General features: G+C 64.1%; 51 protein-coding genes, 1 pseudogene and 1 riboswitch (1 of these 53 only partly in view). Of the genes and pseudogenes, 21 read left to right on the plus strand and 31 right to left on the minus strand.

Annotation, left to right across the window (positions count from 1 at the left end):
- The 11 genes from ribD to JV551A3_RS04115 all read left to right on the plus strand — a co-directional run.
- Positions 1 to 34, plus strand: the end of a protein-coding gene (ribD, locus tag JV551A3_RS04060) for a bifunctional diaminohydroxyphosphoribosylaminopyrimidine deaminase/5-amino-6-(5-phosphoribosylamino)uracil reductase RibD (protein ID WP_133970060.1). 1,097 nt of this gene lie to the left of the window's left edge; 34 of the gene's 1,131 nt are visible here — the last part of the coding sequence; the start codon falls outside the window, past its left edge; the stop codon is at positions 32 to 34.
- Between the two features lie 42 nt (positions 35 to 76).
- Entirely contained in the window at positions 77 to 742 is a 666-nt protein-coding gene (locus tag JV551A3_RS04065) for a riboflavin synthase (RefSeq protein WP_112254094.1), read from the plus strand.
- A gap of 18 nt (positions 743 to 760) precedes the next feature.
- On the plus strand, positions 761 to 1,852 hold the full coding sequence (gene ribBA, locus JV551A3_RS04070; RefSeq protein ID WP_021783930.1) for a bifunctional 3,4-dihydroxy-2-butanone-4-phosphate synthase/GTP cyclohydrolase II: 1,092 nt from the start codon (positions 761 to 763) through the stop codon (positions 1,850 to 1,852).
- A gap of 91 nt (positions 1,853 to 1,943) precedes the next feature.
- A complete protein-coding gene (gene ribH, locus JV551A3_RS04075) occupies positions 1,944 to 2,420 on the plus strand; it encodes a 6,7-dimethyl-8-ribityllumazine synthase (RefSeq protein ID WP_003255395.1) in 477 nt (158 codons plus the stop codon).
- Complete coding sequence (gene nusB / locus JV551A3_RS04080; protein ID WP_013970674.1) at positions 2,417 to 2,917, plus strand: transcription antitermination factor NusB; 501 nt, start codon at positions 2,417 to 2,419, stop codon at positions 2,915 to 2,917. Before ribH ends, nusB begins: the two co-directional genes overlap by 4 nt.
- A gap of 18 nt (positions 2,918 to 2,935) precedes the next feature.
- On the plus strand, positions 2,936 to 3,904 hold the full coding sequence (thiL, locus tag JV551A3_RS04085; RefSeq protein WP_112254095.1) for a thiamine-phosphate kinase: 969 nt from the start codon (positions 2,936 to 2,938) through the stop codon (positions 3,902 to 3,904).
- Entirely contained in the window at positions 3,901 to 4,404 is a 504-nt protein-coding gene (locus JV551A3_RS04090; RefSeq protein ID WP_004376077.1) for a phosphatidylglycerophosphatase A family protein, read from the plus strand. The genes thiL and JV551A3_RS04090 overlap by 4 nt, the downstream gene beginning before the upstream one ends.
- A gap of 16 nt (positions 4,405 to 4,420) precedes the next feature.
- On the plus strand, positions 4,421 to 5,164 hold the full coding sequence (locus JV551A3_RS04095; protein ID WP_133970061.1) for a substrate-binding periplasmic protein: 744 nt from the start codon (positions 4,421 to 4,423) through the stop codon (positions 5,162 to 5,164).
- Positions 5,165 to 5,424: 260 nt separating this feature from the next.
- Positions 5,425 to 6,042 carry a GTP cyclohydrolase II gene (gene ribA / locus JV551A3_RS04105; protein ID WP_003260612.1) on the plus strand — a complete coding sequence of 206 codons (618 nt, stop codon included), beginning with the start codon at positions 5,425 to 5,427 and terminating at the stop codon, positions 6,040 to 6,042.
- Positions 6,039 to 6,458, plus strand: a complete 420-nt coding sequence (locus JV551A3_RS04110; protein ID WP_133970063.1) for an MFS transporter — start codon at positions 6,039 to 6,041, stop codon at positions 6,456 to 6,458. Before ribA ends, JV551A3_RS04110 begins: the two co-directional genes overlap by 4 nt.
- Complete coding sequence (locus JV551A3_RS04115; protein WP_133978352.1) at positions 6,458 to 7,270, plus strand: cobalamin-binding protein; 813 nt, start codon at positions 6,458 to 6,460, stop codon at positions 7,268 to 7,270. The genes JV551A3_RS04110 and JV551A3_RS04115 overlap by 1 nt, the downstream gene beginning before the upstream one ends.
- Positions 7,271 to 7,402: 132 nt before the next feature.
- On the opposite strand, the gene dxs is transcribed toward JV551A3_RS04115, so the two are convergent.
- From dxs to ribB, 4 genes are all read right to left on the minus strand, one after another.
- Positions 7,403 to 9,298 (minus strand): 1-deoxy-D-xylulose-5-phosphate synthase, encoded by a 1,896-nt coding sequence (dxs, locus tag JV551A3_RS04120; RefSeq protein WP_133978354.1) that lies wholly within the window; start codon positions 9,296 to 9,298, stop codon positions 7,403 to 7,405.
- Between the two features lie 178 nt (positions 9,299 to 9,476).
- Positions 9,477 to 10,364, minus strand: coding sequence for a (2E,6E)-farnesyl diphosphate synthase (gene ispA / locus JV551A3_RS04125; RefSeq protein ID WP_133970066.1), 888 nt, complete (start codon positions 10,362 to 10,364; stop codon positions 9,477 to 9,479).
- Positions 10,361 to 10,603 carry an exodeoxyribonuclease VII small subunit gene (locus tag JV551A3_RS04130; protein ID WP_003255380.1) on the minus strand — a complete coding sequence of 81 codons (243 nt, stop codon included), beginning with the start codon at positions 10,601 to 10,603 and terminating at the stop codon, positions 10,361 to 10,363. Before JV551A3_RS04130 ends, ispA begins: the two co-directional genes overlap by 4 nt.
- Before the next feature lie 198 nt (positions 10,604 to 10,801).
- A complete protein-coding gene (gene ribB, locus JV551A3_RS04135; RefSeq protein ID WP_133970067.1) occupies positions 10,802 to 11,452 on the minus strand; it encodes a 3,4-dihydroxy-2-butanone-4-phosphate synthase in 651 nt (216 codons plus the stop codon).
- Between the two features lie 80 nt (positions 11,453 to 11,532).
- Positions 11,533 to 11,674: riboswitch (FMN riboswitch) on the minus strand.
- Positions 11,675 to 11,765: 91 nt separating this feature from the next.
- Between ribB and JV551A3_RS04140 the strand changes: the two genes are divergently transcribed.
- A complete protein-coding gene (locus tag JV551A3_RS04140; RefSeq protein ID WP_133970068.1) occupies positions 11,766 to 12,971 on the plus strand; it encodes an RtcB family protein in 1,206 nt (401 codons plus the stop codon).
- Between the two features lie 320 nt (positions 12,972 to 13,291).
- Here the strand turns inward: JV551A3_RS04140 and JV551A3_RS04145 are convergent, their stop codons facing one another.
- From JV551A3_RS04145 to JV551A3_RS04155, 3 genes are all read right to left on the minus strand, one after another.
- The gene (locus tag JV551A3_RS04145; protein WP_133978356.1) at positions 13,292 to 14,182 is read right to left on the minus strand and encodes an alpha/beta hydrolase; all 891 of its coding nucleotides are present in this window, start codon (positions 14,180 to 14,182) and stop codon (positions 13,292 to 13,294) included.
- Between the two features lie 82 nt (positions 14,183 to 14,264).
- Positions 14,265 to 15,611, minus strand: a complete 1,347-nt coding sequence (locus JV551A3_RS04150; RefSeq protein ID WP_133970070.1) for a HAMP domain-containing sensor histidine kinase — start codon at positions 15,609 to 15,611, stop codon at positions 14,265 to 14,267.
- On the minus strand, positions 15,611 to 16,303 hold the full coding sequence (locus JV551A3_RS04155; RefSeq protein ID WP_133970071.1) for a response regulator transcription factor: 693 nt from the start codon (positions 16,301 to 16,303) through the stop codon (positions 15,611 to 15,613). The genes JV551A3_RS04150 and JV551A3_RS04155 overlap by 1 nt, the downstream gene beginning before the upstream one ends.
- Positions 16,304 to 16,483: 180 nt before the next feature.
- Here JV551A3_RS04155 and JV551A3_RS04160 point away from each other — a divergent pair, with 180 nt between their 5' ends.
- Both JV551A3_RS04160 and JV551A3_RS31520 read left to right on the plus strand, forming a co-directional pair.
- The gene (locus tag JV551A3_RS04160) at positions 16,484 to 18,661 is read left to right on the plus strand and encodes a TonB-dependent siderophore receptor (protein WP_133970072.1); all 2,178 of its coding nucleotides are present in this window, start codon (positions 16,484 to 16,486) and stop codon (positions 18,659 to 18,661) included.
- Between the two features lie 547 nt (positions 18,662 to 19,208).
- Positions 19,209 to 19,298 (plus strand): annotated as a pseudogene (locus JV551A3_RS31520) (DUF3077 domain-containing protein); the annotation flags it as partial.
- Positions 19,299 to 19,391: 93 nt separating this feature from the next.
- On the opposite strand, the gene JV551A3_RS04170 reads toward JV551A3_RS31520, so the two are convergent.
- From JV551A3_RS04170 to exaC, 17 genes are all read right to left on the minus strand, one after another.
- Entirely contained in the window at positions 19,392 to 20,069 is a 678-nt protein-coding gene (locus JV551A3_RS04170) for a c-type cytochrome (RefSeq protein ID WP_133970074.1), read from the minus strand.
- A 9-nt stretch (positions 20,070 to 20,078) separates the two neighbouring features.
- On the minus strand, positions 20,079 to 21,026 hold the full coding sequence (locus JV551A3_RS04175) for a copper resistance protein B (protein ID WP_133970075.1): 948 nt from the start codon (positions 21,024 to 21,026) through the stop codon (positions 20,079 to 20,081).
- Positions 21,016 to 21,321, minus strand: a complete 306-nt coding sequence (locus tag JV551A3_RS04180) for a hypothetical protein (protein ID WP_235874538.1) — start codon at positions 21,319 to 21,321, stop codon at positions 21,016 to 21,018. Before JV551A3_RS04180 ends, JV551A3_RS04175 begins: the two co-directional genes overlap by 11 nt.
- Before the next feature lie 14 nt (positions 21,322 to 21,335).
- A complete protein-coding gene (locus JV551A3_RS04185; protein ID WP_133970077.1) occupies positions 21,336 to 23,081 on the minus strand; it encodes a copper resistance system multicopper oxidase in 1,746 nt (581 codons plus the stop codon).
- A gap of 338 nt (positions 23,082 to 23,419) precedes the next feature.
- Positions 23,420 to 24,616, minus strand: a complete 1,197-nt coding sequence (locus tag JV551A3_RS04195) for an ABC transporter permease (RefSeq protein ID WP_133970079.1) — start codon at positions 24,614 to 24,616, stop codon at positions 23,420 to 23,422.
- On the minus strand, positions 24,616 to 25,827 hold the full coding sequence (locus tag JV551A3_RS04200; protein ID WP_133978360.1) for an ABC transporter permease: 1,212 nt from the start codon (positions 25,825 to 25,827) through the stop codon (positions 24,616 to 24,618). The genes JV551A3_RS04195 and JV551A3_RS04200 overlap by 1 nt, the downstream gene beginning before the upstream one ends.
- Positions 25,827 to 26,513, minus strand: coding sequence for an ABC transporter ATP-binding protein (locus JV551A3_RS04205; protein WP_133970081.1), 687 nt, complete (start codon positions 26,511 to 26,513; stop codon positions 25,827 to 25,829). Before JV551A3_RS04205 ends, JV551A3_RS04200 begins: the two co-directional genes overlap by 1 nt.
- A complete protein-coding gene (locus JV551A3_RS04210) occupies positions 26,510 to 27,661 on the minus strand; it encodes an efflux RND transporter periplasmic adaptor subunit (RefSeq protein WP_133970082.1) in 1,152 nt (383 codons plus the stop codon). The genes JV551A3_RS04205 and JV551A3_RS04210 overlap by 4 nt, the downstream gene beginning before the upstream one ends.
- Before the next feature lie 433 nt (positions 27,662 to 28,094).
- Positions 28,095 to 28,796: an XRE family transcriptional regulator gene (locus JV551A3_RS04215; RefSeq protein WP_133970083.1), complete on the minus strand. Its 702-nt coding sequence runs from the start codon at positions 28,794 to 28,796 to the stop codon at positions 28,095 to 28,097.
- Positions 28,797 to 29,144: 348 nt separating this feature from the next.
- Positions 29,145 to 29,672 carry an inorganic diphosphatase gene (gene ppa / locus JV551A3_RS04220; protein ID WP_003255365.1) on the minus strand — a complete coding sequence of 176 codons (528 nt, stop codon included), beginning with the start codon at positions 29,670 to 29,672 and terminating at the stop codon, positions 29,145 to 29,147.
- 93 nt (positions 29,673 to 29,765) lie between these two features.
- Positions 29,766 to 30,581, minus strand: coding sequence for a M90 family metallopeptidase (locus JV551A3_RS04225; RefSeq protein ID WP_112254116.1), 816 nt, complete (start codon positions 30,579 to 30,581; stop codon positions 29,766 to 29,768).
- A gap of 9 nt (positions 30,582 to 30,590) precedes the next feature.
- Complete coding sequence (locus JV551A3_RS04230; RefSeq protein WP_025337547.1) at positions 30,591 to 31,238, minus strand: DedA family protein; 648 nt, start codon at positions 31,236 to 31,238, stop codon at positions 30,591 to 30,593.
- A gap of 248 nt (positions 31,239 to 31,486) precedes the next feature.
- Positions 31,487 to 31,945: a GNAT family N-acetyltransferase gene (locus JV551A3_RS04235; RefSeq protein WP_003257044.1), complete on the minus strand. Its 459-nt coding sequence runs from the start codon at positions 31,943 to 31,945 to the stop codon at positions 31,487 to 31,489.
- A 109-nt stretch (positions 31,946 to 32,054) separates the two neighbouring features.
- Positions 32,055 to 32,873, minus strand: a complete 819-nt coding sequence (gene eutC, locus JV551A3_RS04240; protein WP_025337548.1) for an ethanolamine ammonia-lyase subunit EutC — start codon at positions 32,871 to 32,873, stop codon at positions 32,055 to 32,057.
- Positions 32,874 to 32,881: 8 nt separating this feature from the next.
- On the minus strand, positions 32,882 to 34,276 hold the full coding sequence (locus JV551A3_RS04245) for an ethanolamine ammonia-lyase subunit EutB (RefSeq protein ID WP_085626115.1): 1,395 nt from the start codon (positions 34,274 to 34,276) through the stop codon (positions 32,882 to 32,884).
- Positions 34,277 to 34,322: 46 nt separating this feature from the next.
- On the minus strand, positions 34,323 to 35,771 hold the full coding sequence (gene eat, locus JV551A3_RS04250; RefSeq protein ID WP_133970084.1) for an ethanolamine permease: 1,449 nt from the start codon (positions 35,769 to 35,771) through the stop codon (positions 34,323 to 34,325).
- Positions 35,772 to 35,967: 196 nt separating this feature from the next.
- Positions 35,968 to 37,488: an acetaldehyde dehydrogenase ExaC gene (gene exaC, locus JV551A3_RS04255; protein WP_003257045.1), complete on the minus strand. Its 1,521-nt coding sequence runs from the start codon at positions 37,486 to 37,488 to the stop codon at positions 35,968 to 35,970.
- 255 nt (positions 37,489 to 37,743) lie between these two features.
- Here exaC and JV551A3_RS04260 point away from each other — a divergent pair, with 255 nt between their 5' ends.
- The 4 genes from JV551A3_RS04260 to JV551A3_RS04275 all read left to right on the plus strand — a co-directional run bounded on the left by JV551A3_RS04260 (position 37,744) and on the right by JV551A3_RS04275 (position 42,058).
- A complete protein-coding gene (locus JV551A3_RS04260; RefSeq protein WP_133970085.1) occupies positions 37,744 to 39,732 on the plus strand; it encodes a sigma-54-dependent Fis family transcriptional regulator in 1,989 nt (662 codons plus the stop codon).
- Positions 39,733 to 39,798: 66 nt separating this feature from the next.
- Complete coding sequence (gene mpl, locus JV551A3_RS04265; protein ID WP_133970086.1) at positions 39,799 to 41,148, plus strand: UDP-N-acetylmuramate:L-alanyl-gamma-D-glutamyl-meso-diaminopimelate ligase; 1,350 nt, start codon at positions 39,799 to 39,801, stop codon at positions 41,146 to 41,148.
- Positions 41,145 to 41,774: a flavin prenyltransferase UbiX gene (gene ubiX / locus JV551A3_RS04270; RefSeq protein ID WP_013970698.1), complete on the plus strand. Its 630-nt coding sequence runs from the start codon at positions 41,145 to 41,147 to the stop codon at positions 41,772 to 41,774. The genes mpl and ubiX overlap by 4 nt, the downstream gene beginning before the upstream one ends.
- On the plus strand, positions 41,771 to 42,058 hold the full coding sequence (locus tag JV551A3_RS04275) for a YceK/YidQ family lipoprotein (protein ID WP_133970087.1): 288 nt from the start codon (positions 41,771 to 41,773) through the stop codon (positions 42,056 to 42,058). Before ubiX ends, JV551A3_RS04275 begins: the two co-directional genes overlap by 4 nt.
- A 109-nt stretch (positions 42,059 to 42,167) precedes the next feature.
- On the opposite strand, the gene JV551A3_RS04280 is transcribed toward JV551A3_RS04275, so the two are convergent.
- The 7 genes from JV551A3_RS04280 to JV551A3_RS04315 form a co-directional block, all read right to left on the minus strand.
- Positions 42,168 to 42,812, minus strand: coding sequence for an oxidoreductase (locus JV551A3_RS04280; RefSeq protein ID WP_112254122.1), 645 nt, complete (start codon positions 42,810 to 42,812; stop codon positions 42,168 to 42,170).
- Positions 42,813 to 42,839: 27 nt separating this feature from the next.
- A complete protein-coding gene (locus tag JV551A3_RS04285) occupies positions 42,840 to 44,573 on the minus strand; it encodes a C13 family peptidase (RefSeq protein ID WP_133970088.1) in 1,734 nt (577 codons plus the stop codon).
- A 534-nt stretch (positions 44,574 to 45,107) separates the two neighbouring features.
- Complete coding sequence (locus tag JV551A3_RS04295) at positions 45,108 to 46,172, minus strand: 2,3-butanediol dehydrogenase (RefSeq protein WP_235874539.1); 1,065 nt, start codon at positions 46,170 to 46,172, stop codon at positions 45,108 to 45,110.
- A 52-nt stretch (positions 46,173 to 46,224) separates the two neighbouring features.
- Positions 46,225 to 47,331, minus strand: a complete 1,107-nt coding sequence (locus JV551A3_RS04300) for an acetoin dehydrogenase dihydrolipoyllysine-residue acetyltransferase subunit (protein WP_133970091.1) — start codon at positions 47,329 to 47,331, stop codon at positions 46,225 to 46,227.
- Entirely contained in the window at positions 47,328 to 48,350 is a 1,023-nt protein-coding gene (locus JV551A3_RS04305; RefSeq protein ID WP_085693246.1) for an alpha-ketoacid dehydrogenase subunit beta, read from the minus strand. The genes JV551A3_RS04300 and JV551A3_RS04305 overlap by 4 nt, the downstream gene beginning before the upstream one ends.
- Positions 48,351 to 48,383: 33 nt before the next feature.
- Positions 48,384 to 49,361, minus strand: coding sequence for a thiamine pyrophosphate-dependent dehydrogenase E1 component subunit alpha (locus JV551A3_RS04310; RefSeq protein WP_133970092.1), 978 nt, complete (start codon positions 49,359 to 49,361; stop codon positions 48,384 to 48,386).
- Between the two features lie 22 nt (positions 49,362 to 49,383).
- Positions 49,384 to 50,439, minus strand: coding sequence for an ATP-NAD kinase family protein (locus JV551A3_RS04315; protein ID WP_133970093.1), 1,056 nt, complete (start codon positions 50,437 to 50,439; stop codon positions 49,384 to 49,386).
- Between the two features lie 283 nt (positions 50,440 to 50,722).
- Here JV551A3_RS04315 and JV551A3_RS04320 point away from each other — a divergent pair, with 283 nt between their 5' ends.
- The 3 genes from JV551A3_RS04320 to JV551A3_RS31235 all read left to right on the plus strand — a co-directional run.
- Positions 50,723 to 52,576, plus strand: a complete 1,854-nt coding sequence (locus JV551A3_RS04320; protein WP_133970094.1) for a sigma-54-dependent Fis family transcriptional regulator — start codon at positions 50,723 to 50,725, stop codon at positions 52,574 to 52,576.
- Between the two features lie 282 nt (positions 52,577 to 52,858).
- Positions 52,859 to 53,167, plus strand: coding sequence for a transposase (locus JV551A3_RS04330; RefSeq protein ID WP_133970486.1), 309 nt, complete (start codon positions 52,859 to 52,861; stop codon positions 53,165 to 53,167).
- A 101-nt stretch (positions 53,168 to 53,268) separates the two neighbouring features.
- The coding region (locus JV551A3_RS31235; RefSeq protein ID WP_459565068.1) for an IS3 family transposase at positions 53,269 to 53,649 on the plus strand (381 nt) is incomplete at its 3' end.

The raw sequence follows: 53,649 nt of genomic DNA on the forward strand, positions 1-53,649 counted from the left end.
CACGGCCATCCCCTTGCCGGCGCCCGGCGTATAATGCCGGGCTTGCCCCGCGCAAACCGTTTTTGAGGAAGACCCCATGTTCACCGGCATCATCGAATCCATCGGCACCATCCGCAGCCTGACCCCCAAGGGTGGCGACGTGCGCGTCTACGTCGAAACCGGCAAGCTCGACCTGGGTGACGTCAAGCTCGGCGACAGCATCGCCGTCAACGGCGTGTGCCTGACCGCCGTCGAACTGCCGGGCGACGGCTTCTGGGCCGACGTCAGCGTCGAAACCCTCAAGCGCACCGCCTTCATCGACCTCAAGAGCGGCAGCAAGGTCAACCTGGAAAAGGCCCTGACTCCCACCACCCGGCTGGGCGGGCACCTGGTCAGCGGCCACGTCGACGGGGTCGGCGAAATCATCTCGCGCAGCGATAACGCCCGCGCCATCCAGTTCCGCGTGCGTGCACCGAAGGAACTGGCCAAGTACATCGCCCACAAGGGTTCGATCACCGTCGACGGCACCAGCCTGACGGTCAACGAGGTCAATGGCGCCGAGTTCGAGCTGACCATTGTCCCGCACACCCTGTCCGAAACCATCATGGCCGACTACCGTGCAGGGCGTCGGGTAAACCTTGAGGTCGACCTGCTGGCCCGTTACCTGGAGCGTCTGCTGCTGGGTGACAAGGCCGCCGAACCGAACAAGGGCAGTGGCATTACCGAAAGCTTCCTGGCCGCCAACGGCTTCTTGAAATCCTGATTGAGAAGGGGGTGCCGCGTGGCGCTCAACAGCATCGAAGAACTGGTCGAAGACATCCGCCAGGGCAAAATGGTCATCCTCATGGATGACGAAGACCGCGAAAACGAAGGCGATATCATCATGGCAGCCGAGTGCTGCCTGCCCGAGCACATCAACTTCATGGCCAAGCACGCCCGTGGCCTGATCTGCATGCCGATGACCCGCGAGCGTTGCGAAACGCTGAAGCTGCCGCTGATGGCGCCGCGCAACGGCTCGGGCTTCGGCACCAAGTTCACCGTGTCGATCGAAGCCGCCGAAGGTGTCACCACCGGCATCTCCGCCGCTGACCGCGCCCGCACCGTGCAGGCGGCCGCCGCCAAGGACGCCAAGGCCGAAGACATCGTCAGCCCTGGGCACATCTTCCCGCTGATGGCCCAGCCTGGCGGTACCCTGGCCCGTGCCGGCCACACCGAGGCCGCATGCGACCTGGCGCGCATGGCCGGTTTCGAGCCGAGCGGCGTGATCTGCGAAGTGATGAACGATGACGGCACCATGTCGCGCCGCGCCGAGCTGGAAGTGTTCGCCGCCGAGCACGGCCTGAAGATCGGCACCATTGCCGACCTGATCCACTACCGCATGATCCACGAGCGCACCGTGCAGCGCGTCTCCGAGCAATCGGTCGAGAGCGAGCTGGGCGAGTTCAACCTGGTCACCTACCGCGACGCGGTGGAAGGCGACGTGCACATGGCCCTGACCCTGGGCAAGATCTGCGCCGAAGAACCGACCCTGGTGCGCGTGCACAACATGGACCCGCTGCGCGACCTGCTGCTGGTCAAGCAACCGGGCCGCTGGAGCCTGCGCGCCGCCATGGCCGCCGTGGCCGAGGCCGGCAGCGGCGTGGTATTGCTGCTGGGCCACCCGCTGGACGGCGACGTGCTGCTGGCGCACATCCGCGAAAGCGCGGGCGATGCACCCACCAAGGCACCGACCACCTACAGCACCGTGGGTGCCGGTTCGCAGATCCTGCGCGACCTTGGTGTGCGCAAGATGCGCCTGATGAGTTCGCCGATGAAGTTCAACGCGATATCCGGATTCGATCTGGAAGTTGTAGAATACGTGCCCTCCGAGTGACTTGAGGCGGCAATGACGCCCTCTGCTCGAGTCCAGACCCCTGTCGAGGCCGCTTGTATGCGGCCTCGCTCTTGAAGATGAGAATATCGGAATGACCCTGAAGACCATCGAAGGTACCTTCATCGCCCCCAAAGGTCGCTATGCTTTGGTGGTTGGCCGCTTCAACAGCTTCGTCGTCGAAAGCCTGGTAAGCGGTGCAGTTGATGCCCTGGTACGCCACGGTGTCAGCGAAAGCGACATCACCATCATCCGTGCCCCGGGTGCATTCGAAATCCCGCTGGTGGCACAGAAGGTCGCCCAGCAAGGCGCCTACGACGCGATCATCGCCCTGGGCGCCGTGATCCGTGGTGGTACCCCGCACTTCGAATACGTGGCGGGCGAATGCACCAAGGGCCTGGCCCAGGTGTCCATGGAGTTCGGTGTTCCGGTGGCTTTCGGCGTACTGACCGTCGACTCCATCGAACAGGCCATCGAGCGTTCCGGCACCAAGGCCGGCAACAAAGGTGCTGAAGCTGCCCTGTCCGCTCTGGAAATGGTCAGCCTGCTGGCGCAGTTGGAGGCCAAGTGATTAGCGACGAAAGCGATCGTTTCAACCCGCGCGATCCAAAACCTGCGGATGCCGGCAAGCCCTCGAAGAGCGCCAAGCGCCGCGAAGCCCGCAAGCTCGCGACCCAGGCGCTGTACCAGTGGCACATGGCGCAGCATTCGCTGAACGAGATCGAAGCGCAGTTCCGGGTCGATAACGATTTCTCCGATGTCGATGGCGCTTATTTCCGCGAGATCCTGCACGGGGTCCCGGCGATCAAGAGCGAAATCGACAGCGCCCTGAAGCCATGCCTGGACCTGGCACTGGAAGAACTCGACCCGGTCGAGCTGGCCGTGCTGCGTCTGTCCACCTGGGAGTTCATCAAGCGTGTCGACGTACCGTACCGCGTGGTGATCAACGAAGGTGTCGAGCTGGCCAAGGTCTTCGGTGCCACCGACGGTCACAAGTTCGTCAACGGCGTGCTGGACAAGCTGGCGCCGAACCTGCGCGAAGCAGAAGTCAAGGCGAACAAGCGCTGATCCTGGCGCTTGCGAACCATGGGTGAGTTCGAGCTGATCAACCATTACTTCGCCGCCGCGCCCTGTGCGCAGGGCGGCGAAGGCGTGGCCCTGGGTATCGGCGATGACTGCGCCCTGCTGGCGCTTCCCCCCGGTGAACACCTGGCAGTGTCGACCGACACGCTGGTCGCCGGGGTGCATTTCCCTGCTGTTTGCGACCCGCTACTGCTGGGCCAGCGCTCCCTGGCCGTGGCGGCCAGTGACCTGGCAGCCATGGGCGCAACTGCCATCGGCTTTACCCTCGCCCTGACCCTGCCTGACGTAGGCCCGGACTGGCTGGCGGCCTACGCCAATGGCCTCAGCCGCATGGCCCACCGCTGCCGTATGAGCCTGATTGGCGGGGATACCACCCGGGGTCCGCTGAGCATCACTGTCACCGTGTTCGGCCGCGTGCCGGCTGGCCAGGCATTGCGCCGCAGCGGCGCCCGGCCAGGCGACCTGCTGTGTGTTGGCGGCACGCTGGGCAAGGCCGCCGGTGCCTTGCCGCTGGTGCTGGGTGAGCGCGAGGCGCCTGCTGCCCAGGCCGAGCCGCTGCTGGCCCATTACTGGTCGCCGATGCCGCAGCTTACCCTGGGCGAGTGGCTACGTGGGCGGGCGACGGCAGCGCTGGACATCTCCGACGGCCTGCTGGCTGATTGCGGGCATATCGCCAAGGCGTCCGGCGTGGCGCTTGAGGTGAACCTGGCCCAGGTACCAGTGTCTCCTGCTCTAGTGGCGTTCCTCGGTCGCGAAGCGGCATTGCAGGCAGCGCTCAGCGGTGGCGACGATTATGTACTGGCCTTCACCTTGCCGCCCGAAGCGCTGGCGCCTCTGGCGAACCTCGGTTTCATCGAGGTGCATACCATTGGTCGTGTGCTCGAAGGGCAGGGTGTGACCCTGCGTGATGCACAAGGCCGGGACATCACCCCCGAGCAGCGGGGCTATCAACATTTTAGGGAGACACCGTGACCGATCACCCCAACCAGGTGCCTGCGGAGTTCGTTCCGCCTTCGGTCTGGCGCAACCCGTGGCACTTCATCGCCTTCGGCTTCGGTTCCGGCACCTTGCCCAAGGCGCCGGGCACCTGGGGCTCGCTGGTGGCCATACCGTTCATTCCGCTGTGGCAGATGCTGCCCGACTGGGGCTACTGGCTGCTGCTGGGCGTAAGCATGCTGTTCGGCTTCTGGCTCTGTGGCAAGGTCGCCAATGACCTGCGCGTGCACGACCATGAAGGCATTGTCTGGGACGAGATCGTCGGCATGTGGATAACCCTCTGGCTGGTGCCGGAAGGCTGGCAGTGGCTGCTGGCGGGGTTCCTTATGTTCCGCTTCTTCGACATTCTCAAGCCGTGGCCGATCCGCTGGGTCGACCGCCATGTGCATGGGGGCGTCGGGATCATGCTCGACGATATCCTGGCCGGCGTGTTTGCCTGGCTGGGGATGCAGGTTCTGGTGTGGGCGGTTGCCTGATACAGGGAGCGTGTGAATGGCCATGAGGACGGTGCTGCTGGCAATGCTGCTGAGCCTTGCCCCGTGGGCGGCGGCTGCCGAAGGTGTGCCGAAGCAGATCCACCTGGTCAGCGAAGAGTGGCTCGACTACACCAACGCCGACGGTACTGGGGTGGCCTGGGATGTGCTGCGCAAGGTGTTCGAACCGGCCGGGGTCAAAGTGGTGACCCAGAGCGCGCCCTACAGCCGTGCGATCGGGCTGGTGAAGCGTGGCGAGGCTGACGCCTGGGTAGGCTCGTACAAGGAAGAGAACGACGACAACCTGTACCCGCGCTGGCATTTCGACATGGACCACATCTACGCATTGGGCCTGGTCAGCAAGCCTGTGCCTACCCAACAGACCATAGGCCAGTACCGCCTGGCCTGGGTGCGTGGCTACGACTTCGGCAGCTACCTGCCCAATGTGCATGAGTTTCGCGAAGTCCAGCGCCGCGAAGGCATTTTGCCGATGCTCGAGCATGACCGCGTGGACTACTACATCGATGCGCTGACCGAGGTCGACTACGTGCTTGGCCAGGCCTCTCACCCCGAGCGCTTCCGCCGCACCCACGTGGCCGAACTGCCGCTGTACCTGGCCTTTGCCCGCAACGACCAGGCCAAGGCCTTGCGCGACCTGTTCGACAAGCGCATGGCAGAGCTGGTGCGCAGTGGCGAGCTGAAGCCGATCTTCAAGCGCTGGCAGCAGCCGTATCCGTTCAGCCCGGATAGCAAACCGCATTGAGGCGCAGAGCGCTCAGGCATGTGTGGTCCCTGTGGGAGCGGGTTTACCCGCGAACACCGGCGAAGCCGGTGCCAGGCACCGCGCTGGCTTCTTCGCGGGTAAACCCGCTCCCACAGAAACCGCGTGGGGCACGGTTGATTGATGGCCTACTAAGCATCGAACTTTTCGATCTTAACCCACCGTATTCAGCCAGCCCACATCCCCCAACCTGCTGATACAATCGGCTCACGAGAAATTTCCTACTTATCCAGGAGCACAACGTGCCCGTCGTCTTTGTTGCCGCCTCTAAACTCCCGACTCCTTTCGCGACCTTCACCATGCATGGCTTCCTCGATGAAGCCACCGGCCGCGAGCACGTGGTGCTCAGCCTGGGTGACATCGCGGACGGCCAGCCGGTGCTGGGGCGCCTGCACTCGGAGTGCCTGACCGGCGATGCCCTGTTCAGCCAGCGTTGCGACTGCGGCTCGCAGCTGGAAGCCGCGCTACAAGCCATCGCCCGTGAAGGCCGTGGCGTGCTCCTGTACCTGCGTCAGGAAGGCCGCGGCATCGGCCTGCTGAACAAGATTCGCGCCTATGAGCTGCAGGATGGTGGCGCCGATACCGTCGAGGCCAACGAGCGCCTGGGCTTTGCCGCCGACCAGCGCGACTACGCCATGTGCCTGCCGATGCTGGAACACCTGGGCGTGAAGTCGCTGCGCCTGATGACCAACAACCCGCGCAAGGTCAAAGCCCTGACCGACATGAACATCGTCGTCGCCGAGCGCGTGCCGCTGCACACCGGGCACAACCCGCACAACCGTTACTACCTGGCGACGAAGGCTGGAAAGCTGGGCCACATGCTGGGTAACGAGCATCAGGGCGAGGTGCCCCAGGCGTGACCCGCACCGAGGTCAAGCGGCGCCTGGCGCTGGCCTGGTGGCAGTACCTGGCGGTGGGCCTGGTGCCGCTGCCAGTGATGGCCTGGGCCTTCGGTGGCGGTGATGCGCTGGCCTCGGTGCTGGCCATGCCACTGTTCATTGCCGGCGCGGCGACCATGTTCCTCAGCCTGCCGCGCTTCGGTGCCTACAAGCGCGCCCTCATCGCAACTTCAAAGGTGCTCGGCACTGGCGAAGAGCCCGCCGCCTGGATCGAGCTGGCGCGGGTGCGGCGCCTGGCCATGCTTTATGCCTGCTTCCCGGCCTGGGTCGCCGCTTTGTCGGTACTGGTCGGCCTCGAGGCGGTGCCGCAGATCCTGCTGGCGTTGTCCACCGCAGTGGTGCTTTACCTCTATCGCATTCCACGCCAGCTCGGCTGATGCGCCTGCTGCCCGGCCTGTTGGCGCTGTTCGCCTGCTCCGCATTGGCCGGCGAACCCCTGCGGGTGGTCAGCCTGGCCCCGTCGATGAGCGAGATCATGCTCGAACTGCAGGCCGATGACCTGCTGGTAGGTGTGCTCGACGGTGGCGAACGGCCGGCGGCGCTGCGCGAGTTGCCCTCGGTGGGGCGCCTGGGGCAACTGAATCTCGAACGCCTGCTCAGCCTTCGCCCCGACCTGTTGCTGCTGTGGCCGGGCAGTGTGCCGCCGGCCCAACGTGACCAGCTCAAGCGCCTGGGCATCGCCACCTTCAGCGCAGAACCCCATGATATCGACCAGTTGATCGAGCAGATCGAAGCCATCGCCGAACGTATCGGCCGTGCCGAGCAGGGCCATCGGTATGCCGAGGCCTTGCGTGAGCGGTTGCGTCAGTTGCGCCAGCAGTACCGGCGGGACGAGCCGTTGCAGGTGTTCTACCAGGTCTGGGACCGACCGCTGTATACGCTCGGTGGACAGCAGGTGGTCAGCGATGCCCTGGCCGTTTGCGGGGCGCGTAATGTCTTCGCCGATCTCACCCAGCCGGCGCCGCAGGTAAATGTGGAATCTGTGCTGCTGCGCAACCCGCAGGTCATTCTGGCGGGTGATGAAGCGCAGCTGGCGAGTTGGAAGGCGTGGCCGCAATTGCGTGCGGTGGCTGATGATCGTTTACTGGTGGTGCCAGACAAAGGCCTGGAGCGGCCCAGTGGGCAGATGATCGAAGCTACGGCGCGGTTGTGTGCGTTGCTCGCGGCTAAAGCGCCAACGCCCCGGTGAGCCTCTGCGAGGGCTGCGCCCTCGATCGCAACACAAGGCCGCTCCTACAGTGGCTGCGCAAGGCTCGATGCCTGCATGGCCCCTGTAGGAGCGGCCTTGTGTCGCGATGGGCCGCAAAGCGGCCCCAAAATCTCAAAGCCCGAGCCTGGCCATCCGAGCCTTCACCGAAGCCCCGATCCCGGCCGCATCCAGTCCACACTCAGCCAGCATCTGCGCAGGCTTGGCATGCTCGACATAAATGTCCGGCAACCCCAGGTGCAGCAGCGGTTTAACGATCGCCTGGTTAGCCAGGAACTCACCAACAGCCGCACCGGCACCGCCCATGATGGCGTTTTCTTCGATGGTCACCAGCAGCTCATGGCTTGCGGCCAGTTCCAGCACCAGCGCCTCATCCAGCGGTTTGACGAAGCGCATGTCGACCACGGTGGCCTTGATCTGCTCAGCCACCTGCATGGCCTCGGCCAGTTGTACGCCGAACACCAGCAAGGCGACTTTCTCGCCCTGGCGACGGACCACGCCCTTGCCGATTTCCAGCGGCTCCAGATCACCACTGATCGGCGCGTTCGGGCCGGTGCCACGTGGGTAGCGCACAGCCGCCGGGCCGTTGTACAGGTGGCCGGTGCTGAGCATCTTGCGCAGCTCGTTCTCGTCGCTTGGGGTCATCACCAGCATGCCCGGGATGCAGCGCAGGTACGACAGGTCGTAGCTGCCCGCGTGGGTCGGGCCGTCTTCGCCGACCAGGCCGGCGCGGTCGATGGCGAACAGCACGTCGAGGTTCTGTACCGCCACGTCGTGGATCAGCTGGTCGTAGGCGCGCTGCAGGAAGGTGGAGTAGATCGCCACCACCGGCTTGCTGCCCTCGCAGGCCATGCCGGCCGCCAGGGTCACTGCATGCTGCTCGGCGATCGCCACGTCGAAGTAACGCTCCGGGTAGCGCTCGCTGAAGTCGACCAGGTCGGAGCCTTCCTTCATCGCCGGGGTAATGCCCACCAGGCGGTTATCGGCGGCAGCCATGTCGCACAGCCACTGGCCGAACACCGCGGAGTATTTCGGGCCGCTGGCTTTCTTCGGTGCGGCTGGTTTGTCGGCCGGCTCCAGCTTGGTGATGGCGTGGTAGCCGATCGGGTCGATCTCGGCCGGGGCGAAGCCCTTGCCCTTCTTGGTCACCACGTGCAGGAACTGCGGGCCCTTGAGATCCCGCATGTTGCGCAGGGTGGCAATCATGGTCGGCAGGTCGTGGCCGTCGATCGGGCCGATGTAGTTCCAGCCCAGTTCTTCGAACAGTGTGCCCGGCACCAGCATGCCTTTGGCGTACTCCTCGGTGCGGCGGGCGATTTCCCAGGCGCCCGGCAGGCGCGACAGCACTTTCTTGCTGCCTTCGCGCATGCTCGCGTAGGTGCGGCTGGAGAGGATCTTGGCCAGGTAGTTGGACAGGCCGCCGACGTTGCGCGAAATCGACATGTCGTTATCGTTGAGGATAACCAGCATGTCGGCGTTGACTTCCTGGGCGTGGTTCAACGCCTCGAAGGCCATGCCGGCGGTCAGCGCGCCGTCACCGATCACCGCGATCGACTTGCGTTCGCTGTGCTGCAGGCGGGCGGCAATGGCCATGCCCAATGCGGCGCTGATCGAGGTGCTGGAGTGGCCGACGCCGAAGGTGTCGTACTCGCTCTCGCTGCGGCGCGGGAAGGCGGCGATGCCGTCCTTCTGGCGCAGGCTGAGCATGCGGTTACGGCGCCCGGTGAGGATCTTGTGCGGGTACGCCTGATGGCCCACGTCCCACACCAGCCGGTCGTCGGGGGTGTCGAAGACGTAGTGCAGGGCGATGGTCAGCTCGATGACGCCCAGGCCGGCACCAAAATGCCCACCGGTCTGACCCACGGTGTAGAGCAACTCCTGGCGCAGTTCGTCGGCCAGGGTCTCCAGGTCGGCTTCGGCCAGCCGGCGCAGGCCGGCAGGCGTGTCAGCGCGGTCGAGCAACGGCGTGACCGGGCGTTCGCGGGGAATCTCTTGAAACGTCGTGGGCATCAGGCGAGTCGTTATAGGTGTGTGAAGACGCGGCAGTTTACCCCATTGTAGGAAATACTGCCCATTCAACCACGGGTTTACGCGGCCCCTGTGGGAGCGGGTTTACCCGCGAATGCGGCGGTAAACTCAACATCGCATTCGCGGGTAAACCCGCTCCCACAGGGATTGGTGTCGCTGCTTAGTTGCGGCGTTCGACGATGTAACGCGCCAAGGCCCGCAGCGGTTCGGCCTTTTCGTCGAAGCCTTGCAGTGCGACCAGCGCCTGGTCGCGCAATTCGACCGCATAGGCCTTGGCCGCTTCCAGACCCAGCAGCGCCGGGTAGGTCGGTTTGTCACGGGCGATATCAGCCCCTTGGCGTTTGCCCAGGGTGGCGGTGTCGCTTTCCACATCGAGGATGTCGTCCTGCACCTGGAACGCCAGGCCGATGGCCTGTGCATAGGTCTGCAGGGCAGCCAGTTGCGCCTGTTCGGCGCGGGCGCTGGCCAGGGCGCCGAGGCGCACGCTGGCTTCGATCAGCGCACCGGTCTTGTGCCGGTGCATGAACTCCAGCGCCTGCTGGTCCAGCTTCAGGCCAACCGAACCCAGGTCGATGGCCTGGCCACCAACCATACCTGCCGGGCCGGCCGCCTTGGCCAGGGCCTGGACCATGGCCAGGCGAATGCTGTCAGCCTGCGGGCTCAGGCGCGGGTCGAGCAGGGCGCTGAAGGCCAGGCTCTGCAAGCCGTCGCCGGCGAGGATCGCGCAGGCCTCATCGAAGGCTTTGTGGGTGGTCGGCTGGCCGCGGCGCAGGTCGTCGTCATCCATTGCCGGCAGGTCGTCATGCACCAGCGAGTAGGCGTGGATCAGTTCCACAGCGCAGGCTGCGCCGTTGGCCTGTTCGGCCGGGGCGCCCAAAGCTTCGCAAGCCGCGTAGGCCAGCAACGGACGAACGCGTTTGCCACCGTTCATCACGCTGTAGCGCATGGCGGCGTAAAGGCGTTCGAGTTCCTTGGTCGGAGCGACGAATAACGGCTCGAGGGCGGCGTCGACCCGGGCCTGGGAGCTGGCCTGGTAGGTGCCGATCATGCTTCAGGCTCCGCGTCGAAGGGCTGGGCAGCCAGCTCGCCATCGCGTTCCAGCAGGATCTGCACCTTCTGCTCGGCCTGGGCCAGGGCGCCCTGGCAATCGCGGGTCAGGGCGATGCCTTGCTCGAAGGCGGCCAGCGACTCTTCCAGCGACAACTCGCCGTTCTCCAGGCGCTCGACCAGTGCTTGCAGGTCTGCGAGGGATTGCTCGAAATCGAGGGAGGCTTTTTTGCGGGCCATGGCGACTGTCTCGGTGGCATTCAGAACGGCGCGACACTAGCAGAGCGGGGCGGGGGGAGCAAACTTCAGGGGCAATGCTGCTGGTTTCAAGGGCCCTTTCGCGGGCACGCCCGCTCCCACAGGTACAGCACAGGTCTTGAAGGCTGTGGTGTAACCTGTGGGAGCGGGCGTGCCCGCGAATGGCCTGGAGGAGGCCTATCAGGCTGGCTCTGCTTCCAGCTCCAGCATGGCCTCACGGTACCGCGCCAGTTCCTCGATGGTCAGCACCGGCAGATTGTATTGCCGCGCATACACCGCCACCTGCTCGCCACGGGCCATCGTGCCATCGGGGTTCATCAACTCGCACAGCACCGCCGCCGGGCGCAACCCGGCCAGGCGTGCCAGGTCTACCGAGCCCTCGGTGTGGCCACGGCGGGTCAGCACCCCGCCATTGCGGGCGCGCAGCGGGAACACATGCCCCGGGCTGACGATATGGCGTTGGTCGGCAGTGGAGCGCAGTGCCGCTCCAATGGTGGTGATGCGGTCCTGCGCCGACACTCCGGTGGTAATGCCTTCCGCCGCCTCGATGGTGACGGTGAAGCCGGTGCCATGGCGGGCCTGGTTGTTCTGTACCATCGGTGCCAGCTGCAGGTCGTCGACGGTGGCCTCGTCCAGGCACAGGCAGACGATGCCGCTGCAATCGCGAATCATCATGGCCATGGTCTGCAGCGAGATGTTCTCGGCGGCGGCGATGATGTCCGCTTCGTCCTCACGGTCGTCGTCATCGAGCAGCAGCACAGGGCGCCCGGCCTGGAAGGCGGCGATGGCAGCGCTGACATTGGGGAATTGCGGGTGATGCTTGGTGGACATGAAACGCTCCTCGTGAAAAATCGATGAACGTCTCGGGGCGAACAAAATGCGCGCGCAAGGGCGCCCGGATGGCCCCTGCCTGACGCCTTCTTTCATCCGGACTATGACCGTCGGCTCTGGAGTCTCACCAGATCTGCTGACCCCCGGCATGGCCGGGGCGCTCGCGGGCTCATCTTTCGATTTACCGCCGGTGGGGACTTTCACCCCGCCCTGAAGACCCGCCAAGCATACAGCACATTGCCACCCCGCTGGCAACCCACGGCTCTACGACCTTTGGCGGTATCATGCGGCTATGCATTCGAGGAACAGCCCCATGGACATTCTCCAGGTCGCCGGCGGCAAGCCGGTAAAGTTGTGGACCGACGGCGTACCGGTGGAAGACGACGCCCGCAAGCAACTGCTCAACACGGCCAGGATGCCGTTCATCTTCAAGCACCTGGCGGTGATGCCGGATGTGCACCTGGGCAAGGGCTCGACCATCGGCAGTGTGATCCCGACGGTTGGTGCGATCATCCCCGCCGCGGTGGGTGTGGATATCGGCTGCGGCATGATCGCCGCGCGCACGTCGCTAAGCGCTCGCGACCTGCCGGACAACCTGCATGGCCTGCGCAATGGCATCGAACAGGCCGTGCCGCATGGCAAGACATTCGGCAAGCATGATCAGGGCGCCTGGGCCGATGTGCCGGCCCGGGCGGACAAGGCCTGGGCGCAGTTGGCCGGACGCTTCAAGGCCATCACCGACAAGTACCCGCGGTTGGAGAAGACCAACAACCGCCATCACCTGGGGACGCTGGGCGGCGGCAACCACTTCATCGAGGTATGCCTGGACGAGGCCGACCGCGTCTGGTTCATGCTGCACAGTGGCTCCCGCGGCGTAGGCAATGCCATCGGCAACCTGTTCATCGAACTGGCCCAGGCCGACATGCGCCAGCACTTGGCCAACCTGCCGGACAAGGACCTGGCATATTTCGAGGAAGGCAGCCGCCATTTCGCCGACTACGTCGAAGCGGTGGAGTGGGCGCAGGACTACGCCAGGCAGAACCGCGAGCTGATGATGCTGGCGGTGGTCGGCGCGGCTCGCAAGGCGCTGGGCAAGCCGTTCGAGGCCAGCCTGGAAGCGGTGAACTGCCACCACAACTATGTGCAGCGCGAGCAGCATTTTGGCCGAGAGGTGCTGGTGACGCGCAAGGGGGCGGTGTCGGCGCAGAAGGGGCAGTTGGGCATCATTCCCGGCTCGATGGGGGCCAGGAGCTTTATCGTGCGAGGGCTGGGCAATGAAGAATCGTTCTGTTCCTGCAGCCATGGTGCCGGCCGGCTCATGAGTCGGACCAAGGCCAAGAGCCGCTTCACCGTGGAAGACCAGCGGCGGGCCACGGCGCATGTGGAATGCCGCAAGGACAAGGAGGTGATCGACGAGATCCCCATGGCCTACAAGGACATCGATGCGGTGATGCGCGCGCAGCAGGAGCTGGTGGAGGTGGTGCACACCTTGCGACAGGTGGTGTGTGTGAAGGGCTGACGGGGGTTGCCTGTGCCGGCCTCTTCGCGGGTAAACCCGCTCCCACAGGAATCGAGTGAACCTGTGGGGCACAAGTTGCCATGAAAAAGTTGAAGCCTGTGATGGCACAGGTTGCCATGAAAAAGTTGAAGCCTGTGATGGCACAGGTTGCCATGAAAAGTTGGAACCTGTGATGGCACGGGTTGCCATGAAAAGTTGAAGCCTGTGATGGCACCGGTTGTGATGAAAAGACGGAGCCTGATGGTACAGGTTGCTACTGTAGGTGAAGCCTGTGGGAATATTGTGGGAGCGGGTTTACCCGCGAAGAGGCCAGTGCAGGATTATCGAGACATCCCTTCAATCACCCGCTTCAGCGAGGCCGGTAACATCGGGCCATGCCCCAGCCCGTCAAACCGTTCGAACCGTACCTGCATCCCCGGCACCATGGCCAGGTCTGCCACCAGCTCCCGCGCCGCCCGTTCTCCATCACCTTGCACCGGTATGCGCGGGTTAGCCGGCTCTTCACTCCCACGCATCATTAACAACCGAGCCTGGTTGCTACCCAAGCGCTGTCCAAGCCCCTGCGCCTCACGCATGATCGCACCATCATGCCACCACAGCGAAGGGCTGGCCGCCACGTAGTCACTGAAAGCCNCAGGCCGGGTGAACAGCGCATGCAGCACGGCCAACCCACCGTAGGAATGCCCCCACAACGTCTGCCGCTGCAGGTCGATCGGTGCCACACCCGCCACCAGCGGCCGCATGCGCTCGCTCAGCAGATCGAGGAACTCGTCCACGCCACCGCTCGGTTGCCCGGTCAACGGGTCCAGCTGCTCAGCCTGCCCAGGCAGCGCCGGGGTGTAGTCATAGGTACGCCCGACCCGCTCGATCCGCTGATCGGTCTGGTACCCCACGGCCACCAGCAATGGCGCCTGGCCGGCGGCAAGCTTGCCCAGCAGCAGGCTGTCCAACGCCCCCAGCGCGGCGTTGCCATCGAGCATCCAAAGCACCGGGTAACCTGCCGCTGGCGCCGGGCGGTCTGGTTGGCCGATCCACAAGCGGTAATGACGCTGGCCATCAGCCGAGTCCAGGTCGAGCTGGCTGAAGCGGTAGGCCAGGTCCTGGCGCTGCAGCAGCGAGGTATCCATGCTCTGTTGATGCTTGGGCTGCGCCAGGGCAGCAGGGGCCGCCAGGGCCAGCACCAAAGCCAGCGTCAGGGTCATCTTGCTCATCAGGTGTCTCATCAGGGCTTTGCAAGGAGCGCAAGGCAGGAGCGCCAAGATGATAATCAGTCCTGATTGAGCGTAAAGCGCATTAACTTTCTAAACAGTCCTGGCCCATCGGCAAGGTCATGTGCAGGCACAGACCCGGGTGACCGTTGCTGGCCCACAAGCGACCGCCTTGCAGTTCGATGGCGCGGCGGGCGATGGCCAGGCCCAGGCCGAAGCCCGCGCCGCTGTCGGCCAGCCGCTGGTAGGGCTTGAAAATGCGTTCGAGCTCGGCGGGCGGCACCCCAGGACCCTGGTCAATCAGGCGCAGGTGCCAGCAGTCGCCCTCCAGCCAGCCATCCAGGCTGACCCGGCCCTCGGCCGGCGAGTGGCGGATGGCATTGCGCATCAGGTTTTCCAGGGCTTGGGCCAGGCTGTCCAGGTGGGCTTGCACCACGCAGTCGGTGCCGAGCGAGCAGGGCAGGCGGGCGCGGTCCCAGCCGCTTTCGAAGCAGATGTCCTGGCACAAGGCCTCCCACACCGAAACCATCAACACCGGTTCGGTCGGCAAGCTGGGCTGTTCGGTGTCCATCCAGGCCAGGTCCAGCGTGTCCTCCAGCAGCTTCTGCATGTCGGCGACCTCGCGGTCCAGGCGCTCGCGCAACTGGGCCGGCGGCAAGCTGCTGTCATGGGCGATGCGCAGCCGCGCCAGCGGGGTGCGCAGTTCGTGAGACAGCGTGCGCAGCAACAGGCGCTGCTGCTCCAGGCTCTGGCGCAGGCGCCCGGCCATGTGCTCGAAGGCCTGCGCCAGTTCACCAAGCTCATCGCGCCGCTCCTGCAGGGGCAGGGCCGGGCTGTCGAGGTCGTCGGCACGCAGGGCGTCGGCACGGTCGCGCAGACGGTTCAGTGGCACCACAAGGTGGCGGTACAGCGCCAGAACCAGCAGCAGGGCGAGCAGCGTGGGGGCAACGCCATGGGTGTTCACATGGGTCCATGGGGTCAGGCCGGTAGGCAACAGGTGTTCGGGCAGTTGCATTACCAGGCGACCGTGCTCGGGGTGCTGCGGGAACTCGATGCTGACGTAGGGCAGTTCATCCTGCAGGCGCCGGCTCATCGGCCAGTCGAGCTTGCGCATGAAGGTCAGGTGGCTGGCTTCCTCAGCGCTCAGTGGGGTGCTGCCAAGGCTCTCCAGGTGCGGCCCGACCAGCGCCACCCAAGTGCCCTCGGCCTGTTCCAGTTGCCTGCGCCAGGCCTCGGCACCCGCCGCGCCGCCTTGCTCCCAGGCCTGTTCGGCTTGCTGTGCAAAGCGCGCCAGGTAGTCCTGGTCGGCTTGGGACAGGAAGTAGGTACTGCGCTCCACCGACAGGCCCCAGGTCCAGATCAGCCAGGTCAGCAACAGGCAGAAGCCGACCTGCAGTACGGCCAGCTTCCATAGCAAGGGATGACGGCGCATCAGGCTTGTTCCGTGTCGACCAGGATGTACCCTTGGCCGCGTACGGCCTGGATCTGCAGGTGCTGGGCAGCGATGTCGGCCAGCTTGCGGCGCAGGTTGCATACATGCACATCCAGGCCGCGGTCCAGGCGGGTGTAGGCCCGGTGCAGCACGGTCTGGTAGAGAAACGGTTTGCTCAAGGCTTCGCCGGGATGAGCCCGCAGGGTGGCCAGCAAGCGGAATTCGGACGCGGTGAGGCCGGCAGCCTTGCCGTTGTGGATAACGTCCTGGCGGTCCTGGTCGAGCATCACCTCGCCAACATCGGCATGCAGCGCCGTACCACGATCGAACGCCACACGCCGCAGCAACGCATCGACCCGGGCATCCAGCTCGGCCAGACTGAAGGGCTTGGGCAAGTAATCGTCCGCGCCCCGGGTAAAGCCACTGATGCGATCCTGCTCGGCCCCCAGCGCCGACATCAGCATGACTGGCACCGCCTGCTGCCGGCGCAACTCGTCGAGCAGGCTGAGGCCGTCGATGCCCGGCAGCATGATATCCAGCAGCACCAGCTCGAACTGTGATTGCTGTATGGCATTCAGGGCCTGGGCGCCGGTGGCGCATGCGTGCACCCGGAAACCCCGGTTGAGGAAATGGCGTTCCAGGTCCTGACGCAGGCGTGGGTCGTCTTCGGTGAGGAGAAGTGAGGTGGGCACAGCGAGCCTTGAATGAGAATTCGTATCAGTTACGAATCATCCCATTGCCGGCAGGGCGAGAGCAACGCCTGGATGTGTTAAGAAGGTTAATCCTGCTGCACCCCCGATTTCCCTTCGGTATCGTTCGCAAAAAGCAACTTGTTTCGTTTGCGAATTACTACCATTTGGGGAAAGGGCGTCATGAGCAGTTTCAAAAGTTCGGGGGACTCGCGACGGGTTCGGAGCTGGCTGGTGCTGGGGATGCTGGCGCCGTTTTCGTTGTCGGCACTGGCCGAAACGGTAGCGACCCAGGCGTCTGCCGAGGACAGCGCGCTTGACTTGCCGGCATTGACCATCGAAGGCAACCGCCTGTACGACATGCTGCCGTCGGAAGAAACCGGCGGCTACAGCGTGGACGCCGCCACCGTGGGCACCAAGACCCCCGCAGCGCTCAAGGACATTCCGCAATCGATCACCGTCTACACCCAGGACTACGTCAAGGACCGCCGGTTCGTGCACCTCGATGACCTGGCCAAGTACACCGCCGGCCTGCGAACCCTGACCAACGATAGTGGCCGATCGTCGATCTACGCCCGTGGCTACGAGTACAGCGAGTTCAATATCGACGGCCTGCCGGCGCCCATGGCCAGCATCTTCGGTACAGTACCGTCGCTGGCGGCATTCGACCGTGTCGAGATCATGCGTGGCCCGGCCGGGTTGTTCAGCAGTACCAGCGAACTGGGCGGCATCGTCAACATGGTGCGCAAACGCCCGACCGCCGAGTTCCAGGGGCACGTCGAAGGCAGCTATGGCACCTGGGATACCAACCACGAAGAAATCGACCTGAGCGGGCCGCTGGATGATGCCGGCCGCGTGCGCGGACGCTTCATCGCCTCGCGTGATGACACCAATGGCGAGGTCGACTACAACGCCAACACCAGCAACAGCTATTACGGTGCGCTGGACGTCGACCTGGACGACGCCACTACTCTCTCGTTCGGCCTGATTCATGAAGTGAAGAACATCACCCCGCACAATGGCTATCCTGCAACGCTGTCCGGCGAAGTGCCCGACTTCAGCCATTCGAAGTTCCTGGGGGCTGACTGGAATTACTTCGATGGCAAGACCACCGACCTGGTCGCCGAGCTGACCCACCGCTTCGACAACGGCGGCTATGGCCGTGTCGCAGCACGTGGTTCGCATCGCGACACCAATTACCTGTATGCCTTCACCGCGACTAACGCCACCACTGGCGCGAACTCCGAGCGCGCCAGCGCCCGCGATTTCACCCAGGATACCTACTCGCTGGACGCCAGCTACAGCCAGCCGTTCGAAACCTTCGGCCAGGTCAGCGAATTCGTGGTCGGCAGCGACTACAAGAACTACGACACCGAGTACCTCAATGGCACAACCAACCTGGGCGCCATTAACGTCAATACGTACTCGCCGAAGCAGTTCGCCAAGCCATCGCCCAACTACAGCACCGAGACCGGTATGCAGGAAGAGGAATACGGCTTGTACTCCAAGGTCACCTTCCGCCCTGTCGAGCGTCTGGCGCTTATCGCCGGGGGCCGCTTCAGCTGGTATCGCGGTGATTTCTACACCACTACTCTCAGCAGCGGCGCCACCACCAACGACAGCAAGCGCGTGGATGGCCACTTCACCCCGTATGGCGGCCTGGTCTACGACCTGACCGAGAACCATGCGCTGTACGCCAGCTATTCGCAGGTGTTCAAGCCGCAGTCCGACACCGACAGCAATGGCCGGGTACTTAAACCGCGTGAGGGCGAGCAGTACGAGTTCGGCCTCAAGAGCAGCTACTTCGGCGGCGACCTGAATACGCGCTTCTCGGTGTTCCGCCTGACGGACAAGAACCGCGCGACCACCGTGTATGACGCCGACGGTGTGGCTACCACTGACTCTGTTGCATCCGGCAAGACCCGTGTGAAAGGTGCCGAAGTGGAAGTGAGCGGCAAGCTGACGCCGAACTGGGAAGTGCTGGCCGGCTACACCTGGATGGAAACCGAAACCCTCAAGGGCGATGCCGAAACCACCTTCTTCATCATGCCGCGCAACCAGGCATCGCTGTGGAGCAAGTACACCATCAGTCAAGGGCTGCTGAACGGCCTGGCCATTGGTGGCGGTATCTCGGCGATGAGCAACTTCTATTCCGAGAACGGCGGTGTGCGCATCGACGCGCCAGGCTATGCGACCGTGGATGCAATGCTGTCGTATCCGGTTACCTCGAAGCTGACGGCCACCTTCAACGTCAACAACCTGTTCGACCGGGACTACCTGTCGCGGGTGGGGTCGACCTCGACGTTCAACTTCTACGGGCCGTCGCGGAGCATGATGGTTGGGGCGCGGTATGACTTCTGATAATCAGATTTTTCCCGTTGCGCGTAGGCCATTTCTGAAATAGCTTCCTAGCGCCTTTGCGCCATTGCGGTGGTGTTCCTGGCGGCCTAGTGTGGCCCTGTCGTTGCCAAATCAGCGACCGGGCCTGCAAGCCCGCTCAGAGAACGATTACCGATCACCGATAGCCAATGGCATGCCATTGCGCGCGCTTGATGGTGGCTGCGTACGGGAGGTTTTCGAACCTGCCGGTTTCGTTCTCTGTCCGGTCTTGCAGACCCGTACGTGGCCGCCACCCATCACACTGCAAGTCATGAGTGCCGGTCTCTGATCAACCTACAGAGAATGTCACTATGCTAAAAATTGTCCCCGATCCGCCCCACGCTACCCATTCCCTTGAAGACACCTTGATCCAGGCATTAGTGATGTGTTGTCTGGGCTGGCCTCTTCGCGGGCATGCCCGCTCCCACAGGATCTCCACAGGTCTCAAGGCTTGCACAGGACCTGTGGGAGCGGGCGAGCCCGCGAAAAGGCCGGCCCGGAGAGTCGAGAACTATCAGGGGATTGAACAATGACCTCAGAAGACACCCAATTCACCGTCGGCAAAACCACCTTCTACCAAGGCGAAAACGGCACCCACCCACTGTTCCGGTGTTCGCCTTAGCAATTTCAGCGCCTATGAGACCGAGCGCCGCGCGGGCGGCGCTCGGTCTCATAGGCGCTGCAAACCTGTCGGCATACACGTACCCTGCCTTCAGTCTTTATGCATGTGCTGCTTGCCATCGCGATGAGTATGCGCCTTTGAATGCCCCCCATCATGCTGGCCTGCGCCCGAGGGTTGCTCACCCTGGTGACCAGGCATATTGTCGCCATGCTGGCCTTCATGGTCATGCATTTCACTTTCGCCACCCCCATGCTGGTGGCCGCCACTGGCCGCGACCATCGTTTGGTACTGCTGGGCGTTCAACTGGGGTAGCTGATCCAGGAAAGCGACGATGCCCCAGATGTACTCATCGCCCATGCTCTTGCCCCAGGCCGGCATGCCAGAGGCCTTGATGCCGTGCTTGATGATCCAGAACGCCGCAGCGGGGTCGCCACCGATCCCGCTTTTGGTCAGGTTGGGGGGCGATGGATACAGCGCCTGGCTGAGCTCGGTCTTCTCGACGCCAGGGGCAAGGTGGCAACCGATGCACATGGCGTTGTAGTTACCGGCGCCGGTACGAATCAGCGCTTCATCTTTCAGGTCTGGCACCTCGATGTCCCTGGCCCGCACGGCGATCGAGCGGTCCCGTGCCATGGCCAGAAAGGCATGCACGGCGGGGAAATGAGGATCATCGGCGCCGACGTTGACCAGGCCGGAGTATGCAGCGCCAAGCACGGCCACGCTGGCCACTGCGCCTGCTGCAACAAGCGTTGTTATTGTTCTTTTCATGTCTGGTTCTCAAAACCACATGCGGATACCGGCAACGAAACGCGCTTCATCCACATCACCACCCTCGTCGCGGATGAAATCGGCGGTTTTGCCGTAAGAGCGGTTCCAGGTGATGCCGATGTAGGGGGCGAACTGGCGGACAATTTCGAAGCGCAGGCGCAGCCCGACTTCGGTGTTCGCAAGGCCCGAGCCCACGCCGCGCTCAGGGTCGTTCTTGCCATAGAAATTGGCTTCAGCGGTCGGCTGCAGGATCAGGCGGTTGGTCAGCAGAATGTCGTAGTCGCCTTCCAGGCGGGCGGCAGTTTGGCCGTTTTCGCCAATGAACGCGGTAGCCTCGGCTTCGAAGTCGTAAAGCGCCATGCCCTGGATACCGAACGCCGCCCAGGTCTGTGGCGATTCAGGCTTGAAGTCCTGGCGCACCCCGGCAACCACATCCCACCACGGGCTGATCGAGCGACCGTACAGCAACTGCAATTCGGCATCCTCGGTGACACCGTTGGTACGTTCGCCTTCGGAGCGGATCCACAGCCGGTTGATATCGCCGCCTATCCAGCCAGAGGCGTCCCAGGCCAGCGTGCTGCCTTCGTCGGCATCCTGGTACTCGAGCTGATCCAGCAGGAAGAAGCTGTTGATCGCGCTGTCATGCACGTGATGCCCGCCCAGCGGGGGGAAGGCCGCCTGGCGGTCGGCATCGGTCAGCACCGGGATCGGGGTACGGCTGGTCGTCGGCGTATCCGCCGAACCGTGGTTCATTGTCGAGTGATCCATAGCGCCATGGTCCATAGCTCCATGATCCATGGCTCCATGTTCCATGCCCTGCATGCTGCCATGATTCATCTTGCCGTGGTCCATCATCGAGTGGTCCATTTCTTCAGCGGCGAAGCTGGGCGTAGCACCCAGCACGCCGAGCGAAACGGACAATGCCAGCAGCGATGGTCGTGCCAGGCTATTGAGCATCTTTCCCTGCCTTAGCTTTGTCGCTGCCATGCGATTTCATCATCTTGTCGTGGTCCATGCCTTGCATCGAGCCATGGTCCATACCCTTCATGGCGTCATGGTCCATACCTTTCATCGAGCCGTGATCCATGCCCTTCATCGCACCATGGCCCATGCCTTGGGTGCTCTTGGCTTTTTCGGCATCGGCAGGCTGCTGATTGTTGTCGCCGGACCACGACGACGGGGCATAAATGGTGAACAGGCCCGCCATTACTGCAGAAAGGAAAAACGCGCTTCGTTTCATTGGTTTGTTCATCTCGGATCTCCAGTTCATTCGTCCACACGAACTTCGCGGAACATACCCATTTCCATGTGGAACAGCAGGTGGCAGTGGTAGGCCCAACGCCCCAAGGCATCTGCCGTGACGCGATAGCTTCGTTTCGAGCCAGGCGGCATGTCGATGGTGTGTTTGCGCACCATGAAGTTGCCGTTCTCATCCTCCAGGTCGCTCCACATGCCATGCAGGTGGATGGGGTGAGTCATCATGGTGTCGTTGACCAGGGTGATGCGCAGGCGCTCGCCATACTTGAGGCGCAGTGGCTCGGCATCGGAAAACTTGATGCCGTCAAACGACCAGGCGAACTTTTCCATGTGGCCGGTGAGGTGCAGTTCGATTGTGCGACCTGGCGCGCGGCCGTCCGGGTCCGGGAAGGTGCTGCGCAGGTCCGCATAGATCAGTACACGGCGGCCGTTGTCACGCAGGCCGATGCCCGGATCGCCCAGTTTTGGCGTCGGGGTCATCGTCTGCATGTCGACCAGGGGGTTGTTCGTCTCGGAGGCTGGGTGGCTCTGCATGGGCGCGCTGGTGCCAGCCATGTCGCCATGGTCCATGCCTGCCATGTCACCGTGATCCATGCCAGCCATGCTGCCGTGGTCCATGCCGCTCATGCCGCCATGGTCCATGCCCATATCGCTCATGGAAATGATCGGCCGTGGATCGACCGCTGGAACAGGGGCTTGCAAGCCTTCGCGAATGGCCAGGGTGCCTCTGGAATACCCGGTGCGGTCCATGGATTGAGCGAAGATAGTGTAAGCCTGCTCGCTTTCGGGCTCGACGATGACATCGTAGGTTTCGGCGACAGCGATGCGGAACTCGTCGACCGCAACGGGTTTGACATGCTGCCCGTCCGCCGCGACAACCGTCATCTTCAGGCCGGGAATTCGCACATCGAAATAGGTCATTGCCGAGCCGTTGATGAAGCGCAGACGAATTTTCTCGCCCGGCTTGAACACCCCCGTCCAGTTACTGTCCGGGGCCTGGCCGTTCATCAGGTAGGTGTAGGTGTAGCCGCTCACGTCGGCGAGATCGGTGGGGCTCATTTTCATCTCGGCCCACATCTTGCGGTCGGCTACTGCGGCGGACCAGCCCATCTCGCTCACATCGTTGACGAAATCACCGACCGTGCGCTTGTGGTAGTTGTAGTAGTCAGACTGCTTCTTGAGCTTGGACAGCACCCGTGCAGGGTCTTCATCCGTCCAGTCGCTGAGCATGACCACGTAATCGCGGTCATAGCTGAACGGCTCAGGCTCTTTCGCATCGATGACCAAGGCACCATACACCCCGACCTGCTCCTGAAAACCGGAGTGGCTGTGGTACCAGTAGGTGCCGTTCTGCTGGACCTTGAACTTGTACTCGTACATGCCGTCGGGCGCGATGCCATGGAAGCTCAGGCCCGGCACGCCGTCCATGTTTGCCGGCAGGATGATGCCGTGCCAGTGGATGGAGGTGTCCTGCTGCAAGCGGTTGCGCACACGCAGCGTGACGGTGTCGCCTTCGCGCCAGCGCAGGATGGGCCCGGGAATGGAGCCATTGATTGCCATCGCTGTGCGCGCAGCGCCGGTAATGTTGACCGGCAGCTCACCGATGTATAGGTCGAAGTCGGTGCCGCTCAGCACGTTCGGTTGGCCGGGGCTGGTCACGGCCCAGACCGGCGCGCGCCACATGCCCAGCCCGCCAAGCAGTCCGGTAGCGGCCAGGCCTTTGACGAAGGAGCGTCTGGTGGTTTTGCTTTGCATGCCGTTGCGTCCAGTCAGTCGAAAAGTTGCTGGTGTTCAGGCGGTTGAATGCCCCAGCCTTAACGCTAGCGGACCTGCCCTGTCAGCTGGCTGAGGTCCAGATTACTTTTCTGTCAGCTTGCGGTGGGTCGAATTCAGCAAGCGCGCCGCGCACCCTGTGGGAGCGGGTTCACCCGCGAAGAATGCGACGCGGTGTATGGCACCGGCTTTGCCGGTGTTCGCGGGTAAACCCGCTCCCACAGGGTCCTGCGGAATCTTTGGGTTATGTACTCTGTGGGAGCGGGCGTGCCGCGAAGGGCTGCAAAGCAGCCCCATCAAGGGGCTCTTTGGCCTGGCCGCTACTCGATGCGCAGCGCCGCCACCGGATGCAAGCGGGCCGCCCGCACGGCCGGGGCCAGGCCGGCGAGAATGCCGAGTACCGCCGCCAGCAGCAGCGCCAGCAGCAGAAACAGCGGCTGCAGCGCCAAGGGCAGGCTCGGCATGGCCAGGTGCAGTAGCCCCAGCAGCAGGCCCATCAACAGCAGGCCAAGCAGGCCACCGGCCAGGGACAGCAGCGTCGCTTCAGCCAGAAACAACCCAAGTACCTGTCGCGGGCTGGCGCCAATCGCCCGCAACAGGCCGATTTCTGCCGTGCGCTCGCCCACAGTGGTCGTCATGATGGTGAGAATGCCGACGGCACCGACCAGCAGCGAAATGCCCCCCAAGGCACCAATGGCCAGGCTCAGGGTGCCGAGAACGCGGTTGAAGCTGCGCAGCATGTCGTCCTGGGTGGTCAGGCTGAAGTCCTCAACGCCGTGTCGTTCACCGAGCACCTCGCGAATCTGCCGGCTCAACGCCCGTGAAGTGGTACCTGCGCCAAACACCACATGGGCTTTGACCACCCCGGTGCGGTTGAACAGGCTTTGCGCCCAGTCCACCGGGATGTAGGCGACATCGTCGAGGTTGAAACCGAGCAACTGGCCTTTCTCCGCCATCACGCCGATCACCCGGAAGCGCACACCGCCGACACGGATCAGCTCACCCAGCGGGTTGCGCGCCCCGAACAGCTCGGTACGTAACTGATGGCCGAGCACCACATAGGGCGGCGAAAGGCCGTCACGCGCCGGGGGCAGGAACTCGCCCAGGCTCAGTTGCATGCGCCAGGCCTGCGCCATCTGATGGCCGCCACCAAGAATGTCGCTGCGTCGGCTCAGTTGACCGAACCGGATATTCCCGCTGCCCTGAATGATCGGCACCGCCGCCTCGACATGCGGCAAGCGTCGCAGGACGTCGGTGTCACTGATGGTCAGTGGCCGCACGCTGCCAAGCAGGCCGCCGAGGCCGCTGGTCTGGGTCTTGCCCGGGCGCACGGTGATGATCCGTGTACCAAACTGCGAGAAGTTCTCCAGCACATAGCCGCGCACGCCTTCGCCTATGGCCGTGAGCAGCGCCACGGCGGCTATGCCGATCGCTACCCCGAGCAGGGTCAGCAGGCTGCGCAGCGGGCGGCAGGTCAGTGCCGAGCTGGTCAGCCGCAAACCATCTTGCCAGCGCATCAGTGCGCCCCCGGTGGGCGTAGCGCTGCCACCGGCTCCAGTGCCGAGGCCCGAGCGGCCGGCAGCCAGGCGAACAGCAGCGCCGTGCCGAGTGCCAGCAGCACGGCACCCGCCCGCGCCCACCAGGGGGCATAGAGCGGCAGATCGAACGCCAGGCGCCCCAACCAGAGCAAGGTTTCGGCCAGCAGCAGCCCTGCCAGCGCCCCTGTCAGGGCCAGCAGCGCTGCCTCGCCAAGGAATAGCAGGCGCAGTTGCGCCGCCGTCACGCCTATGGCTTTGAGCAGGCCGATCTCGGCGCTGCGCTGGCTCACTGCAATCCAGGTCACGTTCATGATCAGGATGCCAGCCACCAGCAGGCTGATCGCGGCGATGCCGGCCACCGCCAGGGTCAGCACCGCGAGTATCTGATCGAAGGCGCTGAGCAGGCTGTCCTGGCTGACCAGGGTAACGTCCTCCTCACCCTCGTGGCGCTCCTTGAGCGCGGCGAGTATCAGCCGCTTGCTACGGTCGAGAAAGCTCGGTCCATGCACCTCGACAAACACCCGCGACAGCCCTTCGCTATTGAACAAGGCCTGGGCACTGGCCACCGGGATGATCACCATTTCGGCAAAATCCATCCCCAGCGATTCGCCCCGCTCACCGAGAATGCCAACCACCCGGAAGCGTCGGTCACCGGCGCGCAACCATTCACCCAAGGCCGGGCGAGCCCCGAACAGTTCACGTCGGAGTTTGCCGCCGATCACACAGACCGCTTCGGCCTGCCCCGGGTCCAGCGTCGGCAGGGGTTGGCCCTGGACGACCGTCAGTTGACGAATGGCGAAGAAGTCCCGGGTGGTGCCCAGGGCCAGCACCTCACGGTTGCGGTTGCCGACTATCACCTCCAGCTGCCCGGCCTGCTGCGGCGCGACCCGGCGAATGCCCGGCAACCGGGTGATGGCCTGGACATCCTGCAAGGTCAACTCGTGCGGTGTCAGCCCGGTGAGCGGCGGCATTCGCCCCGTGGTTTCCTTGCGCCCCGGAAAAACAATGAGTATGTCGCGCCCGAGCAGCGAGAACTCGTTCAGAACGAAGGCCCGTGCCCCCGCGCCGAGGCCGGTGAGAAGGTTGACCGCGACCACCCCGATGGCGATGGCCAGCAGTAGCATCAGGCTGCGCGAGCGATGCCCACGCAAGGCGCCGAGCCAGAAGCCCAGGGCATCGGCAGCGCGCATCAGGCCAGCGCCCGCTGCGGCGCAATACTGTGGATGCGCCCGTCACGCATGTGTAGCTGGCGCTGTGCGCGGGCGCCCAGGCTGGCGTCGTGGGTCACCACTATCAGGGTCAGGCCCTCGCCGTTGAGCTCTTCCAGCAGGCTGAAGACCTCTGCGCCGGCCTGGCTATCGAGATTGCCGGTGGGCTCGTCGGCCAACAGCAGCGCCGGTTGCATGGCCATCGCCCGGGCGATCGCGACGCGCTGGCGCTGGCCACCGGACAGCTCGGCCGGGCGATGGGCAATGCGCTCGCCCAGCCCCAGGCGCGCCACCAACTGGCTGCTGCGCTTGTGCCGTTGTGCCGCACCGATGCCGGCGAGGACCATCGGCAGCTCGATGTTTTCCAGCACCGTCAGCCGTGCGATCAGGTGGTAGGACTGGAACACGAAACCTATCAGCCGGCTGCGCAACTGGGCGCGGCGCGCCTCGCTCAGCGCCGCCGTGGCCTCGCCTTGCAGCCAGTATTCGCCGGCGCTCGGCGCGTCGAGCAGGCCGAGGATGTTCAGCAAGGTCGACTTGCCCGAGCCCGACGGGCCCATCACCGCCATGTAGTCGCCAGCGGCGATGTCCAGGTCCAGGCCGTCCAGGCCCATCACCTGCTGTTCGCCCAGCTGGAAGCTGCGGCTGCCGCCGCGCAGGCAGATCATTTCTCGGTCTCCGCAGCATCCACCGGGATCACCGCCACGGTATCCTTCAGCCCTTCCTGCTCGTGGCTGGCGACTATGCGTGCGTCCTCGTCCAGCCCTGCGAGCACCTCGGTCCAGCGCCAGTTGCTCAGCCCGGTTTGCACCTGCACCTCGCGCAACACTCGGGCGCTCGGGTCATAACGCAGCACACGCTGCCCCTCCAGCAGGGTCTCGGTGGGGATGCGCAAGGCACCTGCATGCTGCTCCAGAAGGATCTCGACATCGGCGCTATAGCCGGTCAGCAGGGCCAGGTCTGCTGGCGGCTTGTCGAAGCGCACCTCGACATCGACGGTGCGCGCCTGCTTCTCCAGTTCGCGCACATAGGGCGCGATGCGGCTGACGCGCCCGGTGAAATGCTGGCCACGGAAGGCATCCAGGCTGATCCGTACGGCTGTGCCGGGGTGAACGCGGGCAGCGTCCACCTCATCGATCGGTGCCTCTACATACAGGCAGCTGTCGTCGATCAGGTCGACTGCTGGCGGCGTGGGAATACCCGGCGGCGAAGGGGTAACGAACTCGCCGAGCTCGCCGTTGATTTCTGCGACGATGCCGGCAAATGGAGCACGCAGGGTTGTCTGTTCCAGCAGCGAACGCTGCAACTGCAGGCTGGCGTCGGCCTCGCGGATCAGCACGGCACTGGCACTGCACATCAGCTTCGCCAGGTTGGCCTTGGTCGTGGCCTGATCGAGGCGATCGGCGGCAATCAACTTGCGGTCGGCCAACTGGCCCAGGCGATCAAGGTCGCGCCGGTCCAGAAGAGCTTGCTGGCAGCGCTGTTCGCGGGTGTTGCGCTGGGCCTCCAGCCGCGCCTCGGCCTCCTGTAGCCTGGCTTGTTGCTCGTCCTGCCGCAGGCGCATGAGCACCTGATCCGGCTGGACCCGTTGGCCCTCGCTGACCAGCAACTCGGCAACCTGACCTCCGACATTGAAGGACAGGTGCGAGCGTCGACAGGACTTCAGCGTACCTGCGCGCGTATTGGCCACCACCGTCTCCACCGGCCCCCGCTCAACTTCCAGCAGCCTGACCGGCAACGGCTGCGGTCGACTCAACCAGCCGCCCAACACCACGAGACAAGCCAGGATCGACGAGCCAATCAATAATTTGCGCATGGACTACACCTCCTTCCATATGGCTTGAGCCTAGATCCAGGAGGGTGAAAGCTCCACGCGAAGCGTCATTTATCCGACGATTTTCGGATGAGCGTTAGATCTGTGTCAGATAAATGGCGAATGAGATTTTTTTCGCTCACGCAGCGGCAATTTCCCGGCCATGGGAAGGCTGCAGAAAGTTTCAGGGGATGAGAATGGCGGGCATTAAAAAGCCGGCTTGTGGCCGGCTTCTCGGGGACGCTTCCGACTAATTTATGGTAAGCCGCAATCGCCTTAACTGTGTGGCCATCAAGGGCCTGAAAGAGATGGCAGATGCCCGTGTGGGATATCGCCGAGCCCTCTGGAACGCGGCTTGCGCCGGCCGGGGCTGAATGTGCGGCGTAGCATACAAGGGCGCGCGCAGGATGCCCAGCAAAAAATGGCACAGGTTGTTTCAGCCAGGCCGTTGCTGGCGGAAATGTGACCAGTGGAACACCCAGCCGAGAATTTCCAGCCCTTGTGTCTGGCGCTGGGCGGCGGTGTAACGTTCGACCGCATAGTTGCGCCGATCATGGCTGTGCAGGTACAGCGTGCCGTGCTGGCCGAGGCTGAGGTTGTTCACCCTGAGCACGCCGTTGTGCAACAGGGCATAGGTTTCGCCCTCGACCACCTGGGTCATGCCCAGGTCGACGGCGAGGATGGCCTGGAGCGGAATCAGCGGGGTCATGTTGCTGGCGGGCATTGCCAGGCATATGGCGTTACAGGCCTGCACACCCAACCCTTTCAGGGATTTTGCTGGCAGACACAGGTGTTTGCCGACCACGGGCGACAGTAGGCCGTTGTGCATTTCGTAAAAGGGCACCTTGCGTGCCCGGCCGCCTTGCGCCGACAGCTGCGTGTGTGGGTTGGCGGGTGGCGGCCCTAGCGGGCTGTTGCGCAGGATCGGGCTGTGGTGTTTGGGCCCTTCGCCGGTGCGCAACCAGCGGCGATGCACGCAGAACAAGTCGGCCATTTCGTCCAGCCGGGCCAGGGGTACGCCGCGCTTGAACCAGTTGTTGACGTGCTGGGGAGTAACGCCGCGCTGGGCGGCGAAATCGGAAGGGGTCAGCCCACATTCGTGGAGGAGGGCTTTGAGTCGGTCGCCGGATGTGTTCATGGCGGCGAGTGTAGCGGCGGTGTGCCAGCTAGGAAATGAACCGGATGTTGACGGGCGTTGTGTGAAAAGCGCCCGTTTGTAGGGCAGTGGAGTAGGACTGTGTAGGAGTTTTTACCGTGCCAGGCCTTGGCGCGGTAGCTGTAGGAGCGGCCTTGTGTCGCGATGGGGCGCGAAGCGGCCCCAAACCATCCCGCACGATGTACCTGAAAGATCGCATGTACCGTTTTTGCGGCCGCTGCGCGCCCGATCGCGACACAAGGCCGCTCCTACACCGGATCATGACAGCGGCCGACCATCCATCAGGCATAAAAAAACCCCGCCAAGGCGGGGTTCTTCATGCAACCGGTATCAGCCCTTGTAGGCGGCAACCGATTTGGTGATCGCGGCACGGGCGGCATCAGCGCCTTCCCAGCCTTCGATCTTGACCCACTTGCCCTTCTCGAGATCTTTGTAGTTGGCAAAGAAGTGCTCGATCTGCTGGATCAGCAGGGCTGGCAGGTCGGTGTATTCCTTCACGTCGACGTACAGCTGCGACAGCTTGTCGTGAGGAACAGCGATGACCTTGGCGTCGCCGCCGCCGTCGTCGGTCATGTTCAGTACGCCGACCGGACGGGCGCGGATAACCGAACCTGGGGCTACCGGGTAAGGGGTAACGACCAGCACGTCCAGCGGATCACCGTCATCGGCCAGGGTGTTCGGGATGAAGCCGTAGTTGGCTGGGTAGAACATCGGGGTAGCCATGAAACGGTCGACGAACAGGGTATCGCTGTCCTTGTCGATCTCGTATTTGATCGGCGCGTGGTTGGCCGGGATCTCGATGGCGACGTAGATGTCGTTCGGCAGGTCTTTGCCCGCCGGAATCTTGCTGTAGCTCATTGGGCAGTGCCCCCGTGTTTGACCAAAAAAGTGGCGGCGATTATAGGCACATTCTGCATGGGCATGCCACGCCTGGCCTGATGTGCGGCCCCGTCAGGCGTGGCTTTCGCGGTATTGCGGGTGTTCGGCCTGCAGCCGGCACAGGCGCGCCAGCGGGTCCTGGCGGTAGAACAGCGACAACTGGCGGTAGACCTGTGGATAAGCCTGTTGCAGCAGGTCGGGAGCACTAAAGAAGTACTCGCTGGTTACGGCAAAGAACTCCGCGGGGTTTTCCGCGGCATACGGGTCGATGGCGGTTTCGGCGTCGGGGTTGGCGTCAAGCTGGCGGTTGAGGTCGTCATAGGCCTGTTGCATGGCGGTTGCCCATTCATCCACAGGCATGCCGCTGTGCAGCGGTGGCAGGCCGTTGGCGTCACCATTGAGCATGTCGAGCTTGTGCGCCAGTTCATGAATGACCAGGTTGTAGGCTTCCCAGCCGCCACTGGCCAGCACGCCGTTCCAGGCAAGGATGATTGGGCCCTGCTGCCAGGCCTCGCCGCTGTGCTCGCCGTCCCATACGTGCTCCACGCCACTGGCATCGCGGTGGCGCTGGGGGCTCTTGAAGTCGTCGGGGTAGAGGATGATTTCGTGGAAACCCTGGTACCAGTTCAGCTCGCCCAGGTGCAGCAGCGGCAACTGCGCCTGGGCGGCCAGCACCAGGCGCTGCTCGTCGTCCGGGTCGACGCCGGGCAGGCAGGTGAGGTGCTTGTCGAGCAGGAACAGGATGCAGGCTTCACGCAGCCAGCGGTCCTCTTCGTCGGTGATGCCGTCCAGCATCGGCAGGCGCTCGCGCACGGCCTGCCATTGCTGGGGGGCGATAGGGTAGCGCGCCAGGGTGCGCTTGCGCCGCCAGGCGCTGAACGACCACATCGGCAGGTTTCAGTGCGCCTTGGCCGTGCGGCCCAGGCGGCCACGCAGCAGGCCGAGGATCATCGGCACCAGCGACAGGATGATGATGCCTACCACCATCAGCGACAGGTGCTGCTTGATGAATGGCACGTTGCCGAAGAAGTAACCCAGGGTCACCAGGCCGCCGACCCACAGCAGCGAACCGGCGACGCTGAAGCCGAGGAAGCGCGGGTAGTGCATGTGGGCGATGCCGGCGACGAAGGGCGCAAAGGTGCGCAGGATGGGCAGGAAGCGCGCCATGGTCACGGTCTTGCCGCCGTGGCGTTCATAGAAGTCGTGGGTACGTTGCAGGTAGTCGCGACGGAAGATCTTCGAGTTGGGGTTGTTGAACAACCGCTCGCCGGCCGTGCGGCCGATCACGTAGTTGGTGCTGTCGCCGAGGATCGCGGCGGCCATCAGCAGGCCGGCCAGCAGCAACGGGTCCATACCGCCACCGGCGGCTACGGCGCCGGCAATGAACAGCAGCGAATCGCCGGGCAGGAAGGGCATGACTACCAGCCCGGTTTCACAGAAGATCACGGTGAAGAGGATGGCGTAGATCCAGGGACCGTAGTTGGTGACCAGCAGATCGAGGTAGGCATCGAGATGCAGGATAAGGTCCAGCGGGTTGAAATCCATGTACAGCACCTGTGTTCTTGGGCGTAGGCTCGGTTACCTGGCGATGGGTAAATTTTCACACATGACAGGTGGGCCATTATACGGCTAAGTCAGGAACATGCCCGGGGAGTTTGTAGCGGGGGGTTACGGGAGGGGGATTCCTGTACCGGCCTCTTCGCGGGTGAACCCGCTCCCACAGGTACAGCACCGATTTCAGATACGTTGCTATCACTGTGGGAGCGGGTTTACCCGCGAAGAGGTCGGAACGGTCAATCCTGGCTGATCGGCAGGATGTAGCTCTTGAACTCGTTATCCTCACGAAACCCGATGGATTCGTAAGTCTTGTGCGCTACTTCATTGTCCGCGCTGGTCGATACCCGCATGCGCACGGCGTTGGTTTCCTTGGCCATTTTCTTCGCCTCGCGCATCAGGTGGTCGGCCACCAGCATGCGCCGCGAGTCCTCGGCCACGTAGATATCGTTGAGAATCCAGACCCGCTTCAGCGACAGCGACGAGTAACTCGGGTACAGCTGGCAGAAGCCCAGCAGTTTGCCGTCATCATCATCGGGTAGCGCCAGGTAGATCACCGACTCATCCCGCTTCAGGCGCTTTTCCAGGAAGCTGCGCGAGCTGTCGGGGTAGGGTAGCTGCCCATAGAACTCACGGTATTTGACGAACATCGGCGTAAGCAGGTCGAGGTGTTCCAGGGTTGCCTTGATGATGCGCATGTGCGGCCCTCAGAGTCCATTAGGGGGAAACAGCGGATTGCCTGCAGCTTTCAAGGGCATGCTGCCCAATGCGCGATGCGAGTGCAATCCGCCTTCCGTGACATGTTTTTTACCCTTTGCCGAGCAGGAAGTTACCTTTCTGGCCGGTGCTGTGTTCACTCTCCAGGCTATGGACCTCGGCTTCGTCCTTCAGATTCACCCCGGAAAGCTGGCGCCGGCAGGCTTCGCGCATCAAGTACAGCAAGCGGTGCGCCGCCATGCCATAGCTCAGCCCCTCCAGGCGGATATTGGAAATGCAGTTGCGATAGGCATCGGTCAGGCCGACCTTCGGTGCATAGGTGAAATACAGGCCAAGGCTGTCGGGCGAACTGAGCCCCGGGCGTTCGCCGATCAGCATCACTGTCATCCGTGCACCCAGCAGTTCACCGACCTCGTCGGCCACTGCCACGCGGCCCTGCTGCACCAGCACCACCGGGGCGCTGGTCCAGCCGTCGGCGGCGGCCTGTTCCTCGAAGCGCGCCAGGAAGGGCAGGGTGTGACGGTGCACGGCCAGTGCCGAGAGGCCATCAGCGACGACGATGGCCAGGTCGACTCCGCCGGGGTTGGCTTGGGCGTGCTGGCGCAGCGCAGCAACCGAATCTTCGTTCAGCCGTCGCCCCAGGTCCGGGCGTTGCAGGTACTGGTTGCGGTCGCTGGCGGCGCTGTGCAACACCAGGCTTTCGCGCCCGCGGTCACTCAGCTGGGTAGCCAGGCCCGCATGGTCGAAGGCCAGGTGCACGGCATCGCGGGCCTGGGCATGGGCGAACTGGAAGTCCAATTGCGCCCCGGTCGGAAGGCTGGTGCCGGTGCGGCCCAGGGCGATGCGTGCCGGGGTCAGGTTGCGCAGGGCCAGCCAAGGGTTGTCGGGGGTAGGCGTGCGGTGGTCCATGGTCATCCCTATGCAAGCTGTGCCAAGGCCTGGCGGAAGGCCGGCGGCAGGTTGTCACCAAAGCGCACCCGGCCATCGGCCTGGGTGAAGATGCCGGTGCGGGCCAGCCATGCCTCGAATTCCGGCCCGGGCTTCAGGCCCAGGGTCTGGCGTGCGTACAGCGCGTCGTGGAAGGAGGTGGTCTGGTAGTTGAGCATGATGTCGTCGGAACCGGGGATGCCCATGATGAAGTTGATCCCGGCCACGCCCAGCAGGGTCAGCAGGGTGTCCATGTCGTCCTGGTCGGCTTCGGCGTGGTTGGTGTAGCAGATGTCGCAACCCATCGGCACGCCTAGCAGCTTGCCGCAGAAGTGGTCTTCGAGGCCGGCGCGGATGATCTGTTTGCCGTTGTACAGGTACTCCGGGCCGATGAAACCGACCACGGTGTTGACCAGAAACGGCTTGAAGTGGCGGGCCACGGCATAGGCGCGGGTTTCACAGGTTTGCTGGTCGACGCCGTGGTGGGCGTTGGCCGACAGGGCGCTGCCCTGGCCGGTTTCGAAGTACATCAGGTTTTGCCCGAGGGTGCCGCGTTTCAGCGAAAGCCCCGCTTCGTAGCCTTCCTGCAGCACGTTCAGGTTGATGCCGAACCCGGCGTTGGCAGCCTCGGTGCCGGCGATGGACTGGAACACCAGGTCCAGTGGCACACCACGGTTGATCGCCTCGATCGAGGTGGTGACGTGGGTCAGCACGCAGGCCTGGGTGGGGATGTCGTAGCGCTGGATGATGGCGTCGAGCATTTCCAGCAGGGCGCAGATCGAGGCGATGCTGTCGGTGGCCGGGTTGATGCCGATCATGGCATCGCCGTTGCCGTACAGCAGGCCGTCGAGAATGCTGGCGGCGATGCCGGCTGGCTCGTCGGTCGGGTGGTTGGGCTGCAGCCGGGTCGACAGGCGCCCGCGCAGGCCCATGGTGCCGCGGAACCGGGTGACCACGCGGATCTTCTGTGCCACCAGCACCAGGTCCTGCACGCGCATGATCTTCGATACCGCTGCGGCCATTTCCGGCGTCAGCCCGGGCGCCAGGCTGCGCAAGCTGGCCTCGTCGGCCTCTTCGCTCAGCAGCCAGTCGCGCAGGCCACCCACGGTCAGGTGGCTGACCGGGGCGAAGGCCTGGGCATCGTGAGTGTCGATGATCAGGCGCGTCACTTCATCCTCTTCGTAGGGAATCAGCGCTTCGTTGAGAAAATGGGTCAGCGGGATATTGGCCAGGGCCATCTGCGCGGCGACCCGTTCGCCGTCGTTGCTGGCCGCCACGCCCGCGAGGTAGTCCCCCGAGCGGGCGGGGCTGGCCTTGGCCATCACTTCCTTGAGGCTGTCGAAGCGGTAGACCAGGTGGCCGACCGTGTGTACGAAACTTGCCATACAGACTCTCCAGAGCCGCGGGTTGCCCCGCGGCGGGTGGCGGCGATCAGTGCAAGGCCTCTTCGGCCTTCTGGATCGCGGCGAATTCCTCTTCCGGTGTGCCCGCGACCAGGTGGTGGCGGCTGTAGAAAGCAAAGTAGGCAATTAATACCGCATAGATCACTGCGGCGCCAATCACCACCCGTGGGTCGACCAGGAAACCGGCGACCACGGCGATACAAGCCAGTACCAGGGCCACGCCCGAAGTGAAGATGCCACCGGGGGTACGGTATGGGCGCTCCATCTTCGGCCGGCGGATGCGCAGGGTGATGTGCGCGGCCATCATCAGCACGTAGGACAGGGTAGCGCCGAACACCGCCACCAGGATCAGCAGGTCACCCTGGCCAGTCAGCGACAGGGCAAAGCCGATGATCCCGGGGATGACCAGGGCCAGTACCGGGGCCTTGCTCTTGTTGGTTTCCGACAGCTTGCGCGGCAGGTAGCCGGCGCGGGACAGGGCGAAGATTTGCCGGGAGTAGGCGTAGATGATCGAGAAGAAACTGGCGATCAGCCCGGCCAGGCCGACCAGGTTGACGAAGCCGCCCATCCAGGTGCTACCGCCGTAGGCCTTGGACAAGGCTTCCACCAGTGGGTTGCCGGACGCTTTCAGTGCTTCGGAGCCTGCGCCGCCGGGGCCGACCACCAGGATCAGCAGGGCGAAGGCCAGCAGTACCAGCATGGCGCCGATCAGGCCGCGTGGCAGGTCGCGCTTAGGGTTCTTGGTTTCTTCGGCGGCCAGCGGCACGCCCTCGACGGCGAGGAAGAACCAAATGGCGTAGGGGATGGCCGCCCACACGCCGACATAGCCGAACGGCAGGAAGCTGCTGGCGCCCACGGCGTCCGTTTTGGCGATGTCGAACAGGTTGGCTGCATCAAAATGGGGCACCATGCTCACCAGGAACACGGCCAGGGCGATGGCGGCGATGGCGGTGATGATGAACATCAGTTTCAACGCCTCACCCACACCAAAGATGTGGATGCCGATGAACACGATGTAGAACGCCAGGTAGATCATCCAGCCACCGATGCCGAACAGTGACTGGCAGTAGGCGCCGATGAACACCGCGATGGCGGCGGGGGCGATGGCGTACTCGATGAGGATCGCCGTCCCGGTGAGGAAGCCGCCCCAAGGACCGAAGGCGCTGCGGGCAAAGCCGTAGCCGCCGCCTGCGGTGGGGATCATCGACGACAGCTCGGCCAGCGAGAAGCACATGCACAGGTACATGGTAGCCATCAGCAGCGTGGCGAGGAACATGCCGCCCCAGCCGCCCTGGGCCAGGCCGAAGTTCCAGCCGGCATAGTCGCCAGAGATGACGTAGGCCACGCCCAGGCCGACCAGCAGGACCCAGCCGGCGGCGCCTTTTTTCAGTTCACGTTGCTGGAAATAGTCCGAGCCGACCTTTTCGAAGTCGACGGAGGAGCCTGCCGGCGAGCCGGCGGAGTGATCGCTTGGCATAGATTCACCTGTTGTTTTTCTTGGTGGCCGGACGGGTTCCGGGCCGATGGTGATGGGTATTGCAGGAAGCGAGCCAGAGGCCAGGGGCCGCTTTGCGGCCCATCGCGACACAAGGCCGCTCCTAAAAGTGGACGCGGTTCCTGTAGGAGCGGCCTTGTGTCGCGATGGGCTGCGCAGCAGCCCCAAATGCGCCGCTTTAGAAGAAGCCCAACGGATTGATGTCGTAGCTCACCAGCAGGTTCTTGGTCTGCTGATAGTGGTCGAGCATCATTTTGTGCGTCTCACGCCCGACCCCCGACTTCTTGTAGCCACCGAACGCAGCATGCGCCGGGTACAGGTGGTAGCAGTTGGTCCACACGCGCCCGGCCTTGATCCCACGGCCCATGCGGTAGGCACGGTTGATGTCGCGCGTCCACACGCCGGCACCCAGGCCGAATTCGGTGTCGTTGGCGATTGCCAGGGCTTCGGCTTCGTCCTTGAAGGTGGTGACGCTGACCACCGGGCCGAAGATTTCTTCCTGGAACACGCGCATCTTGTTGTTGCCCTTGAGCAGGGTCGGCTGGATGTAGTAACCGGTAGCCAGCGAGCCTTCCAGTTTCTCGACCTTGCCGCCGGTCAGCAGCTCGGCGCCTTCCTTCTGGGCGATGTCGAGGTACGACAGGATCTTCTCGAACTGCTGTTGCGAGGCCTGGGCGCCGACCATGGTGTCGGTGTCCAGCGGGTCGCCGCGCTTGATCTGCAGCACCTTCTTCATCACCACTTCCATGAACTGCGGGTAGATCGACTCCTGTACCAGTGCCCGGGAAGGGCAGGTGCATACCTCGCCCTGGTTGAAGAACGCCAGCACCATACCTTCGGCCGCCTTCTCGATGAAGCTTGGCTCGGCTTGCATGATGTCTTCGAAATACACGTTCGGCGACTTGCCGCCCAGTTCGACGGTGGACGGGATGATGTTCTCGGCGGCGCATTTCATGATGTGCGAGCCGACCGGGGTCGAGCCGGTGAACGCGATCTTGGCGATGCGCTTGCTGGTGGCCAGTGCTTCACCGGCTTCGCGGCCATAGCCTTGCACCACGTTGAGTACGCCTTTTGGCAGCAGGTCACCGATCACTTCCAGCAGCACGGTGATGCCCAGCGGGGTCTGTTCGGCCGGCTTGAGCACCACGCAGTTGCCTGCGGCCAGTGCCGGGGCGAGCTTCCAGGCGGCCATCAGGATCGGGAAGTTCCACGGGATGATCTGCCCGACCACGCCCAGCGGCTCGTGGATGTGATAGGCCACGGTGCCTTCGTTGATTTCCGCAGCGCCGCCTTCCTGGGCGCGGATGCAGCCGGCGAAGTAACGGAAGTGGTCGACCGCCAGCGGAATGTCGGCATTGAGGGTTTCGCGGATCGGCTTGCCGTTGTCCCAGGTTTCGGTAATGGCCAGCAGCTCGAGGTTCTGCTCGATACGGTCGGCGATCTTCAGCAGAACGTTGGAGCGGTCCTGCACTGAAGTGCGGCCCCAGGCGTCGGCCGCAGCGTGGGCGGCATCCAGGGCTTTATCGATGTCTTCGGCAGTGGAGCGAGGGAATTCAGCGATCAGCTTGCCATTCACCGGGGAGGTATTTTCGAAGTACTGCCCCTTTACCGGAGGAACGAACTCACCACCGATGTAGTTGCCGTAGCGGCTCTTGAAGGAAACCTTCGCGCCTTCGGTACCGGGATGTGCGTAACGCATGGTGTGTCTCCTGGCTATTGTGTTTGTTAGGGAGTTGGAAAGCGTAGAGCAAAGGTTGGGCCAGCGTTGCGAGCACCAGGCAAATCAATGACTTGGCCCGGTTGCCGGGGCCTGGCCCACCGTCGCTGTGCCAGCGCCGGTACGCGCGGGGGTGACACTTTGTGCCATTTGCGACACGTAACCGGAGGGTGCATTGCAAAGCCTTCCCGGGTGGAGGATGCTGGCGGGACTCTCTATCTGCGGAGAACTACAACAATGCAGAGCAATCATTTCAGTCGCCATGCCCAGCAAGTCCATACCGTCGCCCATGGTGGGGCCGGGGAGGGCGGCAGTGACCCGTCCATCGCCCGCTCCTGGCTGCGCTGCCTGGAGGACTACCACCTCGACCCGTCGGTGATCGAGGCCCCGGTGGTGCTCGAGCATGGGCGCCTGCTGGAAAGCCGCGAGCGCCTGCGCCAGGTGCTGCAGATTGCCGACCATGAAATGAACAGCCTGCACCAGCAGCTTTCCGGGGCCGGCCATGCGGTGCTGCTGACCGATGCCCGGGGGGTGATCCTCAATTGTGTCAGCGCGCCGACCGAGCGGCGCAGCTTCGAGCGCGCCGGGCTGTGGCTGGGCGCTGACTGGAGCGAGGCGCGCGAGGGCACCAACGGCATTGGCACTTGCCTGGTCGAGCGCCAGGCGCTGACCATTCACCAGAACGAGCACTTCCGTGGTCGCCACACCGGCCTGACCTGCTCGGCCAGCCCGGTGTTCGACCCGCATGGCGAGTTGCTGGCAGTGCTGGATGTGTCTTCGGCACGGCCCGACGTTTCCCGGCAGAGCCAGTTCCACACCATGGCCCTGGTCAACCTGTCGGCGAAGATGATCGAAAGCTGCTACTTCCTGCGCCATTTCGAACAGCAATGGCTGCTGCGTTTTCACCTGCAGGCCGAGTCGGTCGGCCTGTTCAGCGAAGGCCTGCTGGCGTTCGACGGTGACGGGCGCATCTGCGCCGCCAACCAGAGCGCGCTGAACCTGCTTGGCAAGGTGCGTGGTGGCGTGCTGGGCAAACCGCTGGAACGCTTTTTCGCTTGCAGCCACGACGAACTGTTCAGTCGCGCCACGCCCGGCGGCAGCACTGCCTGGCCGCTGCATACCCTGGACGGGCGCCAGGTGTTCGCCAGCCTGCGTGGCCAGGCGCGCGCACCGGTGTGGTCGGTGCCGGCCGCCCAGCCGCGACCCGCGCGGGAAGTGGAGCCGCTTGTCTGCCTGCTCGACCCGGCCTTGCAGAACGACTTCCGCCGCAGCGTGCGGGTGTTCGAGCGCGATGTGCCGCTGCTGCTGCGCGGCGAGACCGGCTGCGGCAAGGAAGCCTTTGCCCAGGCCGTGCACCAGGCCAGCGAGCGGCGCGGCAAGCCGTTCGTCGCCATTAACTGTGCCTCGATACCGGAGAGCCTGATCGAGAGCGAACTGTTCGGCTACCGCGGCGGCAGCTTTACCGGTGCGCGCAAGGAGGGCATGCGCGGCAAGCTGCTGCAGGCCGACGGCGGCACCTTGCTGCTGGACGAGATTGGCGACATGCCACTGGCCCTGCAAACCCGCCTGCTGCGCGTGCTGGAGGAACGCCAGGTGGTGCCGATCGGTGGCGAGCCGCAGGCGGTCGACGTGCGCATCGTCAGTGCTACCCACCGTGACCTGCTGGAACGGGTGGAGCAGGGCAGTTTCCGCGAGGACCTGTATTACCGCCTGAATGGCCTGGAGGTGGCATTGCCGGCGGTGCGCGAGCGCAGTGACAAGGCACAGTTGCTGGACTTTCTGCTGCGTCAGGAGGCGCAGGGAGAACAGATCGATATCGAGCCGAGGGCGCGGCAGGCACTGCTCGACTTCGCCTGGCCGGGCAACGTGCGGCAGATGCGCAACGTGCTGCGTACCTTGGTGGCGCTTTGCGAAGAGTCCCGTATCGTGTTCCCTGATCTCCCCGCCATTCTCCGCAACAGCACCGTCCTTGTAGGAGCGGCCTTGTGTCGCGAAAGGGCCGCAGAGCGGCCCCAGAATCCCAGCCGCGCCGACCAATCTGCCGGGGCTGCTTCGCAGCCCGATCGCGACACAAGGCCGCTCCTACAGGATGCGGAACGGCAAGCGCTCATGGAGACCCTGGAGGCAAAACACTGGCACCTCACCCGTGTCGCCGAGCACTTGGGCATCAGCCGCAATACCTTGTATCGAAAACTGCGCAAACACGGCATTACCAGGGCCGACTGAGCGAAACATCTGGTGCGATTTGTCGCGCCCTGGGCTACCCTGCCTCGATGTTTTGCGAGGTCGACCATGCATATTCACATTCTCGGTATTTGCGGCACTTTCATGGGCTCGCTGGCGGTGCTGGCCAAGGAACTTGGCCACCGCGTCACCGGCTCGGACGCCAACGTCTATCCCCCGATGAGCACCCAGCTCGAAGCCCAGGGCATCGAGCTGACCCAAGGCTATGACCCGGCCCAGCTGGACCCGGCGCCAGACCTGGTGGTCATCGGCAACGCCATGTCGCGTGGCAACCCGGCGGTAGAGTACGTGCTGAACAAGGGCCTGCCCTATGTTTCCGGCCCGCAGTGGCTGGCCGACCACGTATTGCAGGGCCGCTGGGTGCTGGCCGTTGCCGGTACCCACGGCAAGACCACTACCAGCAGCATGCTGGCCTGGGTGCTGGAACATGCCGGCATGAGCCCGGGCTTCCTGATCGGCGGTGTACCGCAGAACTTCTCGGTTTCGGCGCGCCTGGGCGATACGCCGTTCTTCGTGGTCGAAGCCGACGAGTACGACAGCGCCTTCTTCGACAAGCGCTCGAAGTTCGTCCACTACCACCCGCGCACGGCGATCCTCAACAACCTTGAGTTCGACCATGCTGACATCTTCCCCGATCTGGCCTCGATCGAGCGGCAGTTCCACCATCTGGTGCGCACCATCCCCAGCGAAGGCCTGGTCATCCACCCCACCACCGAGCAGGCGTTGGAGCGGGTGATCGGCATGGGTTGCTGGACCCCGGTGCAAACCACCGGCGAAGGTGGCCAGTGGCAAGCTCGCCTGCTCAGCCCTGACGGCTCGCGCTTCGAAGTGCTGTTCGACGGCGAAGCGCAGGGCGTGGTGGATTGGGCACTCACTGGCCAGCACAACGTCGCGAACGCCCTGGCCACGCTGGCAGCGGCGCGTCATGTAGGCGTTGTGCCAGCCATGGGCATCGAAGGCCTGAGCGCCTTCAAGAGCGTCAAGCGGCGGATGGAGAAGGTTGCCGAAGTGCAGGGCGTGACCATCTACGATGACTTCGCCCACCACCCGACCGCCATCGCCACCACCCTCGACGGCCTGCGCAAGCGCGTCGGCGAGGCCCCGGTGATCGCCGTGATCGAGCCGCGCTCCAACTCGATGAAACTCGGTGCCCATCGCGATGGCCTGCCGGAAAGCGTCAACAACGCCGATCAGGTGATCTGGTACGCCCCGGCCAACCTTGGCTGGGACCTGGCTGCCACCGCCGCGCAATGCAAAGTGCCCAGCGTGGTGGCCGACAGCCTCGAAGCGATCATCGAGCGGGTCAAGGGCCAGGCCCGCCCAGGCACCCATGTAGTGATCATGAGCAACGGCGGCTTCGGCGGCCTGCACGGCAAGCTGGCCGAGGCACTCAAGTGAGCGGGCCGGAACGCATCACCCTGGCCATGACGGGCGCCTCTGGCGCCCAGTATGGCCTGCGCCTGCTCGACTGCCTGGTGCGTGAGGACCGCGAAGTGCACTTCCTGATCTCCAAGGCCGCGCAACTGGTGATGGCCACGGAGACCGACGTGGTGCTGCCGGCCAAGCCACAGGCGATGCAGGCCTTTCTCACCGAATATACCGGCGCTGCCGACGGGCAGATCCGCGTGTATGGCAAGGAAGACTGGATGTCGCCGGTGGCCTCGGGCTCCGGCGCTCCGGCGGCGATGGTGGTGGTGCCCTGTTCCACCGGCACCTTGTCGGCGATTGCCACCGGTGCCTGCAACAACCTGATCGAACGTGCTGCCGACGTTACCCTCAAGGAGCGTCGCCAGCTGATCCTGGTGCCGCGCGAGGCGCCGTTCTCCACCATCCACCTGGAAAACATGCTCAAGCTGTCGCAGATGGGCGCGGTGATCCTGCCGGCGGCGCCCGGCTTCTACCACCAGCCGCAGACCATCGACGACCTGGTCGACTTCGTGGTGGCGCGCATTCTCAACCTGCTGAACATTCCCCAGGACATGTTGCCGCGCTGGGGTGAGCACCACTTCGGGGTGGATGATTGAAGCGAGCGCTGGTGGGGGTGTTGATGCTGGTGCTGCTCGGTGGCTGCGCCACTGTGCGCACGCTGGATGCCAACAAGCCCGGGGCACCGGTGGTGTATGCCGGTACCCGGTTGGACCTGTATGTGATCAATGGCGGCTGCTGCCCGCAGGATCATTACGGGGCTGAAGCGCCGGCGTATCCGGGGCTGGACCTGCCGGGGAGCATGCTGCTCGATACCCTGTTGCTGCCCTTGTCCTTGCTGACAGCGGCCGGTGTAGGCTTCCAGGCCACCGGTGGCCTGTGATGGCCCTTTCGCGGGCACGCCCGCTCCCACAGGTACTGCACCGCCCTCAGGCCTGGCGCAGTACCTGTGGGAGCGGGCATGCCCGCGAAGAGGCCGTCACAAGTGAAGCCTATTTCTTGCCCAACCTGCGCAACTCATCCGACTCCACAATCCGCACCCCGTCCTCTTCCTCCAGCGCCAGCCGCCACAGCGCCCGGGCCAGGGTACAAGCCTCGATCCCCCGATATTTCCCAGGTATCAGCTTGGCAAAAGGCGAAGCCAGCCGTTCACTGAGCCGTGGCTGAATCCGTTCGCCCAGCAACAACGACGGCCGCACGATGGTCAGCTGCGGCCAATCCTGCGCCTTGAGTGCCTCTTCCATCTCGCCCTTGACCCGGTTGTAGAAAATCGATGATTTCGGGTCGGCGCCCAACGCACTGACCACCAGCAGATGCCGCGCGCCCAACTCCCGGGCCCGCTTGCTGAATGCCACGACCATGTCCAGGTCCACCGCACGGAAAGCCGATTCGGAGCCTGCCTGCTTCAGCGTGGTGCCCAGGCAGCAATAGGCGATATCGACCCGCCCGGCCAGCTGCGGCAGGAATACCGCCGGGTCACCCACCGGGTTTTCCAAATGCGGGTGCTCGGCCAGTGGCCGGCGGGTAGGCGCCAGTACGCGGGTGATGGTGGGCTCGTTGAGCAGGCGGTCGAGCAGGTGTTCACCTGTCAGACCCGTGGCACCGGCAAGCAGGACATGCTGAGGCGTCAAATACATGATGTCTCTCCCTTGTTACACACAAGCTTAGTGGCTGGGTGGCGTTTGCGCCTGTTCCCCCACATCGGCCTGTGCTGCGTTACGCAATGCTTCTTCGGCCTGTTGCCGGCGCAGGTGCTGCCAGTGCTCCAGCACGCTTGGCGGCGCCCACAGCTGCGGTTCGGAGGCCTCGAAACCTTCCCTTTGTTCTCTTTCGGCAACGCTGGCGCGCGCCAGTTCAAACGCTTGTTTCAGGTCGTCGGTCTGGTTCAGCGCTTCGGCGAACAGGGCGTCGCCAAAGTAGGTGAAGTCGGCTTCTTCCGAGCAACCGAAGGACACGCGATCGGCCCGGGCGGCGGTCATGATCAGCGTGCGCTCATCCTTGAGCGGGGCGATATAGCCCCCGGAATAGCACGCGGATATGACAATGACCTTGTCGCGGTCCTTCAGCGGCGCCAGGGCGCTGGCCAGTTCGTCGGCGGACAGGTCGGCCAGCTGCAGGCGCGGCTGGTCGAACACCAGCTGATGGTCGTGGCTGCCATGGCTGGTGAGGTAGATGAACACCAGGTCTTCGGGGCCGCTGCGCTCAGCCAGGGTGCGTGCGGCACGAGTAAGGTTTTCACGCGTGGCCATGGGGCGGGTGGTCATGTGGTCGCGGTGGTTGACCAAGGTCACCTGGCCGCGGGCGCCAAAGCGTACCTTGAGCATGTTGCTGACGTAGTCGGCTTCGCGCAGGAACACGCTCTGCTGGCCATCGCCGGCGACCACCAGGCTGTACAACTGGACCGCTGGCGCCGAGCGCGGTACCCGCGCCAGCGCTTCGTCCAGCAAACGGCCCTGGTTGAGCAACGCCAGGTCCAGCGGGTCGGGCAACAGCTTGCCGTTCTGGTCGCGCACGCGCACGCCGTTGCTCCAGGTGCCGCTTTCGACCTTGCCGTTGGCCAGGATCAGCCGGCCCTGACCGTGGTAGGCATCGTTGAGGAAGCCACCGATGTACTTGCTGCCGTCGGCCAGCTGCAGGCTGCCCTGGCCCGACAGACGCCAGTCGGCGAAGGTGCCCTTGTAGTGGCTGCCATCGCTGCCCAGCAGTTCGCCTTCGCCGACCAGCGAGCCGTCCTTGAATTCACCGATCCACACATCACCATCGGCATTTTCGTAGCGGCCACGGCCTTCGAGGCGGTTGTCCTTGAACTCGCCGATGTACTGCTCGCCGTCGATGCTGTCGTAGGTGCCGCTGCCTTCCAGCTGGCCGTTGATGAAGTGACCGCTGAACTGGTTGCCGCTGGCATCGCTGCGCACCCCGGCACCGTTGGGCTTGCCTTTGGCGAACAGGCCCTGGTAGCGGCTGCCGTCTGCCAGCTCCAGCTCGCCGGCGCCTTCGTACAGGTCGTCCTTGAACTGGCCGCGGTAGGTCTGGTCGGCTTGCTTGAGGGTGCCTTCGCCGTCGCGGCGGCCGTGGCTGAAGGTGCCGGCATAGTGGCTGCCTGGGGTGCTCAGCTCACCCAGCCCCTGGAACAGCCCTGCGGCGAACTGGCCGCGGTACACCTCGCCGTTGCGGCCGTGCCATTCGCCCTGGCCGTGCCATTGGCCGTCCTTGAACGTACCGGCGTACCAGCTGCCGTTGGGGTAGTCGATCCGTCCCTCGCCTTGCAGCAGGCCATCGACCACCTGCCCCCGGTACCGCCCACCGTCAGGCAGGCGCGCGTCCGGCGGGAGCAGCGATTCGCCATCGCCGCAGGCGGCGAGCAGCAGGACCAGGGTGATGGGGAGCAGTGAACGCATGGCGAGAACCGGGCAATAGGTCTGCCGAGTATGACGCAGAATGGGATCCTGAAACAGCGAACGCGATCCCTGTGGGAGCGGGCATGCCCGCGAACACCGGCGAAGCCGGTGCCATGCACCGAGTCGCCTGATTCGCGGGCACGCCCGCTCCCACAGGTTCCGCAGGGACTTCAGCTTTGTGCAATACCTGTGGGAGCGGCTTTAGCCGCGAACACCGGCGAAGCCGGTGCCATGCACCGTGTGGCTTTCTTCGCGGGTGAACCCGCTCCCACAGGTATTGCGGGGACCTTCAGCTTTGCGCAATACCTGTGGGAGCGGCTTTAGCCGCGAACACCGGCGAAGCCGGTGCCATGCACCGTGTGGCTTTCTTCGCGGGTGAACCCGCTCCCACAGGTATTGCGGTGAATTTCAGCTTTGTGCAATACCTGTGGGAGCGGCTTTAGCCGCGAACACCGGCGAAGCCGGTGCCATGCACCGAGTTGCCTGCTTCGCGGGCGCGCCCGCTCCCACAGGGTTGTGTGCTGCCTGTGCGGCTTAGCGCACGCCCGGCGATACGATGATCTTCACGTTCTCCTCCTTGTTGTTCACCAACTCCTCGAAGCCGAGCTCGACAATCTGCTCCAGCCCGATCCGCCCGGTCACCAGCGGGCGAATGTCCAGCCTGCCGTCAGCGATGAAGGCAATCACATCGGCAAACTCGCCGTTGTACGCCAACGCCCCCAGCACCTGCTTTTCGGTGGACACCAGTTCGAAGAAGTTGAACTCGCTAGGCTCCTCGAATATCCCCACCAGCACGCACTTGCCGGCCTTGCGGATGGTGTCGATGGCCAGCTTGGCCGTGTGCTTGTTGCCGATGCATTCAAAACTCACATCCGCCCCCAGCCCGGCCGTCAGCTTGCGGATTTCCGCCAGGGCGTCGCACTGGCTGGGGTCCAGCACCACGCTGGCGCCAACTTCCTTGGCCTTGGCCTTGCGCGCCGAGGACATTTCCAGGGCGATAACCTGCGCCGCGCCAGCCGCCTTGGCACACATGATGGTGCACAAGCCGATGGTGCCGGCGCCGACCACCACCACCGTCTGGCCAAGCAGGCTACCGGCCTTTTTCACCGCATGCATGCCCACTGCCAGCGGCTCGATCAGCGCCCCGGCCTCCGCCGGAAACCCGTGCGGCAGCTTGTACAGCAGGTTGGCGGGCACGTTGACCAGTTCGGCAAAGGCGCCGTTGTTCATCAGGCCGGTGAAGGCCAGGCGCTCGCAGATGTTGTACAGGCCGTGGGTGCAGTAGTAGCAGGTGCCGCAATGCTGGCAGGCGTCGGCAGCCACTGGGTCACCGACGGCAAAACCTTCCACGCCTTCACCCAGCTTGGCAATTTGGCCGCAGAACTCGTGGCCGAGGATGCACTGGCCCTGGATGCCGGTCAGCGGGTGTGGTGCCTCTACCGGGATGAATACCGGGCCGGCGACGTATTCGTGCAGGTCGGAGCCGCAGATGCCGCACCAGTCCACCTTGATCTGTACCCAGCCGGGCGCAGGGTCCGCCGGCAGAGGCACCTGTTCGACGCGAATATCATTGCGGCCATGCCAGACGGCGGCACGCATGTGGGTGTGGCTCAGGTCATTCATTGTTGTTCTCCAGGCTCACGGGAAGGGTTCAGTGCTTGCGCAGGAACGCGAGCAGTTGCTGGTTGACCTGTTCGGCCGCCTCCATCTGCACCATGTGCCCAGCCTCGGGCAGCACCAGTACCTCAGCCTCCAGCCCTTCGGCATGGCTGGCCGGGATGATCGCGTCCTTGCCGCCCCACACCACCAGGGCCGGGTGTTGCCCCAGTACCCGGCGCAGGTCATGGCGCTGCCGGTCGCCGTCGGCGATGGCCGATGCCAGCAGGCGCAACGCATCGTCTACCCCTTCCAGGCGCTTGAACTTGAGCATGTCCTCCAGCATCTGTCGGGTGACCAGTGCCGGGTCGGCAAACAGCTGCACCATCTGCGGCTTGAGGGCATTGCGGTTGGCGGCAGCGACGAAGCCTTGCAGGTACTGCCCGTTGATCGCCTCGCCCAGCCCGGCACTGGCCACCAAACTCAGGCTGGCCACCCGCTGCGGTGCCAGGCGCGCCACGTTCAGGCTGACCGCGCCGCCCATGGAGTGGCCGGCCAGGTGGGCCTTGGCGATGTCCAGGTGGTCGAGCAGGGCCAGTACGGTTTCGCTCAGTTCATCCAGATCGCCGCGTTGCAGGGCCTTGGCCGACTCGCCATGGCCCGGCAGATCGAGGGCGATTACCCGTCGTTCAGCAGCCAGTGCCGGGTGGTTGAACAGCCAGTTGTTCAGGTCGCCACCAAAACCGTGCACCAACACCAGTGGCGTGCCGCCTTCGCCCAGCTCGAACCAGCGCAGCAGGCGACCACCCACTTCCGCCTTCTGCGGGGCTGGGCCTTGGGCCTGGTCGGCACCACCTTCGGCGACGAACTCGGCCTGGAAACGCTGCACCACGGCATCGATTTCGGACTCTTCGGCTTCGCCCTCGACGACCACCGCCAGCAGCGCACCGACCGGCAGGGTTTCATCAGGCTTGGCCACCTGGCGACGCAACACACCGCTGAACGGGGCTTCGACGCTGCTGCTGATCTTGTCGGTCTCGACGTCCAGCACCTCGTCGCCCTTGTTGATTTCGTCACCTTCCTGCTTGAGCCAGGTGTCCACCCGGCCCTCGGTCATCGACAGGCCCCACTTGGGCATGGTCAGGGTATGGATCTGGCTCATGCGGCACTCCTTGCGGCTTCGATCACTTTGCGTACCGCAGCCTCGATCTTCGCCGCGTCAGGGATGTACAGGTCTTCCAGTGCATCGGAGAACGGCACAGGAGTATGCGGGGCGGTGACCATTTCGATCGGGCCCCTGAGCGCGCCGAAGGCCTTCTGTGCCACCAGCGCGCTGATGTCGGTGGCCATGGAGCAACGCGGGTTGGCTTCGTCGATCACCACCAGGCGGCCGGTCTTTTCCACGCTTTCCAGGATGCTGTCCTCGTCCAGCGGGCTGGTGGTGCGCAGGTCCAGCACTTCGCAGTCGATACCCTGGCGGGCCAGGTTGTTGGCTGCTTCCAGTGCCACATGCACCATGCGGCCATAGGTGACCAGGGTCACATCGTCACCATCGCGCAGGAAGTTGGCTTCACCGAACGGCACGGTGTAGACCTCTTCCGGCACCTCGCCTTGCATGCTGTACAGCAGCTTGTGCTCGCAGAAGATCACCGGGTCGTTGTCGCGGATCGCCTGTATCAACAGGCCCTTGGCATCGTACGGCGAGGAGGGGCACACCACCTTCAGGCCGGGAATGTGCGTCCACAGCGAGGTCAGCATCTGCGAGTGCTGGGCCGCCGCGCGCAGGCCGGCACCGTACATGGTGCGCATCACCAGCGGGGTGACCGCCTTGCCGCCGAACATGTAGCGAAACTTGGCGGCCTGGTTGAGGATCTGGTCCAGACAGCAGCCGGCGAAGTCGACGAACATCAGCTCGCACACTGGGCGCAGGCCCTGGGTGGCAGCACCGACGGCGGCGCCGACGTAGCCGATTTCCGACAGCGGCGCGTCCAGCACGCGCCCCGGGAACTGGTGGTAAAGGCCCTTGGTCACGCCCAGCACGCCACCCCAGGCGTCATCCTCGCCGGGGGCACCGGCGCCGCCGGCAACGTCTTCGCCAATGATGAACACCGTGTTGTCGCGGCGCATTTCCTGGGCCAGGGCTTCGTTTATGGCCTGCTGGTAGCTGATCTTTCTTGCCATGGTGGTTCTCCTGTTGTTCTTGTAATCCGCGGCTCACGGGTAGGCGACGTAGACGTCGGTGAGCAGGTCGGCGGGCTGTGGCTTGGGATCGGACTTGGCGCGGCGCACGGCGTCTTCGATCAGGTCCTCGACGCGGGCATCGATGGCGTCCAGTTGCGCAGCCGTGAGCAGGCCGGCGCGGGTGGTCTTGTTGCGGAACTGCATGAGGCAGTCGCGGAATTCACGCAGGTTCTTCACTTCATCAGGGGCGCGGTAGGTTTGTGCATCGCCTTCGAAATGGCCGTAATAGCGGCTGAGCTTGACCTCGATCAGCGACGGGCCTTGCCCGGAACGTGCGCGTTCGATGGCAGCACCTGCGGCCTCGTACACGGCAAAGAAGTCGAAACCGTCGATGGTGACACCGGGCATGCCGAAACCTGCAGCGCGGTCGGCGATATGGTCGCAGGCCACCGACCAGGTCGAGGCGGTGGCTTCGGCGTAGCCGTTGTTTTCGGCGACGAAGATGCACGGCAGGTTCATGATCGACGCCATGTTCATGGCTTCGAACACCGCGCCTTCGTTGGAAGCGCCATCGCCGAAGAAGGCCACCGACACGTCGTCACGGCCCTTGATCTTGGCTGCCAGTGCGGCCCCGGCCACCAGGGGGGCACCGGCACCGACGATGCCGTTGGCGCCGAGCATGCCTTTTTCCAGGTCGGCAATATGCATCGAGCCGCCTTTGCCCCCGCACACGCCGGTCTTCTTGCCGTAGATTTCGGCCATCATGCCGTACACATCCACGCCCTTGGCGATGCAGTGGCCATGACCGCGGTGGGTCGAGGCGATGCAGTCGCTGTCGCGCAGGTGGGCCATGACCCCGGCGGCGGAAGCTTCTTCGCCGGCATACAGGTGGACGAAGCCGGGGATCTCGCCGGTGGCGAACTCCACGTGCAGGCGTTCTTCGAAGGCGCGGATGGTGCGCATCACTTCATAGGCATGCAGCAATTGTTCGGTACTGAGTTGATTGGACATCTTGTTGTTCTCCAGGGTTGTCTCAACACGGGTTTGCAGGGTGCAACCGGTGGCCGCGGGGTACCGCCAGCAGGTGATGGCGGGCGGCATGCGCCAGCACGGCCTCGACGTCCACGCTCAACGGGCCTTGGTGGTCGAGGGTGATGGTGGGGGTGTCGTGTTCGGCGAATTCGATTTCGCGTTCACCGTCCAGCGCCAACGTGCCGCTGGCCAGGCTCAGGCGATGGGCAACACCGGGCGTCAGCGGGCCGCTGGCGGTGATGCCGCAGCCTTGCAGCAGGCCGGGCGCCAAGGGGGCCAACAGGGCTTGTTCGGCACCGGGGTTCAGGCGTACCCAGGCGCCGTGCGGGTCTTGGCGCGACACCGGGCACCACAGGCCGCACAGGGCCGACAGGCCGATGGCATGCGGCTCGGCGAAACAGGCGAAGACTTCGCTGAGATCCTCGCTGCGGCTGAGTGCACGGGCACCAATGAAGCGCTGCGGCGACACCGCCACCTCCACCAGGGCCCATTCGGCAAGCTGTTGTTCGGGCACCTTCACCAGCAGGCGCTTGTTGCGGCGCAGGCCGATGCTGGCCGGTACTCGGCCGCTGGCAAGGAGGCCGCCAGCCAGGCCGGCACTGGTGGCTTCGCGCAGTTCGGGGAAGGCATTGTTGGTGCCGGTGGACAAGGTCAGCAGCGGTACGTCACCGGCCTCGGCGGCGACTGCCTTGTGGGTGCCGTCGCCGCCGAGCACAGCGATCATCGCCACACCGCGCTCGACCATGAGGCGGGTGGCCAGGCGGGTATCGGCAACAGTCTGGGTCAGCGGCAGGTCGAGTATCTCGATGGCTGGCCAGTGCTGGTCACGGGCGACCGGGCCCTGGCTGGCCTTGAGCACGGCGGCGGCAATACCGGTCATGTCGCTGGGCAGCAGCACCTGGCCGATGCCGGTGGCACCGAAGGCGGCCAGCAGGCGCTGGATCGCCGAAGCCTTGTCGGTGCTCGAATAGAGCCCGGCATTGGCGGTCAGGCGGCGCAGGTCGCGGCCAGAGGCAGGGTTGGCAATGATCCCGACGGTCGGGGCGGGTAGCGGCATGGCGCACCTCGTATTTTTGTTTGCCAAGGCAGGAGCAAGCGCGGTGCCAGCTTTCTTTCGGGTGGCCGAAAATGGCGCGTTAGAGGGGTTGGTTGGCATTCAGGCGCGCAGCCAGGACGGCGCCGGCGAGACGCCGGGTACCAACGCCGGGCCGGCATGACCGAGACGCTGAGACGCTGCGTCTCAAGCCGGCCGGTAATCACGCAGTGCTTGTCGAGGCATGCCAGGAGGCGCTTAATGGCCGGACAACGATAAAAACAGCAACGAGAACCGGAGGGCCCGAATGCTTGCCGCGAACTCCCGAGCCCATGTCGACTGTGTCAGCAGGGTGCTGAAGAATGCCGACCGCCTGCCGCAGGCGCCGGTGCCGCCGCTGATCCTCGATTCATGGCGCCGTTCCATGGAGCTGTACCGCCTCGACCCCGGTTCCCAGCAGGGGCCGCGCATCCTGTCTCAAAGCCTGCTCAACGAATGCCGCGAACGCGCCGAACTGTTCCTGCGCATCGCCAGCGATGCCGTGGCCCGCCTGCATGAGCGGGTACGCGGTGCCGACTACTGCGTGCTGCTTACCGATGCCCTGGGGCGCACCATCGATTACCGGGTCGAGTCGGCCATCCGCAACGACTGCCGCAAGGCCGGGCTGTACCTGGGCACCTGCTGGTCGGAAGGCGAGGAGGGCACCTGCGGCGTGGCGGCGGTGTTGACCAGCAAGGCGCCGGTCACGGTGCACAAGCGCGATCACTTCCGCGCTGCTTTCATTGGCCTGACCTGTACGGCCGCACCGGTGTTCGACCCGCTGGGCGAGTTGCTGGGCGTGGTGGATGTCTCGGCCTTGCAGTCGCCGGACGACCGCCGCAGCCAGCACCTGATCCGCCAACTGGTCGAGCAGACTGCCCGCGAGATCGAAAATGCCTTCTTCATGCACAGTGCCCAGGGCCATTGGGTGATGCGTGCCCATGGCACGCCGGGCTATGTGGAAAGCCAGCCCGACTACCTGCTGGCCTGGGATGGCGATGGTCGCCTGCAGGCGATCAACAGCCTGGCTCGGCAGCGCCTGGTGGAGCACCTGGGGCGTTTGCCCGAGCACATTGGCGAACTGTTCGACATGGACCAGTTGCGCCGCGTGAATGCATCGTCCGCTCAACGCCTGCCGGGCTTGGGTGGGCTGTACGGCCGGGTCAGTGCACCCAGCCAACGGCAGCGTGCGCAGCCATTGCGCCAGGCCCAGGACGCCCGCATCGAGCAGCACCTGCGCCTGGCCACGCGGGTCAAGGACTGCAACCTGGCGGTGCTGGTGCAAGGCGAGACGGGGGCCGGCAAAGAAGTATTCGCTCGCCAGCTGCATCAGCAAAGCCTGCGTCGCGATGGCCCGTTCGTCACCCTGAACTGCGCGGCCATCCCGGAAAGCCTGATCGAGAGCGAACTGTTCGGCTATGTGGCCGGGGCTTTCACCGGGGCTTCCAGCAAAGGTATGCAGGGGCTGTTGCAGCAGGCCGATGGCGGCACGCTGTTCCTCGACGAAATAGGTGACATGCCGCTGAACCTGCAAACCAGGTTGCTGCGTGTGCTGGCCGAGGGTGAAGTGGCGCCGCTGGGCGCGGCGCGGCGGGAGCGGGTGGATATCCAGGTGATTTGCGCGACCCATCGCGATTTGTCGGCGATGGTGGAGGATGGGCGTTTTCGAGAGGATTTGTACTTCCGCCTGGCCAATGCCCGCTTCGAGTTGCCGCCGCTGCGCGAGCGAGAGGACCGCTTGGGGCTGATTCACCAGTTGCTGGCCGAGGAGGCAGATGCCTGCGGAGTCGAGGTGGTATTGGCGGATGATGCGCTGCAGGCGCTGCTGGTTTATCGCTGGCCGGGGAATCTGCGCCAGCTGCGGCAGGTGTTGCGCTATGCCTGTGCGGTGAGTGAGGGCGGGCGGGTGCAGGTGCAGGACCTGCCGCAGGAAGTACGCGGCGAGGTGGTCGCTTCGGCTGAAAGCAGCATGTCTTGTCCGGCGCGGCAGTTGTTGCTGGATGCACTGATCCGCCATCGCTGGAAGCCGGCTGATGCGGCGCGGGCATTGGGTATTTCGCGGGCCACCCTGTATCGGCGGGTGCATGAACACCGCATTGAAATGCCGCGGATGAAGGGATAGGGCCTTGGGGGCGCTTTGCGCCCTTTTCGCGACACAAGGCCGCTCCTACAAGGACGGCGTCGCTCCTGAGGTATGCGCGATACCTGTGGGAGCGGGTTCACCCGCGAACACCGGCGAAGCCGGTGCCATGCACCGCGTCGCATTCTTCGCGGGTAAACCCGCTCCCACAGCTACCGCACAAGCCTCAAGGGCAGCATGAGTTCTGTAGGAGCGGCCTTGAACTGGCCTAATGATCCCGGACACCTCTTAAGGGCGATATGATTCGCCCAATCAGGAGGTTTCATGCAAGAACGAAAGACCTACACCCGCGAGTTCAAGCAACGTGCTGCCAGCATGGTTCTAGATGACCACTGCTCGATTCCCGACGTCTGCGCATCAATGGACGTCGGCCCTACAGCCCTGCGCCGCTGGGTTGATCAGGTACGTAAAGAGCGACAGAAGGGCCAGCCAGTAGCCGGTACCAAAGCGATCAGCGACGAACAGCGAGAGCTCCAGCAACTGCGAGCCAAGATCAAGCGCCTGGAGACCGAGGCTGAAATCTTAAAAAAGGCTACGGCTCTCTTGATGTCGGATCCCGATCGTTTTTCCTGATCGAGGAACTGAGAGAGTCAGGTTCGTATCCGACCAGCCTCCTTTGCAGTGCGCTGAGCGTGTCCCGTAGCGCGTTTTATGACTGGCTTCGCCGCCGTTCAGTGCCGAATACCAAGCGTGANGAACTCAGAGAAAAAGTCATTCAACTGCACGGCGAAAGCAGGGGAAGCGCGGGTGCGAGAATGATCTCTGAGCACCTGAAGGCCCAGCAGCTCAAGGTGGGGAGGTATCTGGCCGGAAAACTCATGGATGAGGCAAATCTGGACAGCAAGCAACGCCGTCCGCATCGAAATCAATCTAAAGGCGTTGAAGCTTTTGTGGCCAAGAATCTGCGCGCGCGTAACTTTGAGCCAACAGCAATTAACCAGGTCTGGTGCGGTGATGTGACCAGTTTGATGGTCGGGAAGCGCTGGTATCACCTAGCAGTAGTGATTGATTTGTTCGCGCGTCGGATCGTTGGCTGGGCGTTTTCCCTGATCAAC

Source organism: Pseudomonas inefficax (assembly GCF_900277125.1).
GTDB lineage: Bacteria > Pseudomonadota > Gammaproteobacteria > Pseudomonadales > Pseudomonadaceae > Aquipseudomonas > Aquipseudomonas inefficax.

Excerpts from the sequence above, each read along its gene's own strand:
- thiL (WP_112254095.1), top strand. The coding sequence starts at position 2,936 with ATGGGTGAGTTCGAGCTGATCAACCATTACTTCGCCGCCGCGCCCTGT.
- JV551A3_RS04170 (WP_133970074.1), bottom strand. The coding sequence starts at position 20,069 with ATGAAAAGAACAATAACAACGCTTGTTGCAGCAGGCGCAGTGGCCAGC.
- JV551A3_RS04180 (WP_235874538.1), bottom strand. The coding sequence starts at position 21,321 with ATGAACAAACCAATGAAACGAAGCGCGTTTTTCCTTTCTGCAGTAATG.
- JV551A3_RS04195 (WP_133970079.1), bottom strand. The coding sequence starts at position 24,616 with ATGCGCTGGCAAGATGGTTTGCGGCTGACCAGCTCGGCACTGACCTGC.
- ispA (WP_133970066.1), bottom strand. The coding sequence starts at position 10,364 with ATGATCGGCACCTACCAGGCCAGCTCCCAGGCCCGGGTCGACGCCGCC.
- JV551A3_RS04205 (WP_133970081.1), bottom strand. The coding sequence starts at position 26,513 with ATGATCTGCCTGCGCGGCGGCAGCCGCAGCTTCCAGCTGGGCGAACAG.
- JV551A3_RS04185 (WP_133970077.1), bottom strand. The coding sequence starts at position 23,081 with ATGCAAAGCAAAACCACCAGACGCTCCTTCGTCAAAGGCCTGGCCGCT.
- JV551A3_RS04330 (WP_133970486.1), top strand. The coding sequence starts at position 52,859 with ATGCAAGAACGAAAGACCTACACCCGCGAGTTCAAGCAACGTGCTGCC.
- JV551A3_RS04310 (WP_133970092.1), bottom strand. The coding sequence starts at position 49,361 with ATGTCCAATCAACTCAGTACCGAACAATTGCTGCATGCCTATGAAGTG.
- JV551A3_RS04095 (WP_133970061.1), top strand. The coding sequence starts at position 4,421 with ATGGCCATGAGGACGGTGCTGCTGGCAATGCTGCTGAGCCTTGCCCCG.
- JV551A3_RS04230 (WP_025337547.1), bottom strand. The coding sequence starts at position 31,238 with ATGGATTTCAACCCGCTGGACCTTATCCTGCATCTCGATGCCTACCTC.
- mpl (WP_133970086.1), top strand. The coding sequence starts at position 39,799 with ATGCATATTCACATTCTCGGTATTTGCGGCACTTTCATGGGCTCGCTG.
- dxs (WP_133978354.1), bottom strand. The coding sequence starts at position 9,298 with ATGCCCACGACGTTTCAAGAGATTCCCCGCGAACGCCCGGTCACGCCG.
- JV551A3_RS04140 (WP_133970068.1), top strand. The coding sequence starts at position 11,766 with ATGGACATTCTCCAGGTCGCCGGCGGCAAGCCGGTAAAGTTGTGGACC.
- JV551A3_RS04175 (WP_133970075.1), bottom strand. The coding sequence starts at position 21,026 with ATGCTCAATAGCCTGGCACGACCATCGCTGCTGGCATTGTCCGTTTCG.
- JV551A3_RS04215 (WP_133970083.1), bottom strand. The coding sequence starts at position 28,796 with ATGAACACATCCGGCGACCGACTCAAAGCCCTCCTCCACGAATGTGGG.
- JV551A3_RS04260 (WP_133970085.1), top strand. The coding sequence starts at position 37,744 with ATGCAGAGCAATCATTTCAGTCGCCATGCCCAGCAAGTCCATACCGTC.
- exaC (WP_003257045.1), bottom strand. The coding sequence starts at position 37,488 with ATGCGTTACGCACATCCCGGTACCGAAGGCGCGAAGGTTTCCTTCAAG.
- ribH (WP_003255395.1), top strand. The coding sequence starts at position 1,944 with ATGACCCTGAAGACCATCGAAGGTACCTTCATCGCCCCCAAAGGTCGC.
- JV551A3_RS04115 (WP_133978352.1), top strand. The coding sequence starts at position 6,458 with ATGCGCCTGCTGCCCGGCCTGTTGGCGCTGTTCGCCTGCTCCGCATTG.
- JV551A3_RS04235 (WP_003257044.1), bottom strand. The coding sequence starts at position 31,945 with ATGCGCATCATCAAGGCAACCCTGGAACACCTCGACCTGCTTACGCCG.
- JV551A3_RS04210 (WP_133970082.1), bottom strand. The coding sequence starts at position 27,661 with ATGCGCAAATTATTGATTGGCTCGTCGATCCTGGCTTGTCTCGTGGTG.
- eutC (WP_025337548.1), bottom strand. The coding sequence starts at position 32,873 with ATGGACCACCGCACGCCTACCCCCGACAACCCTTGGCTGGCCCTGCGC.
- JV551A3_RS04280 (WP_112254122.1), bottom strand. The coding sequence starts at position 42,812 with ATGTATTTGACGCCTCAGCATGTCCTGCTTGCCGGTGCCACGGGTCTG.
- JV551A3_RS04065 (WP_112254094.1), top strand. The coding sequence starts at position 77 with ATGTTCACCGGCATCATCGAATCCATCGGCACCATCCGCAGCCTGACC.
- JV551A3_RS04245 (WP_085626115.1), bottom strand. The coding sequence starts at position 34,276 with ATGGCAAGTTTCGTACACACGGTCGGCCACCTGGTCTACCGCTTCGAC.
- JV551A3_RS04285 (WP_133970088.1), bottom strand. The coding sequence starts at position 44,573 with ATGCGTTCACTGCTCCCCATCACCCTGGTCCTGCTGCTCGCCGCCTGC.
- ribB (WP_133970067.1), bottom strand. The coding sequence starts at position 11,452 with ATGTCCACCAAGCATCACCCGCAATTCCCCAATGTCAGCGCTGCCATC.
- JV551A3_RS04150 (WP_133970070.1), bottom strand. The coding sequence starts at position 15,611 with ATGCGCCGTCATCCCTTGCTATGGAAGCTGGCCGTACTGCAGGTCGGC.
- JV551A3_RS04295 (WP_235874539.1), bottom strand. The coding sequence starts at position 46,172 with ATGCGTGCCGCCGTCTGGCATGGCCGCAATGATATTCGCGTCGAACAG.
- JV551A3_RS04130 (WP_003255380.1), bottom strand. The coding sequence starts at position 10,603 with ATGGCCCGCAAAAAAGCCTCCCTCGATTTCGAGCAATCCCTCGCAGAC.
- JV551A3_RS04320 (WP_133970094.1), top strand. The coding sequence starts at position 50,723 with ATGCTTGCCGCGAACTCCCGAGCCCATGTCGACTGTGTCAGCAGGGTG.
- JV551A3_RS04160 (WP_133970072.1), top strand. The coding sequence starts at position 16,484 with ATGAGCAGTTTCAAAAGTTCGGGGGACTCGCGACGGGTTCGGAGCTGG.
- ppa (WP_003255365.1), bottom strand. The coding sequence starts at position 29,672 with ATGAGCTACAGCAAGATTCCGGCGGGCAAAGACCTGCCGAACGACATC.
- eat (WP_133970084.1), bottom strand. The coding sequence starts at position 35,771 with ATGCCAAGCGATCACTCCGCCGGCTCGCCGGCAGGCTCCTCCGTCGAC.
- JV551A3_RS04225 (WP_112254116.1), bottom strand. The coding sequence starts at position 30,581 with ATGTGGTCGTTCAGCGCCTGGCGGCGCAAGCGCACCCTGGCGCGCTAC.
- JV551A3_RS04305 (WP_085693246.1), bottom strand. The coding sequence starts at position 48,350 with ATGGCAAGAAAGATCAGCTACCAGCAGGCCATAAACGAAGCCCTGGCC.
- JV551A3_RS04315 (WP_133970093.1), bottom strand. The coding sequence starts at position 50,439 with ATGCCGCTACCCGCCCCGACCGTCGGGATCATTGCCAACCCTGCCTCT.
- JV551A3_RS04200 (WP_133978360.1), bottom strand. The coding sequence starts at position 25,827 with ATGCGCGCTGCCGATGCCCTGGGCTTCTGGCTCGGCGCCTTGCGTGGG.
- JV551A3_RS04300 (WP_133970091.1), bottom strand. The coding sequence starts at position 47,331 with ATGAGCCAGATCCATACCCTGACCATGCCCAAGTGGGGCCTGTCGATG.